This is a genomic window from Morganella sp. Je.2.23 (genome assembly GCF_051129855.1).
Lineage (GTDB): Bacteria > Pseudomonadota > Gammaproteobacteria > Enterobacterales > Enterobacteriaceae > Morganella > Morganella sibonii.
In genome coordinates this window covers 2063706-2120010 of the sequence record NZ_JBCPSQ010000001.1, presented here as the reverse complement: position 1 = coordinate 2120010, position 56305 = coordinate 2063706, and the positions used below count along the sequence as shown (strand labels likewise).

Sequence of the window (56305 nt, the reverse complement as noted above, 5' to 3'; positions counted from 1 at the left end):
TCACCTGATACAACCTGAACAGCCGTCGAGTCTTTATTCAGATAATTGCCCGTTGGCTGGAAGTTGTTGTCCACCTCTGTTTTTGAATAACTATAACCGACCTCCTGATACTTTTCCGGTAAACCAACCTTTTAAAATACGTAAATCCCCATAATCAAATAAAGTCTGATAACCTGGTTAAACGGGCTAAACAAGATGAGGATAAAGCTGTTTTATGATTATCGGGTATGCGCGGGTATCAAGTAACCATCAGGACACTGAACTTCAGCTGCAGGCGCTAAAGGCTGCTGGATGTACGCATATTTTTGAAGAAAAGGCGTCAGGCCGTAAGGCTAATCGCCCGGTATTGAAAAAGGTCGTTGATATGCTGGAAGCTGGTGATGAATTGGTGATCTGGAAATTAGACCGCATTGGCCGTAACGTTCTTCATGCGCTCCTGACCTTCCAGAGCCTCGCTGAGCGTCATGTTAATATCAGATCTATTACCGATGGGGTTGACCTTAGCACAGCCAGCGGGCGTTATAATTTCCGGAATATTCTATCTGCGGCGCAGTATGAATCAGACTTGAATAGCGAGAGAACGCTTGCCGGATTAGCAGTTGCAAGGGCTAAAGGGCGTATAGGTGGGCGAAAACCTAAGTTCACTGATGAGCACTGGGAGCTATTTAAACGTGAGATTATGGCCGGTCACTCACATCGTGACGTTTCTGTTAAATATGGCGTGAGCCTTTCTACTTTATACAAACATTATCCAGTTCAAGTTATGAGCGATTAATTTAATCTGCATTCAATTCTGCACTGTGCAAAAAGTCCATTTTTCGGTACTGCCGACAGTGCAAAATTGAGCGCCTATCTGTGCAAAAAATCGCGCCGCGCTACATCACGCCGTCTTTGCGTGATAAATCCACCATCAGATCCCAGAACATATCGCGGGCGATCGGATCAACGCCGGATGTCGGCTCATCGAGGATCAGCATTTCCGGACGGTGAATAACTGCCACGGCCAGCGATAAGCGCTGGCGTATGCCGAGCGGCAGTCCTTCCGGCATGGCATCGGCGACGTCCGTCAGTTTAAAGCGCGTCATCATTTCATCAACGCGCTCATCGATTTCGTTTTCGGGCACATGAAACAGTTTGGCGTGCAGCACCAGGTTTTGTAAGACGGTCAGTTCGCTGTAGAGGGAGAATGCCTGCGACATATAACCGACCCGCATCCGGGTATTCAGATCTTTCGGATCGACCTCCTGACCAAACAGCCACGCTTTCCCTTCCGTGGCCTGCAGAAGCCCGGTGAGCATTTTCATGGTGGTGGACTTCCCGCAGCCGTTGGAGCCGAGGAACCCGAAGATTTCCCCTTTCGGGATGCGGAAACTGACATGATCAACGGCGGTGAAACTGCCGAAGCGCATGGTCAGATCCTGCGCCTCAATGGCAATTTCTTCATTATCCTGTGCTTCGCGCGGCGGGATCACCACCGCTTTGTGGTCTTTGCGTTTTTCTTCCGGCAGCAGGGCGATAAAAGCGGCTTCCAGTTCATCAGTCTGTGTCTGCGCTTTCAGTTCACGGGCGTGCCCCGTCGCCAGTACCTTGCCGTCATCCATCGCAACCAGGTAATCGAAACGCTCCGCCTCTTCCATATAGGCGGTCGCCACCAGCACACTCATATTCTGCTGGCGTTCGCGGATACGGTCGATAAGCTCCCAGAACTGGGCGCGGGAGAGGGGATCAACCCCGGTGGTCGGTTCGTCGAGGATCAGCAGTTCCGGATCGTGGATCAGTGCGCAGCACAGACCGAGCTTCTGTTTCATCCCGCCGGAAAGTTTCCCCGCCGGGCGGTCACGGAACGGAGCAAGTCCGGTACTGGTAAGGAGATCATCAATCCGCAGGCGGCGCTCTTCCTCAGACTGACCAAACAGCCGTCCGAAAAAATCCACGTTTTCAAATACCGACAGGGTGTGATAGAGGTTCTTCCCCAGCCCCTGCGGCATATAGGCAATACGCGGGCAGACGGCGCGGCGGTGTTCTTCTTCGCGGATATCGCCGTCCAGTACAATCACATTACCCTGCTGCACTTTGCGGGCACCGGCGATCAGGGAAATCAGGGTGGATTTCCCGACACCGTCCGGCCCGATCAGCCCCACCATCTGACGGGCGGGGATGTTCAGCGTGATATCATCAAGGGCGCACACATCACCGTAATGATGCGTAACCTGTTCCAGGGTGACGATTGCGGTGTCAGAATGCTGTTTTGATGATGTCATTGAGGTAATTTCACCTCCAGGTCAGACGGCCATTCCTGTTTCGGATCAAGCCGGATATAGGCGCGTCCCGGCAGGCCGGTTTTCACATATTCCAGGTGTTTTTCCAGCAGTTCGGGATCAATACGTGCACGAACGCGGAACATCAGCTTCTGACGTTCATTATCGGTTTCCACGGTTTTCGGGGTAAACTGCGCGACACTGGCGACGTACGAGGTTTTTGCCGGGATCACCAGACCGGGAGCGGCATCAAGGATAATATGCACATCACTGCCGATACCGGCCTGTCCGGCCTGTTCCGTCGGCAGGAAAAAGGTCATATAGACGTCGCTGAGATCGACCATATTCACCACACGGCCACCGGCACCGAGCACTTCCCCCGGTTCGGCAACACGATACTGGACACGGCCGTTGCGCGGCGCTTTCAGCTGACTGTCATCCAGATCGGCTTCAATCCGCCGTTGTGTCGCGAGTGCGGCATCCACTTTTGTCTGTGCCTGGATAATACCGGACTGCGCGGCATCAATGGCGGCAGATGCGGCCGCCACCTGCGCTTTGGCGGCTTCCACCGCTGCACGGGCGCCCTGGACAACCGCCAGGTCATCATCCACCTGCTGAACAGACACCGCATTGGTTCTCACCAGTGCCTGAGAGCGGGCCAGACGCTTCTGTGCGGCGGTCAGTTCTGAGGTGCGCTGGCGCACCATCGCCTCTGCGGCGGCTTTCTCACTTTTGCGCTGCGCCAGTGCCGAGCGTGAGGAGATCACATTGCTGTCCGCCTGGCGGTGCTGCGCCTGTGCTTCACTCAGCTGGGCCTCCAGTGTCCGGGTATCCATCTGTGCCAGCACATCCCCGGCGCGGACAAAGTCCCCCTCTCTGACATTGATGGTACTGATGCGTCCGGCAGTTTTGGTTGAGATATCAATTTCCGTTGCCTCGATCCGTCCGTTGCTCTGCGCGAATCCCTCAGGGAGCCCGGGGCTTTGCAGCATGCGGTACAGATAGCCGCCGGCGGCAAGGACAATGATCAGGATGAGATAAAAAATCCACGTTTTACGTTTTGATTTTTGCATAGATACCGTGATTACCCTTCTTATGGAAAATAATGAGATAAGCACAACAGGAGCACTCCAATATCTGTCCGTAAAAAATAATACTTTTAATTTTTATAACGGTGATATTTAGTGCTGATAAAGAAAGCATAACCGGATCAGCAGGATAAAGCTGCCGCATGTATCACATTCATTGTAAACGGCAGGATACAGCGCCCGGGGGATTGCACGAATTGCACCGGTTTTTTCTCTGTCACCGGGATCTTTTCTGCGGGAGGTTATCCGTCAGGGGGTTGTTTGCTGAAATTTGCCATTTTTCCTCCCTGTAATGACTAATACCGGTGTGATGCAGCCGTGAATACATGCAGGCGGGCTCAGAAAGTTAAGGACAGAAAGTTAAGTACAGAGAGTTAAGTCAGTAAATTATTGCTGAATCAGGACGACATCATTATGTAATAAAATGTAACCCCAAAATTCAAATAATATAATCTGTGACAGATTGGTCTGAGCCGGGATTTCTTATCAGGTAATACCATCATATCTTATAATCTGATTTGAACAGGAAGCAATCATATAGTCAGGAGGTAAAATTACCGGCTTCAGTTCATATTAATTATCTGCCGGTTTTCTGTTTTTTGCATTTATTAACAAATGGTTGCGAATGGAATCAATATGCCGGGTTAGTATTTGATGAGTGTGTTAAAAATATTAAGGTGTTCAATGTGCTGAAGAAACGTATAATGAAGAGGTGTTGTTGCAGTCATAATTGTTTGTTCATTGAAAGAAGAAGATGAAAGAACAGAACATGTTGTTCAGATAATGGAAAGCTAAAGAAAATAGCCTGAGGATGGAAGTAGTATGACGATAAAGAATAAAAAAATAAAGATAACCATACTTATCGTTATAATAATGGTGTTATCTGCCGGATTTATTTTATCTCATTCCTCTGAACATGAGATATTAGAAGGCATTGTTGATACAGATGAAATTAATATCACCAGTAAAGTGACGGCAAGAGTTGATAGTCTGCATGTCAGGGAAGGAGACAGCATCCGTAACGGGCAGGCCTTAGTCAGTTTGTATGACAGACAAACCACCGGGAATGCCCTGCAGGCAAAGGAAGCATTAGCTGCGGCTGTTGCCAGTCAGGAAAAGGCCTATAACGGAGAGCGTTCAGAATATATTGAGTCATTAAAAGCTAACTGGATAAGTGCTCAGGCAGATGAAAAAAACGTAAAGATAACCACGGACCGGGTAGTAAAACTCTATGAGAAGAGTAAAGCTGTCTCTGCCCAGGAACGTGATGATGCCATTGCCAGATATAAAATTGCCGGGCAGAAAACAAATGCTGCCTATGAGCAATATATGCAAGCCAAACGCGGTAACAGGACGGAGGACATTCGCATTGCTGATGCTAATGTAAATGCAGCCAGGGCCGCGTTTGAGTCTGCTGACTCCCTGGTCAGAGAGCTGAGTGTTCATTCAAAAAATGACGGAGAAATTGCCAAACGCTTCGCTAATCAGGGAGAGCTTGTTTCTGCCGGTACACCTATATTCAGTATGATTGATTTAAATAATCTTTGGGTAACCGTCAATTTACGGGAAGATCATTTTAACGCATTAAAAACAGGTGATGTGATTGAAGGAAAGATCCCTGCACTGAAGGATAAAACTGTTAAATTTCAGGTGTTTTTTATTAATCCCAAAGGCAATTTTGCCACATGGAGAGCAACCCGTCAGTCAAGCGGTTATGACGTCAGAACATTTGAAGTACGGTTACATCCGGTGAATAAGACAGAAGGAATGCGCCCGGGCATGTCTGTTATTTTTGATTGGCCAGCCGGTAATGACTAATAAAACCTTAGCGGACTTTTCAGCCTCATTGACAGATGAAATTAATTTCATCTGTCATGATCGATACATGAAAATTTTACTGTTTATTGTGCCGGTATTTTTATTAACTTTTGTCTGCGCTATGTTCAGTTCTGGTGTGCCTGAGAAAATACCGGTAGCACTGGTGGATTACGACCATTCATCATTGAGCCGGGAAATAATCAGGAATATTGATGCATCGAAGAGTATTGAGTTAACAGAAATACCGGAAAATGTTGCCCTCGCTCAACGCCTGATGAAAAGCATGAAAATTTATGCTTTTATAGAGATCCCCCGTGGTGCATCCGGATCAACTATCCGTCAGGATGATAATAAGGTCATAATTCGTTATAACGGACAGTTCAGATCGACAGGTAATGCTGCGTTTATCGGGTTGCAGGCTGCGGTGAATGATGCCTATAGCTCACTCAATAACAGGAAATCATTGGGTGCTGAGCATAAAGGTACGGGCAGCTCAGTGCCAAACATACAAGTAGTCAGTATCAGCAATCCGCAAAATAGTTATGAAAGATTCCTGACGCCAATCGCAGTACCGGTGTTACTGAGTATAGTCCTGAGCAGTGCTGTAATTTGCGCTATCGGACGTTTTTTTGAAGACGGTAAGCTTTGCGCCGGCCGGATTAAAAAAGGCAGAATCTATCTGTCAATTCAGGTTATTTCCCGTTGTCTTCCCTATATAACTATTATTTTTCTGTGGAATTTAATATTTAATGTCTGGCAAACAGTGGGACGGGGCTGGCCGATTTCAGGTAATTCATGGTTATTAATACTGGCGATATTTATGCTGTGTCTTCTCACTGCATCTATCGCCATTATGTTTATTTCAATAACACGAAATGTACTTACAGCATTAAGTATCTCAACGGTATATACCAGTGCTGCATTAACTTACTCTGATGGTACGTTGTCCATTTTGAATGCCAATGGCTGGGCTAAATTCTGGAGTAACTTTCAGCCATTTACTCACTATTACCGCATACAATTAGAGCAGGTCAATCTTGGCAGTGATATCACAACAAGCTTGTACCAGTTTGGTATCCTGTCACTCTATATCATCATACCTTTAACGGTCTCTTTTATACTGGCGGGGAAACGTAAATATAAGCAGCCGGCAACGTTTCAGGAGAATGTAAAGTTTGATGGTATTACACAGAGCTTTATCAGTACTCTCACATCAATAAAAAAATCTCAGCCTATATTTTCAACGGCAATTATGTCATTGATTCTTTATAGTATTTTCTATCCAAGTGCCTATAAGGCACAGATTAACCTCAAACTTCCCGTTGCGGTGGTCGATTTTGATCAATCATCATTGTCACGTAACCTGATCGACAATCTGCAAACTACCCGTGAGATTGATGTTACCCGGGTTGATAGTTCTCTGTCTGATGCATTAAATTCATTGCGCAACAGAAAAGTTTCCGCAGTGATAACTATTGATAACGATTTTAAAAATAATCTTATCAGAGGAGGAGACGCCGGGATCGATGTACACCTGTCAGGCGGTTATATGGCTGTCGCTGCCGATTTGAGAGCGGCAGTGACTAATGCAATAAGCTCTACGACAGATGTGAACAGATTAACACCTGAAGCCGCCAATAATATTATTTCTCTTCCTCTCTATAATCCCACGCTGGGATATGAATCTTTTATTATGCCGCTGGTATTTATTATCATACTTCAGCAAACACTTATTTTTGCCGGTTCTATGCTCATCGCATTACGTAATAGCGTCGGTTTAACCAATATTAATTTATCACAATTTACCGGAACGTTTCTGGGCTTGTTTATAGTTGGTTTTTTCGGGGCAATTTTTGTGTTTGGCTGGGTTTATTACTTACAAGGGTATCCTAATGAAGGCAATATGTTTTTACAGCTTTGGCTGATTGTTCTGTTTTCTGCGGCAGTAAGTTCAATGGCGATGCTGATTGGTAGTTTTCTGGATAATATTAACCGTCCGATGCAGATCCTGTCGGCTACTTCGATGGTTATTTTTTATGCATCAGGTGCCTCGTTCCCTACGTTTAATATGCCCGGCTGGGTTGTAAAAACGATGGAAATCTTTCCATCAAGTACAATGATAAGCGGGTTTACTATGCTGAACTCTCAGGGGGCTGGTATTTATGAGTTGATGCCCGTCATCATAAAAATATCGTTGTTAGCCATTATATTATTTTTACTGGCTATGTATCGTCTGGTTTGGCGGAAATCAAAAGCTGCCTGATATTACATAGTGCTGATATTACATAGTACTGATGATTCAGATAGCTGTTTTTTAATATTACAGCAATTCATCCGGATTATGATAACAATGCCGGGCCCGGATATAATCATTAAAGCTGCGGCTTTATTCTGCTATATATTGATAGGTAAGCAACTCTGATTCCGGGGTAGTTCAGCTCACCGGCTGTTGTTCCGGGGCCGTGATTTTATCTTGCTGACAGGGGGCATCTTACATATGAATAAAGTTTTGGCATCCTGTATACTTCATGCTTTCTCAATTAAAGATTATATAATAAATGGCAAAGATTGGATTTTTATCATTAGGCTGCCCGAAAAACCTGGTAGATTCCGAGCGTATTCTGACTGAATTGCGTACGGATGGTTACCAGATCGTGCCGAGCTATGATGATGCTGATGTAGTGATCGTTAATACCTGCGGTTTTATTGACAGTGCTGTGCAGGAGTCCCTGGAAGCTATCGGCGAGGCACTGGCGGAAAACGGTAAAGTGATCGTAACCGGATGTCTGGGTGCAAAAGAAGACCAGATCCGTGAAGTTCACCCGAAAGTACTGGAAATCACCGGCCCGCACAGTTATGAACAGGTGCTGGCGAGTGTCCGTAAATATGTGCCGAAACCGGCGCATGATCCGTTCACCAGCCTGGTGCCGGAGCAGGGAGTGAAACTTACACCGCGCCATTATGCGTATCTGAAAATTTCAGAAGGCTGTAACCACCGCTGCACATTCTGCATTATCCCGTCCATGCGCGGTGATCTGGACAGCCGCCCGATCGGCGAGGTGCTGGGTGAAGCGCAGCGTCTGGTTGAGGCCGGTGTGAAAGAACTGCTGGTGATCTCCCAGGATACGTCTGCTTATGGTGCGGATATCAAACACCGTACCGGGTTCCGCGACGGCCTGCCGGTGAAAACCAGTATGATCGGTCTGTGTGAGCAGTTATCCCAGCTCGGCGTGTGGGTGCGTCTGCACTATGTGTATCCGTATCCGCATGTGGATGATGTGATCCCGCTGATGGCGGAAGGTAAAATTCTGCCGTATCTGGATATCCCGTTACAGCACGCCAGCCCGCGTATCCTGAAGCTGATGAAGCGTCCGGGTGCCGTTGAGCGCACACTGGAGCGTATCAAACGCTGGCGCGAAATCTGTCCGGAACTGACACTGCGTTCCACCTTTATTGTCGGCTTCCCGGGTGAAACCGAAGAAGACTTTCAGATGCTGCTGGATTTCCTGGCAGAAGCCCGTCTGGATCGCGTGGGCTGCTTTAAATACAGTCCGGTGGAAGGGGCGCATGCCAACGAATTACCGGATCAGGTGCCGGAAGAGATCAAAGAAGAGCGCTATCACCGCTTTATGCAGTTACAGCAGCAGATCTCTGCTGAGCGTCTGGCAGAAAAAGTCGGCCGTACACTGCCGGTGATTATTGATGAGGTTGATGAAGAAGAGGGCGCAGTCGGCCGCAGTATGGCAGATGCACCGGAAATCGACGGTATGGTGTATCTCAACGGCGAATTTGATGTGCAGCCGGGGGATATTGTGATGGTGAACATTGAACATGCCGATGAGTATGATCTCTGGGGCAGTGTGGTGCGCGACGCATGACAAACAGTGACAACCGCCCGGCCGGACGCCTGCTGTTCGGTAATGACCCGGTTTTGCAGGCCGCATGGCTCTATTATCAGTCCGGTCTCAGTCAGACGGAAGTCGCTGATGTAATGGGAATTTCCCGTGTAACCGTCGTGAAATACCTGCAAACAGCCCGGGAAAACGGTGTGGTGCATATCAGCCTGGATATGGCGCGTTACAGCCTCATCGATATGGCGTTGTCACTGAAACAGAAATTTAATCTGACCAATGTGCTGGTGGTGCCGGACAGTCCGGTCGCGGAAGCGGCTGCGGATTCTGCCCGCCGCCGGGAAAATATGGCGCAGGCCGCTGGTGTCTATCTCAGTCAGGTGATTGAGGACGGGGATGTGCTTGGTGTGGCCTGGGGACGGACAATTCACCATATGGCGAAGTGTCTGACACCCAAAGTGATCCGGAATATGACCGTATTGCAGATGCTCGGCTCGGTGCCGTCACAGCCGGATTTCACCACGGTGGAGTCCTCCTCGCTGATTGCCGGTAAGTTCGGCGGCGAGTGTGTGTATCTGCATGTGCCCGCGATTGTCAGTTCTGCGGAACTGGCGGATGCATTGCGCCGTGAGCCTATTATTCAGGCAAATTTTGCCCAGCTTGAACGCTGCACCAAAGCGTTGTTTGTCGCCGGAAATGTCACAGAAGAGAACCCGCTGATCCGCGCCGGGGTGATCACGGCGGAGGAAATGGCCGATTTCCGCCGCAAAGGCGCTGTCGGCGTTATCTGCGGGCGTTTTTACGATCAGGCCGGTGAACCGCTGGATACCCATACGGATGCCCGTATCCTCGGTATCCGGCTGCCGCAGCTGCGTAACATTGCGCGGCGGATTTTTATTGCCACCGGTGAACAAAATATCGCCGCTACCCGCGGAGCGTTGTGCGGCGGTTATGTTTCTGATTTGATTGTTGATCCGCTGATAGCGTCACATTTGCTGTCAGAGAAATAAGTGCAAAAACCGCCGTCCGGCGGTTTTTTTACATGAAAGCATTAATATCCGCTGTTACTGTTTTTCAGCTGCGGCTTTTTCTTCCGGCGTCCGGGTGTCGCCTTTGCCGTTATTCAGCAGCTGAATAGCACAATCCATGTATTTATCCGCACCGGTTTTGATCATGTCATGATTAAAGGCAACGGAAGGTGCACTGTCCTGTAATGCAGTTACATTGATATCACCGTTAAACTGCTTGTTTAAATCCACTTCGCCCTCAATCCTGACATAGTAAGCGATGCCGTCCGGCAGATAGCGGCTGCACTCTTCAATACTTTTTTCGCTGAATGGCGGGGGATTTTTTGTGGCAGCACATCCGGACAGGAGCAGGGCGGCAGAGACAAACGCAGCATAACAAATGACTTTTTTCATAAAAACCTTAAATAACAAATACATTAAGATTTTTATTATATTGCAAATGATTATCATTTAAAATAATTAATTACTCAGGGTGACAAAAAACGATGCATTGCACCGTTTTCTACCGCCGGACATCACTATTTTCCGGTTTTCAGTCCGTAGGTTTTGAATTTCCCCAGCACCCGCTGCATCTCTTCTGCACTCAGCACCGGCACATCCGGTGTGATGGCGCGGACTTTCAGATACAGTGCGGACAATACCTCGGTTTCATGCGCCAGCCACAGCGCCTTCTCCAGGTTAACTTCCATCACCAGCATACCGTGATGCTGCATAATCAGGGCTTTACTGGTTTTAATTCCTTCCGCAACAATATCCGCCAGTTCATGCGTGCCGAAGGTGGCATACGGCACGCAGGGAATGTGATCAGTGCCGGTCACGGCGACCATATAATGGATCGCAGGAATGGATTCATTAAGAATGGATACCGCCGCCGTATTCAGCGCGTGATTATGTACCACTGCGTTCAGCTCAGGACGTGCCTGATAGCAGCTCAGGTGAAAATGCCACTCACTCGACGGGATTTTATCCGCCTCTGCCTGTCCGCTGCTGTCCATGTACACAATACTGTCCGGTGTCAGCTTTTCATAGGGAACACCGCTCGGGGTGATCAGCATACCCTCCTGCCAGCGGGCGCTGACATTACCGGAAGTACCCTGGTTCAGCCCGCTTGCATTCATTTTCCGGCAGGTATCGATAATCTGTTGTGCCAGTTCAGTGCGGGTCATGATTACACCTCATACTCTGACGGCCACATCTCCGGAAACATCGCTTTCAGTCCGGCCGGAGAGGCGTCACAAATACCACGCTCGGTAATAAGCCCGGTAACGTATTCTGCCGGGGTAACATCAAAGGCATAGTTGCCGCAGCGGGTACCCGCCGGTGCCGTATTCACCCAACTGCGGGTGCCTTCCGGCGTGATACCGAAAACGTGTGATTGTTCTTCACCGTTGCGCTGTTCAATCGGGATCTCTTTTACACCGTCCCATACCGTGAAATCGAGGGTCGGTGACGGCAGCGCCACATAAAACGGCACGTTATTGGCTTTGGCCGCCAGTGCTTTCAGGTAAGTGCCGATTTTATTACAGACATCCCCGCGTGCAGTGGTGCGATCAGTGCCGACAATACACATATCCACTTCGCCGTGCTGCATCAGGTGCCCCCCCGCGTTATCGGCAATCAGAGTGTGCGGCACACCGTGCGAGCCCAGTTCAAAGGCGGTCAGTCCGCCCTGGTTACGTGGACGGGTTTCATCCACCCAGACGTGAATATTAATACCTTCATCATAAGCCTGATAAATCGGTGACAGCGCAGTGCCCCAGTCAACGGTGGCCAGCCAGCCGGCATTACAATGGGTCAGGATATTGACCGGTTCGCCCGGTTTCTTGCGGGCGGCAATGTCACGGATGACAGTCAGTCCGTGTTCGCCGATGCGGTGGCAGATTTCCGCATCTTCATCTGCAATTTCGGCGGCAATACGGTAAGCGGCATCACGGCGTTCTGCTGCCGGCAGTGGTGTCAGTGCACCGCAGATTCTGTCCAGCGCCCATTTCAGGTTAATTGCAGTCGGACGGGTGGCAACCAGCACGTCATACGATTTTTGCAGGGCGGCATCACTGCTGTCGCGGCGCATCGCCAGTGCCACACCGTAAGCGGCCACTGCGCCAATCAGCGGCGCGCCGCGTACCCACATATCTTTGATGGCGGTTGCGGCTTCCTCCATCGTTGTCAGTGTGATGATACTGACTTCAAACGGCAGTTTTGTCTGATCAAAAATACAGACGTGAATGTCATTGTCTGCCAGCCAGACGGAACGGTAATGTTTCCCGTGAATTTTCATTATAACCTCGTGTGCAGGTGATGCTTAACAGTAAGCAAGAAAGGCTTCAACATCCTCAAAACTGTGGTAATGGCGGGCGTTAACAATCAGCTCCCGTGCCAGTTTCAGTGCTCTGCGCTCAAGTGCCGCGCGTTTGTCCGCATCAGCAATGGTTTTGAAATCAGCGACACCGGCAAACCCGAGCAGGCGGCGGTTGATCTCCAGTCCGGCGTTGACCAGGGTGTCCTGAAACAGCTCTGCGAAGAAACTGTCCTGTGCGGCTTTCAGGAATTTGTCATCAAACATGCCGTCCTGATACAGCTCGCGCGGCCAGGCATCGCCCTGTGATTTTTCTGTCCACAGACGACGGAATTCAGTCTCAAAGATGTCCCGGGTCTGTCTTATCTGTGATAACAGCCATTGCTGATAGCGTGTGGTTTCCTCTTCGGTTTCCCGGTGTCCGGGCTGAGAGAACCAGGCCATATATAAGTTGCCGGTATAGTTGCCGGTATCAAAGGCCATCGGCCCCATAAAGCTGAATTCAGGATCAATGACCTGAACAGAATCAGTACCGACCATGACAGAACCCGAATGTAAGTCCCCGTGCAGCAGTGCCTGCGCCTGAGTCATAAACTTGTATTTATAGCGCATCGCGACCTGCACCATTTCCCTGTCCAGCATCACGGCTTTTGCATCACGATCGAGCTGGGGGGAGGTGTGATTATTACGCGGTGCCGGAAAATAAGGCTCGGTAAAAATCAGATCTTCGGTGATTTTGCATAATTCATGGTTGGCGGAGAACTGGGCGGTCAGTGCTTTCTTTTCCTGTGCCGCCATACCGATATCTGAGGTATGAAACAGTGTCCGTGCCATAAACAGACCGATTTTTTCTGCCAGCTGAGGAACATATTCACCGGCAATCAGCGCCTTGCGCAGAATGATATGGTCAGCGAGATATTCCATCGCAAACAGTGCCATGCTTTCATCATAGAAATAGACGTCCGGTACACAGTCCGGCGCGAAACGCTTTTCCTGTGACAGCGCATGATATTCGAAATAATTGCGCTGCAAAGAGAGTTTCCAGGATTCACCGGCTGCACGGACGTACGGCAGGGATTGTTTCACCACCAGGGCTCTCTCACTGCCTCTGACAATAAATACCAGATTGAGATTACCGTCACCGATTTCCTCAATCTGCCAGGATTCCGGCACGCCTCCGGGCAGCAGTTCACCGGGTAAATGTGAGGACAGGTAAGCAGGAAGTGTGTCACAGGTTTGCGGGGTATATCCGGCAGGGGATTGTTGCATCATAAGATAACCTCAGAAACAGAGATAAGTGGCTACATATGTAAATTATAGCTATACATATGTATTTTTTCTGTGATGTAACTAACACATAACCCGGAGCGGCATTTCTTAAGCGAGTGATAAGGTATAAATGTAAATATATCTTAAGTATTCTTACGAAATTATTTCTATTAAATATCAGGATATATGATTAATAAATATTAAACAGTCTGTTTTTTCAGCGAAATTTTATAATCGTATTAAGACTGTTTGTTATATTAAGTGTGATCGGATAGGTATTATTACATCAAATAGGATTATTGATATTGCAAACAATGTGCCTATAAGGTTAAATCCTGATCTCGAAATAAAAGATGCCTTTTTCGCATAATTTTTATATTTTTATATTTTTGTTTTTCATGTGGTTATGTTTTTATTTAGCCGCAGATTAGCATGTGAATGGCAAGCTTTTAAAAATGGATTTTTTTGTTATTACGTGGTCAATATAAGTGAAGGAGAATCTTATGGAGACGGAATCTATATATTCCTGTGTAGGAAGTCGTATTAAAGAAAAGCGAAAATACTTAGGGTTAAGTGTTGTTCGTTTAGCGGAAGATATGGGAATAACACAGCAGCAGTTTAACCGTTATGAACGGGGAACCAGTCGCATTAGTATACATTATCTGATGTATCTGGCTGATATGTTCCATGTTCCGGTGGATTACTTTTTCGGTAAGGAATAGTTTCTGTCTGCTGAGTAGTGACAGTGTACCCCCTGTATGTGAGAATAGCCGGCAATTAACATCGCACTGGTTGCTAATTGCCGGTCGGTCATTTGTGCTAGCAGGGTTACAGGTATTATGTCACGCGAATTCTTCCGAAAAGTTGCGGATAAGCAACATATAAAACTTACTTACATCACTCATTTCTATTGTAATCAGCAAGATATCTCTGAAGTCGTCAATTTACTTCGTGAATATGAGACTATGCCGGCATCTGTGCTGGATTATGTTCAGTTCGTGATTGTTGATGATTGCTCCCCGCTCGAATATGAAATTCCTGAGTTTAATTTAAATCTGACGTGGTTACGGATCACGACCGATATTCCGTGGAATCAGGGCGGTTCCCGTAATCTGGGAGTGACATATGCGGCGTCAGATAAAATTCTGATGACCGATCTGGATCATGTCCTGCCGGTATCTACTTTTACTTATCTGATTAATGCGGCGAATCCCGGGCGGACATTCTATAAACTCTACCGCCTGGACGAGCAGGACAATATCCGCAAAGGGCATTCCAATCTGTTCTTTATGTCCCGTGCCCGTTTTTTCCGCTTTTACGGTTATGATGAAGAATTTTGCGGCCATTACGGCGCAGAAGATTACCGCTTTGTGAAATTGCAGAAATACCACGGGTCCCGCCAGCGTTATCTGCCGAAATCGGTGTATGCCAGGGAGCGGATTGTGGATCGTCAGAAGTCCTACCATACTCTGGACAGAAGTCTGGAATACAACACGCCGGTTGATAAGCGCAAGCATGAGGAAGTCTGCACATACGGTGCAGAAGCCGGACACTCCCGGTTATTCCTTGATTTCGAATGGAAAATTATGCGTTCTGTCTGCCGTCAATCACCGGTGGTCCGTGAGAAAAACCCCGGCTGGAAAGCCCGCTGGTGGTTGCGCTGGTTATTTGCGCCGCTGGCAAAATAAAGCAGCATAAAAAAAGCGCCCATCGGGCGCTTAATATTGCTGACAAAGCAGGATAAAACGTAGTTTTTCCTGCTTTGTGTTATCAGCCGAAAATCAATAAATTGATTTTCCCGGTTTATTTTTACAACCTCTGCCGGTCGTCACCAATCCCTGCGGGCTTGTTAACGGCCTGAAGCGCCCATCGGGCGCTTCTTTGTATCTGTCTGATTTATCAGAATGCTTTGCTGTTTTTAGCAATAATAGCAGCAGCGCGGGTCAGATAAGAAAAGAAAGTTTTGATGCTTTTCATAATAAACTCCTGCTTTTGAGTCAGTGGATAAGCCTGTTTGGCTTTGATGGCGCTACTATACCATTTATGTGACGTATGTCAAATTTTATATAAAATTAATTTTAATTACTTAAAATAAAGTTTGGGTGACGCGGCGGGGCGCAAAGTCAGATTATTTGCAGGCATAAAAAAAGCGCCCGATGGGCGCTTTTTCTGTATCTGTCTGATTTATCAGAATGCTTTGCTGTATTTTGCAATGATAGCAGCAGCACGGGTCAGATTTGAGAAGAAAGTTTTGATACTTTTCATAATGAACTCCTGCTTTTGAATTAGGTTGGTAAGCTGTTTTGCTTCGATGGGTGTATCATAGCATTTGTGTGATGTTCGTCAACTTTTTTATCAACAATATTTTTAAATATTAAAATTATTTTTTGTAGCTATCCGTCGTATCCCTGTTTTTCCTGTATTTTGGTTATAAGTCAGACTGAACCTGTCTTACAAAATTCCGCCATATAAGATTTTTCCGGTTTAATATTTCTTTTATTTATGAAAATAACAGTCAAATTAGTAACTTAATGATTAATTTTGACTGACTTAAACAAAATATTTGTCCGATATTGACAGGAAAATTCACGTAAAGTATCCCACTGTTACTGAAATGTTATCCGTATGGAACAGGAAAGGGTATTTATCAATGCAATGGAAAAATAGTGCACAACGGTACGGACATCTTTCCGTTCTGCTTCACTGGGGTGTGGCGCTCACCGTTTACGGAATGTTCGCTCTGGGGCTGTGGATGGTTTCGCTGGGTTATTATGATGTCTGGTATCACCGCGCACCGGAGATCCACAAAAGCATCGGAGTCCTGCTGTTTATTGTGCTGGCTGTCCGCATGATCTGGCGCTGGATCTCGCCGCCGCCGCCGGCATTATCCACTTACAGCCGGTTTACCCGCATCAGCGCAACACTGGCGCACTGGCTGCTGTACGGTATTTTGTTTGCCATTCTGCTCACCGGCTATTTTATTTCAACGGCAAATGGTCAGGCGGTATCGGTTTTCGGCTGGTTTGATGTTCCGGCCTCGCTGACAGACGGGGCAGGGCAGGCGGACACCGCCGGAACGGTACATTTGTATCTTGCCTGGGCGGTTGTTGTGTTATCGGCGCTGCACGCGCTGGCTGCACTTAAACACCATTTTTTTGATAAAGACGCCACATTAAAACGCATGCTGGGCATGAAACCCTGAACAGGGCGCCCGTAATTTTATTATGACGGAGTAAATACAATGCTGAAGAAAGCACTGGTTGGTTTAAGCGCAGGTATGATGCTGCTGGGTTCAGGTGCGGCAATGGCCGACACCTATAAAATAGATAAAGAAGGACAGCACGCATTTGTGCAGTTCCGTATTCAGCACCTGGGTTACAGCTGGCTGTACGGGACATTTAAAGATTTTGACGGTACGTTCACCTTTGATAAAGCCGATCCGGCAAAAGATAAAGTGGATGTCACTATCAAAACCGGCAGCCTGGATACCAACCACGCTGAGCGTGATAAACATCTGCGCGGCGGTGAATTCCTGAATACAGACAAAAATCCGGAAGCGAAATTCGTTTCCACGAAAGTGGAAAAGAAAGGTGATGACTTTATTATCACCGGTGATCTGACCCTGAACGGTGTGACTAATCCGGTAACACTGGATGCAAAACTGACCGGTGAAGGCAAAGATCCGTGGGGCGGTTACCGCGCCGGTTTTGAAGCCACCGGGAAAGTATCTCTGAAAAGCTTTAATATCAAAGCGGATCTGGGACCTAAATCACAGGATGCTGAACTGATTATTTCTGTTGAAGGCGTAAAAATCTGATTATTTTTACGGACTGAGCAATTATCTGAGGCCTGCAATAGCAGGCCTTATTAATTTATGTCACTATCTTTCTCAGTGATAACTCAGCGTATCAGAGGAAAGTGCGTGAATAAAAAACTCAGCTTATTGTTAGTTCTTATTGTTGCCGTGGTATTTACCGGTGCCGGTTATTATATGGGCACACGGGATGATGTTGTTTCGGTTACTGCTGTCAGTGAAGACGGCATGAATACACAAGCATCACTTGAAGCCGAAATGATGTCAGAGTCCATGCGGTTTATTGAAGTGGTCGGTAAAATTTCCCCGGAAAAATATAAGGATATAAAACAGAAAATGGGAAATTACGGCACCATGACCAGCGGAGAGAAAGTGGAATGGATGAATGATATTGCCGGGCTGACGGCCGTATTATTAGTTGACCGGATACCGTATGCTTCTGATGATGCGCTGAATGCCTTTGCCGCCGCGGTAAAAGAGCAGGCAGAAGGATATCTGGTAAAAGATCCGTCCGGACAGCAGTGCTTTAATAACTTTTTTCCCGGACTGAAAAAGTTCCCGCAGAATAAATCTCAGTTTATCTATAATGAAGCCGATATCCGGATGCTGAAAACGGTGAATCTGATCCTGACATCATCACTGGAAAACCGGAATACCGGTGACGTTCCTGCTGATGAAGCGTATCAGGTATTAGGGAATATTTATCAGAAACTGACAGAAAAATACGGCGATAAAACAGAACTGTTAACCAACCTGAATGAAGGGGCTAAAGATCCGGTAACGACCTGCCACCTTGTCGGGGATTTTTATGATTACTTTATGCAGGAACCGAATAAAGCAGCGAGTGCAGAAGCATTACGTCTGATTTTATCTCAGTAAACATCAAAGCAAGCCGTTCAATAACCGCAGAATAATCTGTTTTGCGGTTTTTTTGTTTCTGCCGGCAGAGCAGCATAACCGTAAATGTGCAAATCGTGCTGTTTTCAGTATCCCGGTAAAAAATAAACAAATGTCAGTAAAACACGATACTTTGTTTAAGAATCCGGAAATATAAACAGAAAATACTCTGATACCCGAAAATGAACACGAAGGTCGAATAATCAGAGGTTTTTTTCTGTTATCTGCTTTTGTGTATTCCGGGACTGTTGCAGAATGAGAAAAAATAAATATCAAAACCGGCAGGGGATATTACTTTAATACCCGTCAATTTCATTATATTAACTTGTTATTAGTCATAAACTGATGGCCTGGTTACATTTTTTGTTGTGTTCAGCAGATGTTTTGCTTCTGTTTATATTGTTTTCGGTTTTACCCTGTAATATTCCACTTACCGTTACTTTTATAGTGATTCAGGCTATTCTGTGCGCAATATTTTTCGGATTAACTTTATTACCGGGGTATTTTGATGGACAACACATCAGAGCAGTCTTCTGCTGCCCAGCCTTCTGACAAAAAAACATCGTCATCCAATCCTGTCAAACGGAAAATCTGGCTTGCGGGAACCTCCTTACTCTTTATTGTGCTGCTGGCCGGTTATTTGATTTACTGGCTGATGGTACTGCGTTATCAGGAATATACCGATGATGCCTACGTCGTGGGGCTTCAGGTGCCGGTCGTGGCACAAACCACCGGTAATGTGACGCAGGTGAATTTTGAGAATACCGATCTGGTGCGTGCCGGTGATGTGCTGGTGGTGCTGGATAAAACCAATGCTGAACTGGCTTACGCACAGGCGCGCCATGACCTGGCGGCAACCGTGCGCCAGACTCAGGAGCTCTATTTTAACCGCGATCAGCTCAGTGCGGTCATCGCACAGAAAAAAGTGATGCTGAATCAGGCGCAGAGTGACTATGCCCGCCGCAGCGTGTTAGGACAGCGGGGAACTATCTCCAAAGAAGACTTACAGCACTCACGTGAAGCCGTTGAAGAGGCTCAGGCATCCCTGAATGCGTCTGTTCAGCAACTGAATGCCACCAAAGCATTACTGAAAACCACGGCGCTGGCTGATCAGCCTGCCGTATTACAGGCTGCGGATAAAGTCCGTGATGCCTGGATTAACTTACAGCGTACAGAAATCCGCAGTCCGTTTACCGGTTATGTCTCCCGCCGTAATGTGCAGGTCGGGGCTCAGGTCAGCCCGAACGCCTCTCTGATGGCGATTGTGCCGGTCGAGCCGGTCTGGATAGATGCCAATTTTAAGGAAACACAGCTCAGCGGTGTGCGGATCGGACAACCGGTCACGATCACCAGTGATTTTTACGGTGATAAAGTTATCTTTAACGGTACGGTGGCCGGGCTGGATATGGGCACCGGCAGTGCTTTCTCCCTGCTGCCTGCGCAAAATGCCACCGGTAACTGGATCAAAGTGGTGCAGCGTCTGCCGGTCAGAGTTGAGCTGGACCCGCAGCAGGTTGCCAGATATCCGCTGCGTATCGGCTTGTCGATGAACGTGACTATCGAAACCAAAAACAGCGATGGTCCGGTACTGGCTAATGTTCAGCGTGATACGCCGGCCTTTAAGAGTGATGTGCTGATCCCGGATCTGGCTCCGGTCAATGCGGTGATTACGCAAATCATTACCGATAACGCCAGTTAATCAGCGCGGGGCTTTATTGTGGCTAATCAACCGTTAACCGGCATGAAACTGGTCTGGGCGACCATCGCGCTGTCGATGGCCACCTTTATGCAGGTGCTGGACTCCACCATTGCCAACGTGGCGATCCCGACCATTTCCGGCAATCTCGGTGCCTCTGTCTCACAGGGTACCTGGGTTATTACCTCGTTCGGGGTATCCAACGCGATTTCCATTGCCATCACCGGCTTTCTGGCAAAACGCTTCGGGGAAGTACGGGTCTTTATCTGGTCCACCGGGCTGTTTACCCTGACTTCACTGATGTGCGGATTGTCAGACAGCCTGGAAATGCTGATTTTCTTCCGCGTGTTACAGGGCGGGGTGGCAGGGCCGATAATTCCGCTCTCGCAGAGCCTGCTGCTGAAAAGCTACCCGCCAGCCAAACAGAATACCGCTCTGGCACTCTGGTCGATGACTATCATTCTGGCACCGGTATTCGGGCCGATTATGGGCGGTTATATCAGTGATAACTTTCACTGGGGCTGGATTTTCTTTATCAACGTCCCTATCGGGATTGTGGTGGTGATTGCCAGTATGATGCTGCTGCGCGGTATGGAATCCAAAGTGACAAAGGTTCCGCTCAATGTGATTGGCTTGTCGCTGCTGGTGGTCGGGATCGGTTGTCTGCAGATCCTGCTGGATAAAGGGAAAGATCTCGGCTGGCTGGAGTCAGATGAAATTGTCGCACTGGCCATTATTGCCACTATTGCGCTGGTCTTCCTGGTGATTTGGGAACTGACGGATAAAAATCCGATCGTGGAGCTGTCGCTGTTTAAGTCGCGTAACTTTACTATCGGCACATTGTCAGTCAGCCTGGCGTATATGGTCTATTTCGGCGCGATTGTGCTGTTGCCGCAGTTGCTTCAGGAGGTCTACGGCTATACCGCGGAATGGGCGGGGCTGGCGCTGGCGCCTATCGGACTGGTGCCGATACTGATCTCCGCGTTTGTCGGTAAGCTTTCCAATGTGGTGGATTTGCGCTGGATTGTAACCTTTAGTTTCATGGTGTATGCCGTCTGCTTTTACTGGCGCGCCTATACTTTTGAGCCGCAGATGGGATTCTACGCCTCTGTCTGGCCGCAGCTGGTTCAGGGGTTCGCAGTGGCCTGCTTCTTTATGCCGCTGACCACCATCACGCTTTCCGGCCTGCCGCCGGAGAAACTGGCCTCCGCTTCTGCGCTGGCTAACTTCTTCCGGACACTGGCGGGATCGGTCGGTACATCGATCACCACAACACTGTGGAGCCGTCGTGAATCGTTACATCATTCTCAGCTGACGGAGTCCGTCACCGCGTATAATCCGGAATCGGTACAGATGTATCAGGAGATGGCGCAGCACGGGTTATCACAGGCGCAGACCTCCGCTTATCTGGCGAAGGAGATCACCGCCCAGGGACTGATTATCAGTGCCAATGAAATTTTCTGGCTCTCAGGCGGTATTTTTATCGGATTGATTGTTCTTGTCTGGTTTGCCCGGCCGCCGTTTGCCACAAAATCCTGATAAGCGCTACAGTTATATGGAAATGTAACCGGCAGGCTGCCGGTTACCGGACGCAATGAAAAGGGGTTTTTCATGACATTTAAACGAATTGTGCTTGCCGGGGCGGTCGCGTCGGCCACATTACTGGCCGCACAGATTGCTTCTGCCTGCACCCGTCTGGTGTATCTCGGCGATGATTCACAGGTGATCACCGCCCGGTCAATGGACTGGAAAAGTGATGTCGGCACCAATTTATGGATCTTCCCGCAGGGGATGGAACGTGATGGCGCCGCCGGGCCAAATTCCGTGAAATGGGTGTCAAAATACGGCAGTGTGGTGGCATCCGGTTATGATGTTTCCACGACAGACGGGATTAATGAAAAGGGATTGTCCGCAAACCTGTTGTGGCTGGTGGAATCTGTTTATCCGACACCGGAAAATAATAAACCCACCCTGAGCATTTCAGCCTGGGCACAGTATGTGCTGGATAACTACGCGACAGTTGAAGAGGCCGTTACCGCTCTGGAAAAAGAGCCGTTCGCGGTGATTACAGACAAAGTTCCGGGCGAAGAGCGCCTGGCAACACTGCACCTGTCGTTATCAGATGCTTCCGGTGACAGTGCTATCATTGAATATATTGATGGCAAGCAGGTGATTCATCACAGCCGAAAATATCAGGTAATGACCAACTCCCCGGTCTTCAGTGAACAACTGGCACTGGACAGCTACTGGCAGCAAATCAACGGCACCGTGATGCTGCCGGGCACTAACCGTTCAGCAGACCGTTTTGCACGTGGTTCTTTCTATATCAACGCCATTCCGAAAGCGACCTCGCCGAATAAAGCGGTTGCTTCTGTTTTCAGCGTGATCCGCAATGTGTCTGTGCCGTTCGGGCTGAATACCGAAGAGGAGCCGAATATCTCCTCCACCCGCTGGCGCACAGTTGCTGATCACAAACGTCAGATTTATTTCTTTGAATCAGCACTGACACCGAATATCTTCTGGGTTGACCTGAAGAAAGTGGATTTCAGCAAAGAAAACGGCAAAGTGAAGAAACTCGATTTGGGGCCGGAACAGCAAAATATTTATTCCGGTGATGTGGCCAATGATTTCACCGATGCCAAACCTTTCGTGTTCCAGGGAATAAACGAAGCTATCGCCCGTCAGAAATAAAAATCGTTTACGCCTCACCGGAAAGGCTATAAGATGTATTTAAAATGCATCTTTAAGGTGAGGCGTAAAATGGAAAACGTAGTCTGTTATAAAACCCTGCCGGTCTGGCAAAAAAATACTATCCCGATGGCCTTTATGGATCGCCATAATACGGCAGAAGGTACGTGGGCGCAGCTGACGGTACTGGAAGGGGAGATGGATTTTGTCGTTTTCGGTGAAAACGGCGAAGAGACCCGCTACCACTTTGATACCACACATCAGCCGCCGCGCCTTGACCCGCAGGTGTGGCACAAAATTGAATCTGTCAGTGATGATATTTCCTGTCAGCTCGCTTTTTGGTGCCGGCCCGAAGATGAATTCTATAAAATCCACGGACTGACCCGCCCGCATTCTGAAGTCCGTGAACTGGCGACAATGACCAAACCGGGTAAAACACTCGATTTAGGCTCCGGTCGCGGGCGCAACAGCTTTTTCCTGGCACAGCTCGGCTATGATGTAACAGCCATGGATCTCAATCCGCAGCACATTCAGGCGATTGAGGATGTTAAAGCCGCGGCGGGGATCAGCAATATCCGCACGCAGGTCTATGATATCAACCAGCATGCGTTGCAGGATGATTATGACATCATTATTTCCACCGTGGTGCTGATGTTCCTGAAAAGAGAGAATATTGCCGCGATCGTCGCCGATATGCAGGCACATACCCGCCCGAACGGATATAACCTGATTGTCTGTCCGGTGGAGACAGAGAATATGCCGTATGATGAGCTGCCGTTTGACTGCTTCCTGAAACCGGGTGAATTATCCGGTTATTATGCGGACTGGGAGATCCTGAAATACAACGAAAACCCGGGACATCTTCACCGCACCGATGCGGCAGGCAACCGGATTCGGCTGAATTTTGCCACCCTAATTGCCCGCAAAAAAGCCTGATTATTATTACCCTCGCGGCGCGTCACCGGTTTTTTCCGGCGGCGTGCCGTTTTGCATCAGTATCCGCTCCAGCAGTACGGAATAGAGCGGACGCCCGCCCAGATACTGCGCCACCAGAGTTGCCCCAAGACACGTGATAATCATCGGCAGGATCAGCTGATAGTTATCCGTCATCTCCAGTACCAGTACAATGCCGGTCAGCGGTGCGCGGACTGTGGCAGCAAAGAGAGCACCCATCCCCGCAATGGCGAAAGTTGCCGGTTCAATCTGATACTGCGGAAACAGCAGCATGGCAGCATAACCGAAGAAACTGCCGAACAGGGTACCGAGCGCAAGTGTCGGCGCAAAAATCCCGCCGGGCGCACCGGAACTGAAGCAGATAACCGTGGTCAGTACACGGAACAGAAAGATCATCAGAATACCGGTCAGAGAATAGTGCAGCGCGGCAACATCCGGAATCACCGCGAACCCGCCGCCGGTTACCTGCGGCCAGTACAGCCCGGCAATACCGCATAACCCGCCGATCAGCCCGCCGGTGGCAACAAAACGGGATGTTTTATCCTGATAAAAACGGCGGAACAGTGTCTGCATGGTGAGCAGAAAACGGTTGAACATCACACCAATCACACCAAAAACCATTCCCAGCACCAGATAGAGCCAGAGTGTATTCAGCGGGGCAGCATGATATTTTCCGATATCGAGAATCGCTGAGCCGCTGTTAAATGTCTGAAAAACAATGCTCGACATGATCACGCCGATAAAAACAGCTTTGATAGAAATCAGACTGTAACGGAACTGCGGGCGCATCTCCTCGATAATAAACAGTATCCCCGCGAGCGGTGCGTTGAATGCGGCGGTCAGACCGGCGGCGGCACCGGTCGCCAGTAAGGTATGCCGGGATTCTTTATTTTTCACGCCGGCAAGCGCACTGACCAGCCCGCTGATATTTGCACCTAACTGCACGGTCGGGCCTTCACGTCCCAGCACCATACCGGAGCCGAGAGTCCCCAGGCCGCCGATAAATTTCACCGGCAGTACCCGCCACCAGCGTACCGGGCGCACATCCTGCAATGCCCCTTCAATTTCCGGTATACCCGATCCGCCGGATTCCGGCGAAAAACGCCGCACCAGCCAGTAGCCTGACATGGCCAGCAGAGCTGAGATAATAAACATCAGCGGGATCAGTACGATTTTGTTTTCCGTCAGTGAAGACAGGGAGCTGACCCGGTACTCACTTACCCAATTAACCCCGCGTTCAAACAACACACCGGTAAAACCTGCGAGTCCGCCGACGACAGCTGCCAGCAGCAGAACAGTGACAGGGGCGAGATTGCGTTCTTTAAGGCGTTTGAGCACACGATAACGGCGTTTGAGCGTGGCTGCCGTATGCGGCAAAGCATCTGACATGGCTGAATATGACCTGTTACAAATAAAAATTACTTACTATTTTAATTCAATTTGTGACAAGTGACACCCTTCACAGATTCAAAAATCCGACACCAATCCGGACGTTTTTTGTTCGCATTCCGGGCGTTTTTCCGCTTTATTAATAAATGATAAATAAATGTTATTTATATGTGACACGTAAAATAAAAAAGTAACAGGGCCGGTCAGGAGGCGTGAATGGATTTAATAACGGAGTGGCTGGGCGCGCTGAACGGCGTGGTGTGGGGAGTGCCGATGCTGGTGGGTATACTGGGTGTCGGGTTATATATGCAGATTCGGCTGGGTTTTTTACCGATACGTAAACTGGGGACCGGGTTTAAATTATTATTTCAGCGCAATGAATCCCGCGGGGAAGGACAGATCTCCCCGTTTAATGCTCTGATGACGGCATTGTCCGCGACGATCGGCACCGGGAATATCGCCGGGGTGGCGACGGCAGTGGTGATGGGCGGGCCGGGAGCACTGTTCTGGATGTGGATGACCGCGCTGGTCGGTATGGCGACAAAATATTCTGAAGCCGTGCTGGCGGTACGTTATCGTGAAGTGGATAAATACGGGCAGTATGTCGGCGGCCCGATGTACTACATCAAAAACGGCCTTGGTCCGAAATGGGTCTGGCTGGGAACGTTGTTTGCGGTGTTTGGTGCCTGTGCCGGGTTTGGTATCGGAAATACTGTTCAGGCCAACTCGGTGGCGGATGTGCTGGAGAGTAATTTCGGCGTCAACAAATGGGTGACCAGTGTGGCGCTGGTGCTGCTGGTCGGTGCGGTACTGATCGGCGGGATACGCCGTATCTCTGATGTGGCCGGTAAACTGGTGCCGTTTATGACAGTCGGTTACTTTGGCGCCGGTCTTGTGGTGCTGGCGCTGAATATCAGTGAAATCCCGGCAGCATTCTCCCTCATTGTGACCTCTGCTTTTACACCGGTGGCGGCACAGGGCGGATTTGCCGGGGCGACAGTCTGGGCGGCGATACGTTTCGGGGTGGCACGCGGCGTGTTCTCCAACGAAGCTGGGCTGGGCAGTGCGCCGATAGCGCATGCTGCCGCGAAAACTCAGAACCCGATCCGTCAGGGGCTTATCGCGATGCTCGGCACCTTTATTGATACCATTATTGTCTGTTCGGTGACCGGGCTGACTATTGTCATTATGGGGGGCTGGCTGACAGCGGAAACCGGTGCCACACTGACTGCATCCTCTTTCAAAGCCGCGATTCCGGGCGGAAACTATATTGTGGCGATAGCACTGACCATTTTTGCGTTTACCACGATCCTCGGCTGGAGTTTCTACGGTGAGAAATGTGTTCAGTATCTGTTTGGTGTGAAGGCGATTAAGGTATTCCGCGTCCTGTGGCTGATCGCGTTACCGGTTGGTGCCACACAGTCACTGGAATTTGTCTGGCTGCTGGCCGATACCCTGAATGCGATGATGGCTATTCCGAACCTGATCGCACTGATCTTATTAAGTCCGGTGGTATACCGTCTGACGCGTGATCATATCCGGGATGTTAATGCGGACAGTATTGATATGGCAAATGAGTTGTATCAGAAGAAATAATCACAGAGATTTAAACAGTAATAATAACGGGCAGAAAACTGCCCGTTATTATTCACACTATGCTCATATTCACACTGTGCTCAGGGTTGCAGCCAGAACAGGCCGCTGCCGTCCAGAGCGGTAAAGGTTTTATGCAGCTTCAGGCTGTCGGCCTGCGGGTCGAGTTCAGGAAACAGATCCGGATGCAGCATTTTGGCGATAACTTCCACGGCAATAATATTGAATGGGGTGTCATAGTATTGCTGATACAGCGCCAGCACCTGTTTTTGCTGATAAGCGGTGAGATATTGCAGTTTTGACCGGGACATCAGTTTTTCCAGCGCCGGTACTGCCCGTTCCGCAGAGCCGGTATAACCGAGCGGAACTGAGACACTGCCTTTGCGGGTATTTTCCCAGTCGGCAACGGTCATCAGATAAAATTGCGGATCAGCCGCAATAATCTGTTCTTCATTCACTTCACCGCCCATACCATTTTTAAACCAGTCGGCACCGAGGTTATGTCCCCCGGCTGCGGCGACAAACTCCCCGAAGTTACCGTTACCAAAGGTTTTACAGCAACTGTTTTCCCCGGCAAGGCCTGCTGCCCGTTCGATAAAGACTGTCGGCTTTTTGTCTTCCGGGATGTTTGCAACACGGGAGCGGATCAGATCCAGCCGCTGACGGTAGAAATCATTAAACGCCGCTGCCTGCTTTTCCTGCCCGAATACCTGACCCAAAAGCGTCATGCTTGGCATGGTGTTTTGCAGCGGGTACTGACGAAAATCGATAAAAATAACCGGAATGCCGCTTTTGTCCAGCAAATCCAGCGTGCCGCTTTCTGTCAGTTTACTTTGCAGCCCGGTATCGAAAATCACCAGGTCCGGCTGATACGTCAGCGCTTTTTCAACACTGAAATCCGATGTGTACGGGTTCGGAAATACCGGGATATCTTTCAGTTGCGGAAACTGCTTTTCATACGCGATGCGCAGATCCGGCGCTTTTTTGCTCAGAGCATCATCCCATGCGGCGATGCCTTTCAGCGGCTCAGACGGATGCAGGATATTCAGGGCGACCAGCACCCGGCTGTCTGCCAGCATAATCCGGGATACCGGCGCATTAACGGTGACTGTCCGCCCGGCGATATCTGTCACAGTAACCGGTGCAGCTGCGGCACTGAACGGTACCAGTGCCGCGAGTGCGGCACAGACGGTGAAGATAAGTGCCGGAAGACGTCCGGCGCTACGGAATACAGTTTTCATCATAATCAGTGACCTTTAAAACTTCACGGAAGCTTGTGCGAAGAAGGTTCGCGGCTGTCCGGCATAAATGCCGTAGTTATTATCTGTCGAACGGGTAAAGCTGGCCTGATCGAACAGGTTTTTCACCCCGGCAGACAGTGTCAGATCTGACCATTGCGGGCCGAAATGATACTCCGCACGGGCATCCCACATCATATAACCCGGAATAATGCCGTAACGCCCGTCAGCACTGCCTTCGGTAATGTAATTTTTTCCGGTTCCCGGTGACTGCTGTTTTGACTGCGCATAGGTGTTGAGATTCCACACCCAGTTTCCGGTTTCATAACGGGCACCGGCAGTAAAGAGCTGGCGGGAGTAGAACGGCAGATCTTTATCCGCAAAATTACCGCGTTTGCTGACTGCTTTCGTGTAGGTATAGGTGCTGTAGATACTGGCGCCGTCCAGCCATTTTGCTGTTTCACTCAGGTCATAATTCAGTGCCAGTTCCACCCCCTGATGGGTGGTCGCGCCGAGGTTTGTCCAGCCTGTTGAATTTTCAATGTACTGCAGCTGATCATTGAAATCGATATAGAACAGGGTCATTTCCGCCGAGAGCAGTCCGTCATCAAACCGTGTACCGGCTTCATAGTTATGGGCTTTTTCCGCACTCAGGCCGTTTGCCGGATCATTACCTGCGCCGCCGGTATTGAGCTGGAAATATTGCAGGCTGCCGAATGAACTGCCCGCATTGGCAAACAGCTTCCACTGATCATCAATATGATAAATCACGGACAGGGCCGGTAACGGCTCGCTGTAGCTCTTGCTGCGGAACTGATTACGGAAACCGTCATCCAGATGAATTTTTATATTTTCATAACGCAGGCCGGGAATTACCGTCCAGTTACCGAAATTAATGGTGTCATCAATATAGACAGCATGGGCTTCAGTCCCGCCGGAGGTGTGCTGATAGTAGCTGTCGGTCTGCGGGCGTGAGCCTTGTGAACCGGTCGGATACCAGCCGGAACGGTAGGCTTTTTCATCTGCCGTTTCATTCAGATAACGGTAACCGAAGGTAATTTCATGGGACTGGTTATCAAAACGGAACAGCTGTGAATAGCTTGGCTCAATAGCGTAAGCGGTGTAGTGACGCGGATAGGAAATAAGACGACTCTTGCCGGCATTCTCTTTTGTTCCGTCGCTTTCAATATAACTGCCACGGTAGCTTTTGCTGAACCAGGTCAGTAATTCAAACTGTTTATCATCTTCCTGATGGCGGTATTTAAAGGACATATCCTGACGGTTGCCTTCAAAACGGTCAAACGGACGAACTGACTGATAAGGATCGGCTTTGTACTGCGCTTCCGACAGGCCGCCCGGCATCCCGGATTGCGCATGATAATAGTGGAAGTTTGCCAGCAGTTCATCGGTATCACTGAAGGCGTAACGGGTTTTCAGGATAATGTCATCGATATCGGTATTGTCGTTATTTTTGCGGTAACCCTGGCCGTGCAGGCCGGAGTAAAGCAGCATCGCGCCCGCAGAGCCATCTGCGGATGAACCGCCGACAGAAGCATCGGTCAGGGTTTTCAGCCCGCCGGTGCGTGCGCCCTGAGTTTTGACAGAGGCTGAGCCGCCGAACGTTTCCGGGATCGGTTTGGTGACAAAGTTAATAACGCCGCCGACGTTCTGCGGCCCGTAACGGACAGAGGTGGCACCGCGCATCACATCAATGCTGCTGATGGAGCCTAAAGAGAGTGGTGACATCGATAACTGAGGCTGTCCGTAAGGGGCGGCAGCCAGCGGAATACCATCAAGCAAAATGGTGGAGCGCGGGGAAAGCCGTGCCGGAAGCCCGCGGATACCGACATTGAGTGAGACATCGCTGCCGCCGGTGCCGTTACTGTCCCGTACCTGAACGCCCGGGATACCGCGCAGGGCATCCGCGATGGTTTCCGCACCGGACTCATCGATTTGTTTTTTGGTTTTGATGGTGCGGGCGCCGCCGTGGTTCAGCAAAATATCACTGTTATCGGTGTTATCCAGCCAGTTACCGACAACGACGATCGGGGTTTCAGTATCTGCGGTGGCGGCGAGACTGCCGCTGCTGATAAAAGCGAGCGCCAGCGCCAGCGGAGTGAGGCGGGCAGGGCGGTAGTATGCGTTACAGGAATCAGTCATCACTCAGTTTTCCGTGAGAATTTAAGAAAACAAATGATAATTATAACCATTACCGGTGCGCAATGGTTTTTTAACGGAAAGTTACTAAGATGCTGATTTTATGATTCAGAATTTAGTTACAAAATGATTGGTGCTGTAGTTATTTTGGGTGTGAATGTGAGCTTGCTGTTTTAGCGGGAAACGGGCGATTTATGGATTAGTCCGCCCGTTATCCCGGGAGAGGGCAGATATGTCAGCAATCGGGTTCATCACCGCATAAATAAGAATCAACCCATTCATTTTTTTCGCGGAACAGGTAGATATATTTACCATCAGGAAAGCGGATATCGCCGGTACCGCTTGATGATATTCGCCATTCACCTGTCTGACCATTTTCAAGTTCAAGATTGCCGTATGAAATACAGGATGAATAATAATCATGATCCCATGACATATCTGACGATGTTTCTGCTGACCGGAAGTAATTGATCAGTTGTTCTTTATTTGGTGTGAATTTTTTACAGGCATTAACTTCGCCCGCAGGGGGATTTTTTGTGACAGTGATTCCTGAATTTTCTATTTCTATATTTTTTACAGACATAGCATTCATAATAGCCGGCACAAAAAACAGGACAAATAACAGGACAAATAACAGGATATCTCTTCTCTCTGCCATAGTGCTGTATCCGCTTTAGTTTACCGCTATTAACACCCGGGATCAGGATTTGGCTCATCACCTAAACCATAAGTGCAGGCATTCGGGTCTTTCCACGCGTTATCTTTATAGAAAAAATAAACAGAACTGCCGTCATTCAGAATAACTGATGCAAGGCCACTTGACTGAAGTGTCCATTTACCGGATTGTCCATCCTTAAACTGAACGCTTCCGTATGAAATGCAGGCAGAGTAATAATCATGCAACCATCTGTTTTCTTTCGACTCTTCAGCGAGTTTAAAAAATGTTATGAGCTGTTTTTTCTCCGGAATAAAACTTTTGCATGCTTCTTTTTCATAGATATTATCTTCTCCGTCATAAATAGCACCGGATTCAATTATTTCAATATTTTTTACAGACCTGGCCTGAGTCATTACAGGTAATGCAAAAAACATAACGGTGATAATCGCTATTTTTTTTACCATGATGCTGTACTCGCTTCTGTTTTATTCTTTCGTCCCACATCAGGATGCCGGTATATTTCGTCAGAGGAAATATCTAATGTTTCGATTAACTCAGCGATAAGCCACTTAAGAGATGCATTTTGTTTTGAGTTAACATTTTCATATTCATATGTTTTTTTCCTTCCTGGCTATACGCGTTACCAACTATTTCAATCCCGATACTATCGATATTGCCGGGATAACGTTCAGGGAATACTCTGGATTTCTCTGTATCAGATATATCTTTAAATTTTTTCCCTATTTCTAAATCAGCCATCTTCTTTAACTCAGAAGGCTCACATTTCTTTGTAATCAGGCAGCGGGATCTCATTTGTCCCACATGCCATGTTGTTTTAAACAGCGAAGCCGTCTGATAAATCACGCCTTCTTTATCAATTAAGAAGTGAGCACCATTACTGCCGGCATGGCTGTAACTGTTAAAGACATGTGTTTCAGCAGGCGTACCAGTCTGGTGCACAATAATACCGTTCACTTTATCCATCGGGTCGCGCTCGATTTTACTGAATCGCTTAATGGTAATGCGGTTTGATTTTACTAATCCGTTATCATCAATATATAACATTTTATCCATCCTCTGGTCAGTTGCCTTACCGGTTTATATCACGCCGCCGGATCCCAAACTATCGGACAATCCCTTAGTCAATATGACGTTTAACACACTGTAAATGTTAATCATTCGCGATAGTGATGTGTCGTGCCGGTTAATTTTTGCTTTAGATCAAGCAAAGCAATGATAGTCAGGAAAACCCCTTTTCACCGGTCTGAAATGGCGTATTCTTATGTTGCATATAAAATACAACTTATAAGGAAGCAAGAGCATGTACTGTGTGCAATGTGAACAAACGATGCGTACGCCTGTGGGTAATGGCTGTGCCTATGCTCAGGGCATGTGCGGTAAAACCGCAGAAACATCTGACTTACAGGATCTGCTGGTGGCAGTGCTGGAAAGTCTTTCAGCGTGGGCGGTTGCTGCGCGTGAATCAGGTATCATCGATCACGACACAGACAGCTTTGCGCCGCGTGCGTTTTTCTCCACATTAACCAACGTTAACTTCGATTCTGATCGCATCATCGGTTATGCGCAGGAAGCGATTGTGATGCGTGACAGCCTGATGAAACGCTGCCTGGCGAAAAATCCGGCACTGGTTGTGAATCACCCGTTAGCAAACCTGCAACTGAAGGGCACGGATATTGCGTCACTGGTGAAACAGGCGGATGAATTTGCCCTGAATAAAGATAAGCAGGCTATCGGTGATGATATTCACGGTCTGCGTATGCTCTGCCTGTACGGCCTGAAAGGGGCGGCGGCCTATATGGAGCACGCTCATGTGCTGGGCAAATACAGCGATGAGATTTACGGCCAGTACCATGAAATCATGGCGTGGCTGGGTACTGATCCGTCTGACATGGGTGAACTGCTCAACCAGTCCATGGCGATTGGTATGATGAACTTTAAAATCATGGAAATGCTGGATGCCGGTGAGACTGAAGCTTATGGTCATCCGACTCCGTCTTCCGTGAACGTCCGTCCGGTGGCAGGTAAAGCGATTCTGATCTCCGGTCATGACCTCAAAGATCTGCATATGCTGCTGCAACAGACAGAAGGCACCGGTGTGAATATTTACACCCATGGTGAAATGCTGCCTGCACACGGCTATCCGGAACTGAAAAAATACAAACATCTGGTCGGTAACTACGGCAGCGGCTGGCAGAATCAGCAGACTGAGTTTGCTAAATTCCCGGGCCCGATCCTGATGACCTCCAACTGTATTCTGGACCCGAATCCTGGCAGTTATACCGACCGTATCTGGACCCGCAGTATCGTCGGCTGGCCGGGCGCGAAACACCTGAACGGCGATGATTTCAGCGATATTATCGCACAGGCTCAGGCGATGGACGGCTTCCCGTACAGCGAAATCGAGCACCTGATCACCGTCGGTTTCGGCCGTGAAACGCTGCTCAATGCCGCAGATACCGTGATTGATCTCGTTGCCACCGGCAAACTGCGTCACGTGTTCCTCGTCGGCGGGTGCGACGGCAGCCGCGGTGAGCGCAGCTACTACACTGATTTTGCCCGTCAGGTTCCTCAGGACTGTCTGATTATGACTCTGGCCTGCGGTAAATACCGTTTCAACAAGCTGGATTTCGGTACTCTGGAAGGTTTACCGCGTCTGCTTGATGTCGGTCAGTGCAACGATGCTTACTCCGCGATTATGCTGGCCGTGAAGCTGGCTGAGAAACTGGGCTGCGGCGTGAATGATCTGCCGCTGACGCTGGTACTCTCCTGGTTTGAACAGAAAGCGATTGTGATTCTGCTGACCCTGCTGGCGCTGGGCGTGAAGGATATCTTCACCGGTCCTACCGCACCGGCATTCCTGACAGACAATCTGCTGAATGTACTGAATGAAAAATTCGGTATGCGTCCGATTACCACTGTAGAAAATGATTTACACGCTGTATTAGGCGCGTAATTGCTGTAACTGTTAGCACCGGAGAGGGCGGTAACGCGCTCTCCGGCACGGAGTCAGGAGAGCCCGATGACAATGCCGACGTCTTTATGTCCGAACCGCATGCAGGTCCATTCTGTCAGGCAGGAAACCCCGGATGTGTGGACTATCAATCTGATTAACCACGATTTTTATCAGTATCACGCAGGGCAGTATGCGCTGGTGAGTATCCGCAACAGTGATGAGACACTGCGTGCTTATACCTTATCGTCCACACCGGGACTGAGCCCGTTCCTGAGCCTGACGGTACGCCGTCTTGATGACGGACAAGGATCCGGCTGGCTGACCGGTGAAGTGAAACCGGGGGATTACCTGTGGCTGTCTGATGCACAGGGTGAATTTACCTGTGATGCACGCCCTGCAGAGCGCTATCTGATGCTGGCAGCCGGTTGCGGCGTGACACCGGTAATGTCGATGACCCGCTGGATCCTGCACCGTCAGCCGGAAAGTCAGGTGACGGTGATTTTCAACGTGCGTGATAAGCAGCAGGTGATTTTTGCTCAGGAATGGCAGCAGTTATTGTCGGCATTCCCGGCCCGCCTGCGCCTGATTCTGATGGTGGAAAACAGTGATGAGGCGGATGAATTGTTATCAGGCCGGTTATCAGAAGAAAAACTGAAATCCCTGATCCCGGATATCGCACAGCATACCGTCATGACCTGTGGTCCGGCACCGTATATGAAAAATGTGCAGACATTCTGTCAGGCGCTGAATGTGGACCCGGGCTGTTTCTTTATGGAGCGTTTCGGGCCGGAGCCGGAAGCAGAAGCCGGAGAGCAGATGGTCACTATGACCATTCAGTCTCCTTTGCGTCAGGTAAAAGTACCTGTCGGTATGACGCTGCTGGCGGCGATGGAAGCCAACAGTGTGCCGGTGATGGCGGCCTGCCGCGCCGGTGTCTGCGGCAGCTGTAAAACCCGCGTACGCAGCGGTGAATACACCACCACCAGCACCATGACGCTGACCCCGGAAGAGATTGAGCAGGGTTATGTTCTGGCGTGCAGCTGTCAGATTCAGGGCAATGTTGAATTAGCCTGATTGAGAATCATTCTGTATAATTGCAAAAAAGCGCCATTTTTAGTGGCGCTTTTTATATTTCCGGCAGAAAAACGGCCGGTTTCCCGCTATGCTGTAAATGTCATCATAATAAAAAAGGATTTTCAGCAATGAATAAGACAGAATTTGTAACCCGTGCCCTGACTGACGTTCTCGGTGAACATATCGGTGATGAATCCCTGGTGGAACAGTATTTTTCCCGTGATTATGTTCAGGTAGTGAATGGTCAGACAATTGAGTTCCCCGCGTTTCTTGCCCATCTTAATGCCCTGAAAATGGCGACCCGCAATATTACGATTGAGATTAAATCCATCGCAGAAGGCGAGTCCTGTGTACACACGCAGCATATCGCGAAGGCGGAAAAAGTCAGTGGCGAACACGCCGCCTTTGAGGTTTTCGCCTGTTTCCGTCTGGCAGACGGTAAAATTGTCCGCTGTGAGGAAGTGACACGGCAGCTGACCGGTGATGAGAGCGATAATGATCTGGGTTCCCGGACCTGATTTGTAACCTCAATAGTTTCTAAACGAAAAGCTGATAGTCCTCGCCATATAATTTCTGAGCGTTATAATTCGCGCCGCATTTAAGGTGCAGTATCTCGTTAGGCGAGGCTCCTATACAAACAAAGGTTGCTGATCTGACGACGTCGAGAGACGCCCAAGATTAGGACAGGTTATATCGAACAGAAGGTATAACCCGAGGTAACTTCCCGCAGTCTGCGGGATACGTTGTATAGTGCTAAAACCGAGACGTGAGATAGCCTACGCATTCTCTCATCTGGTTTCGCCCCTATTGGAGTGCTGTTTGAAGTCCATAACAGACATAGGGTCACACATCATGAAATTAACCAACTACGAAAAAGCGGATACGCTGGTCATTTCCGCGCCATCCGTTAATCCGCCACACCATACCGAACGTCCGCAGCGTAATGATGAAGACGCCGTCAGTGCTTACATGAGTCAGGCGTATATCCGCGTGACCGTGTCAGACACGATTGCGGCCGTCAAACACACGCTGCGTGAGGAACTGGACGGTGAGCAGATCCCCACTTATTTATATGTACTGGATGAGGATAATTACCTGAATGGTATCCTGCCGGTCAAAGCCCTGCTGACCGCAGCGGAAGATACGTTTGTCGCGGATGTGATGCGCCAGACCTATTTCTCTGTGTCACCGGAGCAGTCCCGGCACGACGTGTACGAGCTTATCAACAACAGCGGGATTGATACTGTACCGGTGGTACAGTTCGGCAAGCTGGCCGGTATTCTGCGTCCGCAGGATATCGCGGAACTGATTGAAGATGAGAATACCCAGGATGCGGCATTACAGGGCGGCTCTCAGCCGCTGGATGAGCCTTATCTGAGCACCAGTCCGTTCACACTGTGGCGCAAGCGCGCAGTCTGGCTGCTGATGCTGTTTGTGGCCGAAGCCTATACCGGTACGGTGCTCAAGGCATTTGAGGAGCAACTGGAAGCAGCTATCTCACTGGCTTTCTTTATCCCGCTGCTGATTGGCACCGGGGGTAACAGCGGAACACAGATCACCTCGACGCTTGTCCGTGCGATGGCACTCGGAGAAGTCAGCCTGCGCAATATTGGCGCGGTGCTGCGTAAAGAGCTGTCCACGTCACTGCTGGTTGCCTTTACCATGGGATGTGCGGGGATGATCCGTGCCTGGTTCCTGGGTGTCGGGCCGGAAGTGATGATGGTGGTCAGCCTGACACTGGTTTGTATCACGGTCTGGAGTGCGGTGGTATCTTCCATTATCCCGATGGTACTCAAGCGTCTGAAAGTGGACCCGGCTGTGGTTTCCGCGCCGTTTATTGCCACACTGATTGACGGCACCGGGCTGATTATCTACTTCGAGATGGCCAAGCTGATTATGACTGATCTGGTATAAGGTCGCCGGGGGATGATATTGCAGCCGCATTGTTATCCCACACCAGCGTACTTTTACACTGACGGCACAGGTACTGACTTTCCCCGCGTAACACTTTGTTGTGACGGCGGACTGTCAGTTCATGTGCCGTTTTGCATTGGCAGCGGTAGGTAAATGTCCGGCTGCGGACGGAAGTCACATCGAAGCGGTGTGTGCGGACGGCCGGGACACCCAGCACGTCTGTCATCATCCACTGCCATTCCCGCCCGTGGGGGGCAACGCGGCCGAAACGACGGTAAACCAGCAGATGTGCCAGCTCATGAGGAACCACATCCTGTATGAATTCATGGCCGTTTTCAGTCAGTAATACCGGGTTGAGGCGGATTTCCCATGTTTGCAGGCGGGCACTGCCGGCCGTGGTACCGCGCTGACGGTAGTTCAGTTCAGGTTCCGGATAATCTGTTTTCAGCACCAGACGGGCACGGGTCAGATAATCACGCAGGGTCTGCATGCATGCCTGCTGTAATGCGGTGGGGATTCGGATCGGTTTCATAACCGGAAGCTTAGCGATACCGCTGTAAAGCTGCAACCGTTATCAGCATGTTGTATATGTTGCAAAATAATATTATATTAAATCATATGATGTCGTAAGGAATTAATTCATGACACCAACACAGCTTACCGATATGCAGGAAGCCGCCGCAGGCGTTGCTGCTCTGCTGAAAACACTGGGAAATCCGGATCGTCTGCTGCTGCTCTGCCAGCTGAGTCAGGGAGAAAGCAATGTCAGTGAACTGGAAGAGCGCACCGGCATCAATCAGCCGACATTGTCACAGCAACTGACGGTATTGCGTAATGACGGGCTGGTGAGTACCCGGCGTGAGGGAAAACGTATTTATTATTCCGTGACAGATGAAAAAGTTCTGATATTGCTGACGACGTTGTATCAGCTTTATTGTCCTGAAAAACAAGGGAAATAATATGGTGATTGATAGCGCGGCGTTTACGCCGGCCAGTGCGGCACTGGGCGGGCTGATGATCGGCATCGCGGTTGCGGTACTGCTGCTGTTTAACGGGCGGATTGCCGGTATCAGCGGGATCTTCGCCAATATGCTCACAAAACAGAGCGGCTGGCGGATAGCATTTATTGCCGGACTGGCAGGTGCACCGTGGATTTACATGCTGTTTGCCGGACAACCGGATGTGGTGATTGCAGCGGACTATCCGCTGCTGATCGCCGCCGGTCTGCTGGTCGGTTTCGGCACCCGGCTGGGTAACGGTTGTACCAGCGGGCACGGTATCTGCGGTATGGCGCGGCTGTCAAAACGATCATTTGCTGCGGTGGCGGTATTTATGGTCAGTGCCTTTCTGACTGTCTGGCTGATGAAATAAGGACGCGCTATGCCTGTTATCACTGCATTAATCAGCGGAATTTTGTTCGGCCTTGGTTTGCTGGTGGCCGGTATGGGTAATCCGCAGAAGATTCTGGCGTTTCTGGATATCACCGGCAACTGGGATCCTTCTTTGCTTATCACCATGGCGGTTGCAATGGCGATCAGTATGGTTGCTTTTATCGTGGCCAAAAAACGGAAAAAGACGGTATGCGGCACGCCGCTTGAGTTACCGGTGAACAGTAAAATTGATAAACGACTGCTGACCGGCGCACTGCTGTTTGGTATCGGCTGGGGGCTGGCGGGGATCTGTCCGGGACCGGGTATTGTGCTGGCCGGGATGCTCAGTATTAAGGGGTTGGTATTTACTGCATCAATGACTGCCGGGATGGTGATTTTTGCGCTGTATTCATCATGTCAGCGCGGAAAAATATAGTTTTTCACCGATTCTGCGCATAAAAAAACCGGCTTTTCAGCCGGTTGAGATTGCTGACAAAGCAGGATAAAACGTGGTTTTTCCTGCTTTGTGTTATCAGCTGAAAATCAATAAATTGATTTTCCTGGTTTATTTTTACAACCTCTGTCGGTCGTCGCCAATCCCTGCGGGTTTGTCAACGGCCTGAACCGGCTTTTCAGCCGGTTTTGTATGTCTGTTAAAGCAGTAAATTATTTCAGGCCGGCGGCTTCGCGCAGCTGTTCTGCTTTGTCGGTTTTTTCCCACGGGAACTGAGGACGGCCGAAGTGACCGTATGCTGCGGTTTCCTGATAAATCGGGTGCAGCAGATCCAGCATCTGAATCAGACCATACGGACGCAGGTCGAAGAACTCGCGCACCAGCAGTGTCAGTTGCTGGTTGGAGACTTTACCGGTACCGAAAGTTTCTACCATAATAGAGGTCGGCTCTGCCACGCCAATCGCGTAAGACACCTGGATTTCACAACGGTCAGCAAGACCGGCTGCGACAATATTTTTTGCCACATAACGGGCGGCATAGGCTGCGGAACGGTCAACTTTTGACGGGTCCTTACCGGAGAATGCACCACCGCCGTGACGTGCCATACCGCCGTAAGTATCGACGATGATTTTACGGCCGGTCAGACCGCAGTCACCCATTGGTCCGCCGATAACGAAACGGCCGGTCGGGTTGATGAAATATTTGGTGGTCGGGTCCAGCCACTCAACCGGCAGAACCGGCTTGATGATCTCTTCCATCACGGCTTCATGCAGATCTTTCTGAGAGATATCTTCTGAATGCTGGGTTGACAGAACAACCGCATCAATACCGGCGATTTTGTTGTCGTCGTAACGGAACGTGATCTGGCTTTTCGCATCCGGGCGCAGCCATGGCAGAGTACCGCTTTTACGGACCTGAGCCTGGCGCTCAACCAGACGGTGAGCATAGGTGATCGGTGCCGGCATCAGCACGTCAGTTTCATTTGAGGCATAACCAAACATCAGACCCTGGTCACCGGCACCCTGCTCAAGCGGGTCTGCACGGTCAACACCCTGGTTGATATCGGCAGATTGTTTACCGATGGCGCTGATCACCGCACAGGAGTCAGCATCGAAGCCCATGGATGAGCTGGTATAGCCAATCTCACGGACTGTGCGGCGCGTAATGTCTTCAATATCAACCCAGGCCTTGGTGGTGATTTCACCGCCGACCAGAACCATACCGGTTTTGACATAGGTTTCGCAGGCAACACGCGCTTTGGGATCTTGTTCTAAAATCGCATCAAGGACTGCATCCGAAATTTGGTCGGCAATTTTATCCGGGTGTCCTTCAGATACGGACTCAGAAGTGAAAAGATGTGTAGTCATTATTTTTCTCTACCTTAAGTGAAGTGAACTTTCGGTACATTGATGGATGTATTAACTTCTAGACGGCTATTCTAGTTTAAAATCGGCAGTGGTTCCAGAAATTTTATAGTGCCTCCGCTTTTTTCACTGGTTTTTTTCGCTTTCCGGAATGTGTTACCGGACTGTTTTCATTTTTTACACTTATCTGTCATTTTGATTTTGCATTTTTGTGTCATAACCGGTATAAACTGCTCCCGGTAGCTGTGAATTTTTCTTCAGTTATAAACGGCAGAAACTCAGGTTTTCTGTATGATTCAGGCGGGGGTTACGGCGTGTAATCCTGTGTGGGGGTAAATGGGTTAATGAACCATTATCTGCTGCTTGTTGACGTTCAACAGCCACGTGCCTTACAGCATGTGTCCGCGTCCTTTTCTGTTCTCTCTTCCTCTCTGACTGACACGTGCTCTGCACGGTGTTTTCCGTATCCGTTACACTCAAACAGACCGGATAACGCAAGCAGGCGGGTCACTCTGCGGTAAGCCCGTAAATCTGTGTCCGGTTTTTGCCGGATGATGTAATCCATTTTGAATTTTTACTTGTCAACAGGACAGATTTATCCCACGGTGAAGGGGGATAGGCGTATGTCAGCCATACAGGTAAGTTTCACTCCAGAATCAGGAGATGACTAATGAATGATAATATCGCGCTGAAGATGCAGCAGACCTATAACATCGCATACTGGGGCGGCAGCTATTACGGTGTGAATGACCTCGGTCATGTCACCGTCTGCCCGAATCCGGATATGCCGCAGGCCTCCGTTGACCTGGCTGAACTGGTTAACCGTGTTCAGAAAGAACGGGAACACATCCGTCTGCCTGCATTATTCTGCTTTCCGCAGATTTTGCAGCATCGTCTGCGCTCAATTAATGCCGCGTTCCGTCGTGCCCGCGAATCTTATGGTTACAAAGGTGATTATTTTCTGGTTTATCCGATTAAGGTTAACCAGCAGCGGCGCGTGATTGAAACCCTGGTCAATGCCGGAGAGCCGCTGGGGCTGGAAGCCGGTTCCAAAGCCGAGCTGATGGCGGTACTGGCACATGCCGGTATGACCCGCAGTGTCATCGTCTGCAACGGCTATAAAGACCGTGAATATATCCGTCTTGCTCTGATGGGCGAGAAACTCGGTCACAAAGTCTATCTTGTGATTGAAAAAATGTCTGAAATTGCCATGGTGCTTGAAGAAGCCAAAAATCTTGATGTGGTGCCGCGCCTGGGTGTGCGGGCGCGTCTGGCTTCTCAGGGCTCCGGCAAATGGCAGGCCAGCGGCGGTGAGAAATCCAAATTCGGCCTGGCTGCCACTCAGGTGCTTCAGCTGATTGATATGCTGCGTCAGGCAGACAGCCTGGAGAGCCTGCAACTGCTGCACTTCCACCTTGGCTCACAGATGGCAAATATCCGCGATATCGCCACCGGTGTCCGTGAATCCGCCCGTTTCTATGTCGAACTGCATCAGCTGGGTGTCAATATTCAGTGCTTTGATGTCGGCGGCGGCCTCGGCGTGGACTATGAAGGTACCCGTTCTCAGTCTGACTGTTCGGTAAACTACGGTTTGAATGAGTATGCCAATAATGTGATCTGGGCTATCGGTGATGCCTGTGAAGAGCACGGTCTGCCGCATCCGACGGTGATCACCGAATCCGGCCGCGCCCTGACGGCTCACCATACGGTGCTGGTTTCCAATGTGATCGGCGTGGAGCGTAACGAGTTCTCCCCGGTGGAAGCTCCGGCTGAAGATGCACCGCGTCCGGTTGCCAGTCTGTGGGAAACCTGGGAAGAGATGCAGACCAAGGGCAACGCCCGCTCTCTGCGCGAATGGCTGCACGACAGCCAGCTCGATCTGCATGATGTCCACACACAGTATGCGCAGGGCATGCTTTCCCTGACTGAACGCGCTTGGGCGGAAGGGCTGTATCTGAATATCTGCCGCCGTATCCAGCAGGATCTCGATCCGGGTAACCGCGCACACCGCCCGATTATCGATGAGCTTCAGGAACGTATGGCGGATAAATTCTATGTGAATTTCTCGCTGTTCCAGTCATTGCCGGATGCGTGGGGGATCGACCAGCTGTTCCCGGTACTGCCGATCGAGGGGCTGGATAAGCCGCTGGATCGCCGCGCGGTACTGCTGGATATCACCTGTGATTCCGACGGGATTATCGACCATTATGTTGACGGCGATGGCGTGGCAACCACCATGCCGATGCCGTCTTATGACCCGGAAAATCCGCCGATGATGGGCTTTTTTATGATTGGTGCCTATCAGGAAATCCTCGGTAATATGCATAACCTGTTCGGCGACACTGCGGCACTGGATGTGTATGTCGGTGAGAACAATCAGGTTCGCTATCTGGAAAGTGAAGAGGGCGATTCCGTGGCGGATATGCTTCAGTATGTGAAGCTCGATCCGAAAATTCTGCTCGAACGCTTCCGTGATCAGGTGAAAATCTCTGATCTGGATGAAGAGGAGCAAAAAGCCTTTACCGAAGAGTTCGAGAGCGGTCTGTACGGTTATACGTATTTGGAAGACGAATAGCTTATAAGATGAATAATGCCCGGCGGAATAATACGTCCGGTTTTGTGTCAGTAAGACATTGATAAAGGAATCATTATGATTAACAGCACATTAGGCAATCAGACCGATAACTCACTGGTCTCTAATGCGTTTGGTTTTCTCCGCCTGCCGCTGAATTTTCAGCCGTATACCAGTGATGCGGACTGGGTGATCACCGGTGTTCCGTTTGATATGGCGACTTCCGGCCGCGCCGGTTCCCGTCAGGGACCGGCAGCGATCCGCCAGATTTCAACCAATCTGGCCTGGGAAGGTAACCGCTGGCCGTGGACATTCGATATGCGTGAGCGTCTCAATGTGGTGGACTGCGGTGATCTGGTGTTCGCGTTCGGTGATGCGCAGGACATGAGTGATAAGTTGCAGGCGCACACAGAGAAAGTGCTGGCGTCCGGTAAAAAATGTCTCTCTTTCGGGGGCGATCACTTTGTGACACTGCCGCTGCTGCGCGCACATGCCAAACATTTCGGAAAAATGGCACTGGTGCATTTCGATGCTCATACCGACACTTATGGTAACGGCAGCAAGTTTGACCACGGCACCATGTTCTATCATGCCCCGAATGAGGGACTGATTGACCCGGCGCATTCCGTGCAGATTGGTATCCGTACCGAGCATGAAACCGATAACGGTTTCACCGTGATTGATGCTGCGCAGGTCAATGACCGCACGGTGGATGATGTGATTGCTCAGGTGAAAGCGATTGTCGGTGATATGCCGGTTTACCTGACTTTTGATATCGACTGTCTGGACCCGGCATTTGCCCCGGGCACCGGTACTCCTGTTATCGGCGGTCTGACAACCGATCGCGCGCTGAAACTGTTGCGCGGTCTTCAGCCGCTCAATATCGTCGGGATGGATCTGGTGGAAGTGGCTCCGGCATATGACCAGTCTGATATCACAGCGCTGGCCGGCGCAACTATCGCACTGGAAATGCTCTATCTCCAGGCAGCGAAAAAAGGCTGAAACCGGTTTTACCACCGTTAAAACAAAAGACCCGCAACTGCGGGTCTTTTAATATCAGGCAGATAAATAATAAATATAGTGGTTATTTACCCGACATAGCGTCTGTCAGCAGTAAAATATGAGGGGCGCACTGTGCATCAGAACATCCCCTGTACAGGGTTTGATTTCCGCTGGTCAGTGTCATAATTCCGCCGCCGTTAAGGGAAAATTGCCAGGGTTGCCCGTCAATAGTCATCTTTCCTGATACATCACATGGGGTCTGATAAAAAAGAGAGTACGGCTCTTCCGGATACGCCCGGCTCAGCATAAATACCGCCTGAATAGTATTGCTATCCGGATTCCAGTTGCGGCAGGCTGCCGAGAGTGTATTATCGGTGGTTTCCTGCAATATTTTTTCAACCGGAGACGTCATACGAATATCCGGTCCTTTATCTGCTGCACAAGCGCTGTTAATTCCCGCCAGAATAAAGATCGCCACCTTCACCGGCAGTTTTATACGAAATTTTGTCATGTTCATAAATATCTCTGTCTGTCAGATTATATGTCTTCTGTAATTTTTTAATAAGAAATTTGATTGATTTTTTCTGCTGAGCAGTTGCCTGATCCCAGCTTTTTGTTGACTTGCTATATTTACCGACAACTTCAATTCCCAGGCTGTCTGTATTGATCGGATATCGGTCAGGATAATTTTTTGTTTTTTCATTGGTATGAATTTTATCTGGTGACCAGCCGAAATCTTTTATCTTTTTTGCTTCTTCTGCACTACACGTACCTTCTTCCATACAGCGCGCACGAACCTTTCCGATATGATAAGTATATTTATCGGTATTTGCGGTTTGTTTTATTGTACCGTCTTTATCAATAATAAAGTGTGTCCCGATGGCGCTGGATTTGAAAGTGGCAATTGCTGAAGCCATAGAAGCACCGCCGGTACGGTGAAGTACAACAGCATTGACGGTTGTGATACTGCCCTGTTCAATTTTTGATATGATATCTTTTGTAATTTCCGGATCAGATACGAAAGGTAAATCACCCAGCTGTTCGTTAATAAGGCCGGTACTTTTTGATTGTTGCCCTGTGTTTGTTAACTTATTATCATTTAATAAATCATAATGATCAGATTTATTTACTTTATCAGATAACATATATAATCCCTCACAGTGAGTTAATCCTGATATAGTAAAAACTATAGAAATATATACTGATTGTTATCGGCATAATCCTATTTACCTGATAAGTATACGATAGCGCGATATTTGTTGATCCATAGCGTCTTATTCGAAACGGAGAGTTGCTCATTCTGTGCTTACCGGCTTGCAACCCGGGTAAAAACGCGTATGTTTTTAAATGAGTATTAATATCATAACGAAATACCTCACTCATTAAGGAGCACATCATGGCACTAACGGGTAAAGTGATTCTGGTTACCGGCGCTGCGCAGGGGATTGGTCGTGGTATCGCATTACGGTTAGCCAAAGAAGGGGCGGATATCGCGCTGGTGGATCTGAAAGAAGAAGGGCTGGCGAAAGTTAAAAAAGAAGTGGAAGCCCTGGGTCGTAAAGCAGCGACATTCACCGCAGATATCAGTCAGCGCGATCAGGTTTTTGCGGTTGTTGATAAAGCAGAAAAAGCGCTGGGCGGTTTTGATGTTATGGTCAATAACGCCGGTATCGCACAGGTTAAAGCGATTGAAGATGTTCTGCCGGAGGATATGGATCGTATTTTCCGTATTAACGTCGACGGTACCATGTGGGGAATTCAGGCCGCAGCGGCCAAATTCAAAGCACGCGGACAGAAAGGGAAAATCATTAACGCCTCATCCATTGCCGGGCATGATGGTTTTGCCTTACTCGGTGTCTATTCCGCCACTAAATTTGCGGTCCGCGCACTGACACAGGCAGCGGCCAAAGAGTTCGCCAGCAGCGGCATCACCGTGAACGCTTACTGTCCGGGTATCGTCGGTACAGATATGTGGGTGGAAATTGATGAGCGTTTCTCTGAAATCACCGGCGCGCCGAAAGGGGAAACCTACAAAAAATATGTCGACGGTATTGCGCTGGGCCGTGCTCAGACACCGGATGATGTGGCAGCACTGGTTTCTTTCCTGGCAAGCGATGACTCGGATTACATCACCGGTCAGGCGATTCTGACCGACGGTGGTATCGTTTACCGCTAAATTATTGCGTTTATATTCACAGACATCCGCCGCATGCTGAATGCGGCGGATTTTTTTATGTATACTGACCAGCAGGATAACGCTGCGGGTGACAGGCATGAAATACGATCTGAATGACCTTTATTATTTTGTGAAAGTGGTGGAATACGGCGGATTTTCGCCGGCAGGAGAAGCACTGGGCATTCCGAAATCCCGGCTCAGCAGGCGTATTGCTGACCTGGAACAAAAACTGAATATCTCACTTATCTACCGCTCCACCCGTCAGTTTCATGTTACTGAGGTCGGGCAGGCTTTCTACCAGCAGTGCAAAAACGTGATTGATGAGGCGGAAATTGCTGAAGAGATTATCTGCTCGGTACAGGGACATCCGCGCGGCAGCGTGAAGTTTTCCTGTCCGGTCGCACTGTTACAGGCCTATCTTCAGGATCTGCTGACCGATTTTATGGTGAAATATCCGGATATTGATGTGCAGATCCTGGCGGTTAACCGTCCGGTGGATGTGATCAGTGAAGGGTTTGATCTTGCACTGCGGGTGCGCTCTCTTCCGCTGGATGATTCCGGACTGACCATGAAAGTCCTCGGATATTCACGCCGTGTGCTGGTCGCCTCGCCGCTGTTATTTGCCGGAAAAGCGGCACCGCAGCATCCGGATGATCTGACAGAATTCCCGATCCTCGCCAACAGCGAACAAAAACAGAACTACACGCTGACACTGACCAGCGAAGACGGCAGCAGCATCACCAAACACCTCACGGCACGCCTCGCCACAACGGATGTCATGACACTGCATCGTGCGGCATGCAAAGGGCTGGGCATTGCCCGGCTGCCGGAAGGTGTGGCGCTTAACGATTTGAATGCCGGGCGGCTTGTCCGTGTTCTGCCGGGCTGGCAGTTCCCGGAAGATGTGATCCACGCGGTTTTCCCGTCCCGCAAAGGGCTGTTACCTGCGGTGCAGGCGCTGCTGAATTATCTGGCGGAGCATGTACCGCAGACGGCGGCGTTTTCGGGGGCGGGGGGATAGTGAGGCAAATAATCATTCTATTCGCCTCAATTAGTGAGTAGAATAGCGGTATTATTCTACTCATCGGAGGCAGTATGTGGATATGGGAACATCATAGCTGGCCCGGATTTACGTATGATTTGCAGCAGTTACTACCGCTGCTGCGGGAAGCTGCATTTCTTCAGGGTGATTTATACGGCAGCAATAAAGCGCTTGATCTTGCTGAAGATAAGACACTGGATACGCTTCTGGCAAATATTATCTACTCAAGTGATATTGAGGGAGAAAAACCGGATGCCCGTTCTGTCAGATCATCACTGGCGAATCACCTTGGTATTTCTGAGGAGGTCTCTTATCCGGCGGATAAACGTACGGAAGGTCTGGTGGAGTCAGCTCTGGATGCAATCAATAATCCCGGTGAACCGCTTTCTGCGGCTCGTCTTCTGAAATGGCATACCTGGTTATTCCCTGAAAATGACAACCTTTTTAACCGGACAACCGGAGGGTGTTTCCGTTCCGGAGCCGTTCAGGTGGTATCCGGCAGGCTGGATAAACCGGTCATTCATTTTGAGGCCCCTCCGGCGGATCGGGTGGATGCAGAAATAAACGCATTTATCACCTGGTTTAATGAAAGCAGAGATAATCCCGGTATTGATCCCGTTTTACGGGCAGGTATTGCCCATTTGTGGTTTCTGACCATTCATCCTTTTGAAGATGGGAATGGCCGGATTGGACGTCTTATTATGGATCTGGCACTGGCTCAGGCAGAAAACAGTACTGTGCGGTTATATGCAATGTCGCAGACCATCAATGAGCACCGTAAAGAATATTATAATGTGCTGGAGCAGACACAACGGCAGGGAACGGACATTACGCCGTGGCTGAGTTGGTTTGTGAAAATGCTGGTGGTGTCTGTCGGCGCAACGCTGGCGCAAATCAGGCGGACACTGGAAAAAACCAGATACTGGCACCGGTTTGATCAGAACCGGCTGAAACCGGAGCAGGCCAAAGTACTGAACCGGATGCTGGACGGTGATTTTTCTGACGGTATTAATAACCGGCAGTATATGTCAGCAGCAAAAGTCAGTCGCGCCAGTGCAACACGGCATCTGGCTGATTTGGTTGAGTCTGGTTATCTGACAGAAAGTGAAAGCGGGGGGCGCAGCAGCCGCTATTGTCTGAATAAAGGATAATAAGAGGATGAGGCAAATAACCACGCTATTCGCCTCATTTTGTGAGGCAAATAACGGACGTATTTGCCTCATCTGTCTTACTCAGCCGGGATCTGTCCGAAACGGCCGTTGTTGAAATCCTCAATCGCTTCGCGGATTTCCTGCTCGCTGTTCATTACAAACGGGCCGTAACCGACAACCGGCTCATCAATCGGCTCACCACTGAGGAACAGAACCACCGCATCTTCGGTAGCTTCCAGCAGAATGGTGCTGTCAGTACCGTCCAGAATCATCAGTTCGCCGGTGTGCAGCGGTGCACGGCTGTCGACATAAATGCTGCCGTGCAGGACAATCAGCCCGGCGTTGCGGCTGGATTTTGCCGTCAGGCCGGTGACTTTTCCGGCTTTCAGGCGCAGATCCCACACATCCATTTCGGTAAACGTCCGGGCCGGGCCGCGTTCCCCTGCATATTCTCCGGCAATCACCCGCAGTGTTCCCGCGTCATTCGGCAGTGTCACTGCCGGAATAGCGCTGTTTTTCAGTAACTGATAACCCGGCGCGGCAGATTTTGCGGAAGCAGGCAGATTCACCCACAACTGCACCATATCCAGTGTGCCGCCTTCCCGCATAAAGCGGTCAGAATGGTATTCCTGATGCAGAATACCGGATGCCGCAGTCATCCACTGCACATCCCCTTTACCGATAACACCGCCCTGACCGGTGGAGTCGTGATGCGCCACCTCGCCGTCATAGACGATAGTTACCGTTTCAAAGCCGCGGTGCGGGTGTTCACCAACCCCACGGTTAGCGCCTGCTGATGCCGGGAAATCCGCAGGTCCGGCGCGGTCGAGCAGGATAAACGGGTTGAGATGTTTGCCGTGATTACTGTAGGAAAACATCTGGCTGACCGGGAATCCGTCGCCGACCCAATGGCCTTTTGGTGCACGGTAGGTGCCGATAATGTTTCTCATGATGTCTCTCCTGATAATTATGTATGAATTGATAATAAGGGCGGAAATCGTCAGGGAGTAGTCATGAAAACAGGTTTCACTGTTGCAGAAACAGAACAGTTTTATGATACCCGGATTATCCTGTTTTCAGAACAGTGTTTATCAATATCCGCTCTACCGGCAGGAAAAGGAACATCGTATTGTTAGCGGCATCGGGGCCGGCAGAAAGAGTGGCGGCGACTGTCAGAATATTAATCAGGAAAGAAAGAATGAAAAAGATCGGCTTAACGCTGTTTGCTTCACTGTTTTTATGGAATACCGCACAGGCGGCTGACTATAAATTAGATCCGGGCCATACCAAAGCGGTGTTCTATATTGATCATTTTAATACCTCTACCAACAGCGGCGGTTTTTATAATATTACCGGTGATATGGCCTATTCACCGGAGAAACAAACCGGGCATGTTCAGGTCACTATTCCGGTGAAAACCCTGAACACCGGGATTGACGGATTTAATCAGCATATGCTGAGTGCAGATATTCTTGATGCGGAAAAATATCCGGAGATTAAATTTGATTCATCAAAATGGCATTTTTCCGGAAATAAACTGATGTCGGTGGATGGTAATTTAACGATCAAAGGAAAAACACATCCGGTACAGTTACAGGTAACGAAATTCGGCTGTTATTTCAGTCCGGTATTTAAAGCAGATGTCTGCGGCGGTGATTTTGAAACCACGATTGATCGTACTCAGTGGGGCGTTGATTTTCTCGCTGATGCCGGTATTCCGGCGAATATGTCACTGAAAATTCAGGCTGAAGCAATTAAACAATAAATTTATACCGGGAACAGGAATCATATTATGCAAAGATCAAAAGCAGGTGTATTCGCCGTTGCGGCGCTGGGGCTGGCAATGACACTGAGTACCGCGTACGCGGCAGAGTATAAAGCCAGTACCAAAGAAGGGCCGGTGAAAATTGTTAACCTGAATGACCTGGAATCACAGGTAAAAGCCAATATGGATAAAGGGGCATTCGGTTATATCCGCGGTGGTGCGGAAGATGAAAAAAATATGCGTGATAATACCGCCGGTTTTGATCGCAAATATATTATGCCGCGCGTGATGCAGGGAATTGAATTAAAGGATATCGATCTCTCAACGTCATTCCTGGGCATACCTCTGGCAACGCCTGTCATTCAGGCACCGATGGCGGCACAGGGGCTGGCACACCGTGACGGGGAAATTGCCACGGCAAAAGGCATGGCAAAAGCGGGTTCTGTTTTCTCTCTCAGCACCTACGGAAATAAAACCATTGAGGAAGTGGCGGCGGTATCTGACGGACATCCGTTCTTCTTCCAGCTCTATATGAGCAAAAATAATGCGTTTAATGAATTCACCCTGAAACGGGCGAAAGAAAGTGGTGCCAAAGCGATTATTCTGACCGTGGATTCTCCGGTCGGCGGCTGGCGTGAGGATGATTTACGCAACAATTTCCAGTTCCCGTTAGGATTTGCCAACCTTGAATTGTTTGCCGCACAGAATAATGACGGCTCCAAAACCGGGAAAGGCGCGGGGATCAGCGAGATCTACGCTCAGGCCAAACAGGCATTTACTCCGGATGATATTCAGTATGTGAAAAAATTATCCGGTCTGCCGGTCATTGTGAAAGGTATTCAGTCACCGGAAGATGCTGACCGCGTCATTGAGGCGGGTGCGGATGCCATCTGGGTATCAAACCACGGCGGTCGTCAGCTGGACAGCGGACCGGCCTCTTTTGATGTGCTGCCTTCCATTGCAAAAGTGGTGAACAAACGTGTGCCAATCGTGTTTGACAGTGGTGTGCGCCGTGGTTCGCACGTCTTTAAAGCGCTGGCAAGCGGTGCGGATGTGGTTGCTGTCGGCCGTCCGGTTCTGTATGGCCTGAATCTGGGCGGGGCGGAAGGGGTAAATTCTGTTATTCAGCAACTGAATAAAGAATTACGTATCAATATGATGCTGGGCGGTGCCAAAGATATTAATGCCGTCAAACAGACCAGACTGTACAGCGATCGCGATTTTCAGTAATTCCTGCTTTGTCAGCAATCTCACACTGCCGCTCAGCGGCAGTGTTTTTGCAGTGATTCCCGGCACCATTGTGCCAGCCGGGCGATGGCATCCTCCACTTCCTTATCACAACCGAACCCGGCATTGAGCCGGAAACAGCGGTCATAGCGGTTGTCGGTGGCAAAAATATGCCCCGGCGCAATCCCGATCCCTTCCGTGCGTGCATTGAGAAACAGTTCCCGCACATTCAGACTGCCTTCCGGCATGGTAACCCATAATACATAACCGCCCTCCGGTTCGGTCACGGTGGTGCCCGGCGGAAATTCCCGCAGTACGGCACGGCGGATATTGTGTACCTGCTCCGCCAGTTCACGGCGTAATCTGCGCAGGTGGGCGTCATAACCGCCGTTGCTCAGCAGTTCACTGATGGCGGCCTGCGGCAGTACCTGTGATCCCATGGATGAGGTGTATTTCAGTGAGGTGATTTTACGCATGTAATGCTGACTGTGAACCCAGCCGATACGCACGCCGGGCGCGATGGTTTTGGAAAATCCGCTGCACAGAATGACATTATGGCTGAATGCCCGCATCGGGAACGGGCGCTGCCCGCCGAATGCCGCGTCGCCGAAGGTATCATCCTCAATAATGATCACACCGTTTTCATCCGCCTGACGGGTGATTTCAGCTTTGACGTCATCCGGAATCGTTTTACCCAGCGGGTTATTGACGTTGGCGAGTGTCACAAAGGCTTTCACTGCTTTGCGGCGGAACAGGGCGGTGAGTTTATCGCAGTCGACATACCCCTCGTCACAGGCATCCACTTCGGTCAGCCGCAGATTGAGATTACGCAGCATCTGTAACAGCACAAAGTAACAGGGAGATTCCACCGCCACCGCATCCCCGGGGCTGAGGGTGGCACGCAGCGCCAGTGATAACGCTTCAATACAGCCATTAGTGATAAGCAGCGTTTCCGGAGAGATATTACAACCGTAACTGACCGCCCGGCGGGCGATTTCCTCTTTCAGCGGGGTATAGCCGGTGCCTTTGACCGAATCCCCCAGCAGAAACGGTTTGCTGTAACTGAGCTGACGCATGATAAGACTCAGTTTTCTGACCGGATAAAGTTCCCGGCGGCCGTTCGCCAGATCCAGCCGGACACGGCACTCTTCGCCGACCATCGACATATGCAGTTCTGTCTGTTCATCCAGCGGGGCAAAATCAGCGGTGAATGTCTCTGTGCTGCGGTTTTCCGCCGCAACCGGCTGTACAGGCGCGACAAAAAAGCCGGATTTCGGCCGCGCCACCGCAACATGTTCATCTTCCAGCGTGCGCAGCACTTTCAGCGCGGTGGTCAGGCTGACATTGTACTGTGCCGCCAGAATGCGCACGGACGGCAGACGGCTGTCCGGCGGTAAAACGCCCTCACGGACAGCCTGTTTTATCTGATCGGCCATCTGCCGGTAGCGCGGAAGCGGTGCCATCTGTTCTGCCTCATTCTTACGGGTTCTGTGTGTTTCTGTAAGAGTACGTTGAGAGTAAATTATGACGCAAGGGTTTCTCCGGCTGACTGTGAGGTTTATATGACAACATTTGACAAAATCACCCGTTTACTGGATTCCCGCGGGGTTTCCTTTGAGGTGATCGAACATCCGGCGGAAGGCCGCTCTGACGCGATAAGTAAAATCCGGGGGAATAAACTCAGCCAGGCGGCGAAAGCCATGGTGTTACAGGTCATCGGCAGCACACCGGAAATCCGCTATGTGCTGGCGATTGTGCCGGGCGACTGCAAAGTCAATTTTAAACATATTGCGAAGCTGGCGGGCGGAAAAAAAGCCTCGTTTGCCGCGCCGGAAACAGCGCAGGCGCTGACCGGCTGCCCGATGGGGGCGGTTCCGCCGTTCAGCTTTAATGACGAGCTGACGCTGTATGTTGACAAGCGTCTGACCGGTGCCGGACGGGTATTTTTTAATGCCGGTGAGCTGGTGAGATCTCTGTCTTTGGCTGCGGATGACTATTTCAGTGTGATCGGTCATGATCGCATTGCGGATATTGCGGTACCTCCCGCCGCAGAATAACAATGATAACGGAGAATAACGATGGAATATTGTGTTGCTGAACCGGCAGATATGGATCAGGTAAAAGCCTTATTAAAACGATATCATCTGACCACCATCAGTGAAGAAGACAAGCCGGACGGCTTTGTCACCACACAGATGAGTGATGAGCAGATGATTGATCTGATAGAGAATGAGCAGGGATTATTTGTCGCGAAACAGGACGGAAAAGTCGTGGCGTTTGTGATGGCGGCATCCTGGCAATATTGGTCACCGTGGCCGCTGTTTGCTCATATGATTGATAAACTGGGGGATTATACCTTTGCCGGTCAGACTTTGACGACGGAGAATTCCTATCAGTACGGTCCGGTCTGTATTGATGCATCACTGCGCGGGCAGGGCGTGCTGGAAGGGCTGTTTGCGTTTGCGCTGGAAAAAATGTCGCAGCGGTTTGATATCCTGGTCACCTTTATCAATAAGGTTAATCCGCGCTCTTATGCTGCGCACACCCGCAAGCTCGGACTGACCGTGCTGGATGAGTTCGGATTCAATAATAACCATTATTACTGGCTGGTCTGCGAAACCCGCTGAACCGTCCGATAAAAGAAAACCCGCCGCAGCCGCTGAATTATCAGGGCTGCGGCGGGTTTTTCAGTGATGATTACACTAATTCTTTTACGTCGAAGCTAACTTCACCGCTTAAATCCGCATCATAATCCACGCCGTCCAGACCAAAGCCGAATAAACGGAGGAATTCCGCTTTATAGCCCTGATAGTCGGTTAAATCATTGATGTTATCATCTGTCAGTTGCTGCCAGATTTCACGGCAGGTGTTCTGAACATCATCGCGTAATTCCCAGTCATCCAGGCGCAGACGCTGTTTTTCATCGGTTTCCGGTGATGTGCCATTAAACAGTTTGGTGGCAAATAAACGCTGAGTCTGTTCAATACAGCCTTCGTGAATGCCTTTCTCTTTCATGATCTTAAACACGATAGAGATATATAACGGCATTACCGGAATGGCGGAAGACGCCTGGGTGACGACTGATTTCAGTACGGCAACATAGGCTGCGCCGCCTTTGGCCTGCAATTTCTGATTAATGGCCGCTGCTGCGCGATCCAAATCTTCTTTTGCTTTACCTAACGTACCGTGCCAGTAAATCGGCCAGGTTAAATCAGTACCGATATAGGAGTAGGCAACAGACTGAGCATTATCCGCCAGAACACCGGCTTCCTCTAATGCGTTCATCCACAGTTCCCAGTCCTGGCCACCCATAACTTTGACGGTATCGGCGATTTCCTGCTCATTGGCTGGTTCAACAACGGCTTCGATCAGTACGTCTTTGTTGGTATCCAGCGCGACAGATTTGTACGGTTCGCCGATAGGTTTCAGGGCGGAACGGACAATTTCACCGGTTTCCGGCATTTTACGGACCGGCGATGCCAGAGAGTAAACAACCAGATCGATCTGACCCAAGTCCTGTTTAATCAGATCAATAACGGTCTGACGGCATTCATCAGAGAAGGCATCTCCGTTGATGCTTTTTGCATACAGGCCTTCTTCTTTGGCGGCTTTATCAAAAGCCGCTGCGTTGTACCAGCCGGCAGAACCGGTTTTGCTTTCGCTGCCCGGTTTTTCGAAAAATACACCGATAGTCGCCGCACCGCTGCCGAAAGCGGCATTAATACGGGAAGCCAGACCGTAACCGGTGGATGCACCAATCACCAGAACCTTTTTAGGGCCGTTTTTCAGTTCGCCGCAGGATTTCACACGGGCGATTTGCTCACGAACATGGGCTTCACAGCCCGCCGGGTGAGCGGTAGTGCAGATAAAACCACGAATTTTAGGTTTGATAATCATAGTTATTTTTTCTTGGTAGCCAACAATCAGGGGCTAATATACCCGATCTTCTTCATTTACTTAAGACAATGCAGCGATAAACCCGCAAAGCAGACCAGTTAATGATGGCGCAGTTATCCTGAATATGGTGTGTTTCAGTCTTTTTACGGATGACACTCTTTTTTGCCGGATAGCCTCCGCTATTTCCGTTATGATAGCCGTTATTAAAACGGATAACCCGTCAGCGGAGTCACTGTGGCATTTGAAATTTTCCGGAATATCCTGCATTACGGCTGCCATTTTCTGGTGCCGGTTCTGTTTGCCCGGCTGTTCTGGCGTCAGCACTGGAAAGCAGCGTCAATTATTATGATTGCCACCATGGTGATCGATGCGGATCACCTGCTGGCGGACCCGGTATTTGATCCGGACAGATGCAGTGTCGGTTTTCATCCGCTGCATACTGTGTGGGCTGCGGCTGTTTATCTTGTTTTGCTGCTGATCCCGTCATGGAAAGTTCGGGCAGTGGCGGTCGGTTGTCTGTTCCATCTGTTTACCGACGGTATGGATTGTTATATGGGCAGCCTGAAACAGAGCACGGAATATGCGGCGGAGCAGGTATTAAAAAACCCGCCGGGGGCGGGTTTTGAGATTGCTGACAAAGCAGGATAAAACGTGGTTTTTCCTGCTTTGTGTTATCACCGAAAGCGTTATCAGCCGAAAATCAATAAATTGATTTTCCTGGTTTATTTTTACAACCTCTGCCGGTCGTCGCCAATCCCTGCGGGTTTGTCAACGGCCTGAAAACCCGCCGGGGGCGGGTTTTTGTACGTCAGAGACAATCAGAACGGCGTTTTCAGTGCCGGAACAGAGATTTCTGCTGCCGGCAGGCTGATTGACGGGGCTTTGACATCAACAGAAGGTGCTGATGTTCCCGGAACGGAGAACCCCACTTCCGGCGCGGATATTGACGGCGCCTCAATCTCTGCGGATGGCATGGCCGATTCTGCCGCGGAGATGATCTTGTCTTTCACCGATGGTGTATGGCTGCTTTCAGTTTTTGGCCGTGCGGACGGTACTTTTCCGTTGCGCTCTGAAGAAACCGGTGTGCCCGGCTGTCCCTGAGGCGCTGTTTGCCCGCTCTGACCACCGGTGACCGGTTGTGCGTCCGGTCTGCGCATCTGGCCGTTATCCGGCCGGAATAATTCCGGACCTGTCTCCTGATTCACCATCGTGCCGTCAGACGGCGCACCGGAAACCATTCCCGGATCACTATTGTGCTGCTGCCGTTGTGCGACACTTTCACGGCTCAGCAGTTTACCCCGGTTTTCAGTGCTGTCGTTTTCTGTTACCAGCGTATCACCATCTTTGACGGCAAAAGATTTCCCCCGGTAAGGCAGCAGAAGATACGGTTTGCAGGCACTGGTATTGCAGCCGCGGTAGCGCACCATGCCATCAATACTCAGTGTGATAATCCCGCCGCCGTTAAGCAGGTAATCCCAGGTTTTACCGTTAATGACCACTGTACCGCTCATATTACACGGCGTCTGGCTGTATTCGCCGTATGGCAGTGCCGTGTAGGGTTTACTCATGGAAATTAATTTCCGGATTTGTTCATCCTTCAGTGTCCATTTATCACAGGCGCCCAGTAATAC

Annotated in this window: 51 protein-coding genes, 1 pseudogene and 1 riboswitch; of the genes and pseudogenes, 32 read left to right on the top strand and 20 right to left on the bottom strand. The window is 49.7% G+C overall.

Features of this window, described 5'->3' with window-relative positions; all coding sequences use genetic code 11:
- Window positions 1-214: 214 nt before the first annotated feature.
- Complete coding sequence (locus AAZR23_RS10545) at window positions 215-775, top strand: recombinase family protein (RefSeq protein ID WP_124538035.1); 561 nt, start codon at window positions 215-217, stop codon at window positions 773-775.
- Between the two features lie 106 nt (window positions 776-881).
- On the opposite strand, the pseudogene AAZR23_RS10540 reads toward AAZR23_RS10545, so the two are convergent.
- Window positions 882-2261 (bottom strand): annotated as a pseudogene (locus AAZR23_RS10540) (ATP-binding cassette domain-containing protein); the annotation flags it as partial.
- Complete coding sequence (locus tag AAZR23_RS10535; protein ID WP_054425940.1) at window positions 2258-3331, bottom strand: HlyD family secretion protein; 1074 nt, start codon at window positions 3329-3331, stop codon at window positions 2258-2260. The gene AAZR23_RS10535 and the pseudogene AAZR23_RS10540, both read right to left, overlap by 4 nt.
- 837 nt (window positions 3332-4168) lie before the next feature.
- On the opposite strand from AAZR23_RS10535, the gene AAZR23_RS10530 reads away from it, so the two are divergent.
- The 4 genes from AAZR23_RS10530 to AAZR23_RS10515 all read left to right on the top strand — a co-directional run bounded on the left by AAZR23_RS10530 (window position 4169) and on the right by AAZR23_RS10515 (window position 10025).
- Window positions 4169-5164, top strand: coding sequence for an HlyD family secretion protein (locus tag AAZR23_RS10530; protein ID WP_434692338.1), 996 nt, complete (start codon window positions 4169-4171; stop codon window positions 5162-5164).
- A 67-nt stretch (window positions 5165-5231) separates the two neighbouring features.
- A complete protein-coding gene (locus AAZR23_RS10525) occupies window positions 5232-7427 on the top strand; it encodes an ABC transporter permease (protein WP_434692335.1) in 2196 nt (731 codons plus the stop codon).
- A 295-nt stretch (window positions 7428-7722) separates the two neighbouring features.
- Window positions 7723-9042, top strand: coding sequence for a 30S ribosomal protein S12 methylthiotransferase RimO (rimO, locus tag AAZR23_RS10520; protein WP_218426530.1), 1320 nt, complete (start codon window positions 7723-7725; stop codon window positions 9040-9042).
- Window positions 9039-10025 (top strand): sugar-binding transcriptional regulator, encoded by a 987-nt coding sequence (locus tag AAZR23_RS10515; protein ID WP_434692331.1) that lies wholly within the window; start codon window positions 9039-9041, stop codon window positions 10023-10025. Before rimO ends, AAZR23_RS10515 begins: the two co-directional genes overlap by 4 nt.
- Before the next feature lie 54 nt (window positions 10026-10079).
- On the opposite strand, the gene AAZR23_RS10510 is transcribed toward AAZR23_RS10515, so the two are convergent.
- The 4 genes from AAZR23_RS10510 to mtnK all read right to left on the bottom strand — a co-directional run bounded on the left by AAZR23_RS10510 (window position 10080) and on the right by mtnK (window position 13611).
- Window positions 10080-10436 (bottom strand): hypothetical protein, encoded by a 357-nt coding sequence (locus AAZR23_RS10510; protein WP_243846876.1) that lies wholly within the window; start codon window positions 10434-10436, stop codon window positions 10080-10082.
- 125 nt (window positions 10437-10561) lie between these two features.
- A complete protein-coding gene (locus AAZR23_RS10505) occupies window positions 10562-11209 on the bottom strand; it encodes an L-fuculose-phosphate aldolase (protein WP_434692329.1) in 648 nt (215 codons plus the stop codon).
- Between the two features lie 2 nt (window positions 11210-11211).
- A complete protein-coding gene (gene mtnA / locus AAZR23_RS10500; protein ID WP_434692327.1) occupies window positions 11212-12321 on the bottom strand; it encodes an S-methyl-5-thioribose-1-phosphate isomerase in 1110 nt (369 codons plus the stop codon).
- 24 nt (window positions 12322-12345) lie between these two features.
- The gene (mtnK, locus tag AAZR23_RS10495; protein WP_434692324.1) at window positions 12346-13611 is read right to left on the bottom strand and encodes an S-methyl-5-thioribose kinase; all 1266 of its coding nucleotides are present in this window, start codon (window positions 13609-13611) and stop codon (window positions 12346-12348) included.
- A 500-nt stretch (window positions 13612-14111) separates the two neighbouring features.
- On the opposite strand from mtnK, the gene AAZR23_RS10490 reads away from it, so the two are divergent.
- The 9 genes from AAZR23_RS10490 to tehB all read left to right on the top strand — a co-directional run bounded on the left by AAZR23_RS10490 (window position 14112) and on the right by tehB (window position 23639).
- Window positions 14112-14330 carry a helix-turn-helix domain-containing protein gene (locus tag AAZR23_RS10490; protein ID WP_166708376.1) on the top strand — a complete coding sequence of 73 codons (219 nt, stop codon included), beginning with the start codon at window positions 14112-14114 and terminating at the stop codon, window positions 14328-14330.
- 117 nt (window positions 14331-14447) lie between these two features.
- Complete coding sequence (locus AAZR23_RS10485) at window positions 14448-15296, top strand: glycosyltransferase family A protein (protein WP_166708375.1); 849 nt, start codon at window positions 14448-14450, stop codon at window positions 15294-15296.
- 962 nt (window positions 15297-16258) lie between these two features.
- Window positions 16259-16810 carry a cytochrome b gene (locus AAZR23_RS10480; protein ID WP_052926902.1) on the top strand — a complete coding sequence of 184 codons (552 nt, stop codon included), beginning with the start codon at window positions 16259-16261 and terminating at the stop codon, window positions 16808-16810.
- A 39-nt stretch (window positions 16811-16849) separates the two neighbouring features.
- Entirely contained in the window at window positions 16850-17425 is a 576-nt protein-coding gene (locus tag AAZR23_RS10475) for a YceI family protein (protein ID WP_046894548.1), read from the top strand.
- Between the two features lie 105 nt (window positions 17426-17530).
- Window positions 17531-18301 carry a hypothetical protein gene (locus AAZR23_RS10470; RefSeq protein WP_434692321.1) on the top strand — a complete coding sequence of 257 codons (771 nt, stop codon included), beginning with the start codon at window positions 17531-17533 and terminating at the stop codon, window positions 18299-18301.
- Between the two features lie 526 nt (window positions 18302-18827).
- Entirely contained in the window at window positions 18828-20018 is a 1191-nt protein-coding gene (locus AAZR23_RS10465; protein WP_434692318.1) for an EmrA/EmrK family multidrug efflux transporter periplasmic adaptor subunit, read from the top strand.
- A 42-nt stretch (window positions 20019-20060) separates the two neighbouring features.
- The gene (locus AAZR23_RS10460) at window positions 20061-21554 is read left to right on the top strand and encodes a DHA2 family efflux MFS transporter permease subunit (RefSeq protein WP_046894619.1); all 1494 of its coding nucleotides are present in this window, start codon (window positions 20061-20063) and stop codon (window positions 21552-21554) included.
- Window positions 21555-21626: 72 nt separating this feature from the next.
- Window positions 21627-22706 carry a linear amide C-N hydrolase gene (locus tag AAZR23_RS10455; RefSeq protein WP_046894545.1) on the top strand — a complete coding sequence of 360 codons (1080 nt, stop codon included), beginning with the start codon at window positions 21627-21629 and terminating at the stop codon, window positions 22704-22706.
- A 69-nt stretch (window positions 22707-22775) separates the two neighbouring features.
- Window positions 22776-23639 carry an SAM-dependent methyltransferase TehB gene (tehB, locus tag AAZR23_RS10450; protein WP_434692314.1) on the top strand — a complete coding sequence of 288 codons (864 nt, stop codon included), beginning with the start codon at window positions 22776-22778 and terminating at the stop codon, window positions 23637-23639.
- Window positions 23640-23645: 6 nt separating this feature from the next.
- On the opposite strand, the gene clcA is transcribed toward tehB, so the two are convergent.
- Window positions 23646-25046 (bottom strand): H(+)/Cl(-) exchange transporter ClcA, encoded by a 1401-nt coding sequence (gene clcA, locus AAZR23_RS10445; protein ID WP_434692312.1) that lies wholly within the window; start codon window positions 25044-25046, stop codon window positions 23646-23648.
- A 216-nt stretch (window positions 25047-25262) separates the two neighbouring features.
- On the opposite strand from clcA, the gene AAZR23_RS10440 reads away from it, so the two are divergent.
- Entirely contained in the window at window positions 25263-26642 is a 1380-nt protein-coding gene (locus tag AAZR23_RS10440; protein WP_046894543.1) for an alanine/glycine:cation symporter family protein, read from the top strand.
- An 80-nt stretch (window positions 26643-26722) separates the two neighbouring features.
- Here AAZR23_RS10440 and AAZR23_RS10435 read toward each other — a convergent pair whose 3' ends face one another.
- The 5 genes from AAZR23_RS10435 to AAZR23_RS10415 form a co-directional block, all read right to left on the bottom strand.
- Window positions 26723-27880 (bottom strand): ABC transporter substrate-binding protein, encoded by a 1158-nt coding sequence (locus tag AAZR23_RS10435; RefSeq protein ID WP_434692449.1) that lies wholly within the window; start codon window positions 27878-27880, stop codon window positions 26723-26725.
- 15 nt (window positions 27881-27895) lie between these two features.
- Complete coding sequence (locus AAZR23_RS10430; RefSeq protein WP_166709015.1) at window positions 27896-30037, bottom strand: TonB-dependent receptor family protein; 2142 nt, start codon at window positions 30035-30037, stop codon at window positions 27896-27898.
- Between the two features lie 232 nt (window positions 30038-30269).
- Window positions 30270-30692, bottom strand: coding sequence for a hypothetical protein (locus tag AAZR23_RS10425; protein WP_434692309.1), 423 nt, complete (start codon window positions 30690-30692; stop codon window positions 30270-30272).
- A gap of 29 nt (window positions 30693-30721) precedes the next feature.
- Window positions 30722-31156, bottom strand: a complete 435-nt coding sequence (locus AAZR23_RS10420) for a hypothetical protein (RefSeq protein ID WP_166708369.1) — start codon at window positions 31154-31156, stop codon at window positions 30722-30724.
- An 85-nt stretch (window positions 31157-31241) separates the two neighbouring features.
- Window positions 31242-31757: a peptidoglycan recognition protein family protein gene (locus AAZR23_RS10415; RefSeq protein WP_434692306.1), complete on the bottom strand. Its 516-nt coding sequence runs from the start codon at window positions 31755-31757 to the stop codon at window positions 31242-31244.
- Window positions 31758-32013: 256 nt separating this feature from the next.
- Between AAZR23_RS10415 and hcp the strand changes: the two genes are divergently transcribed.
- The 4 genes from hcp (at window position 32014) to AAZR23_RS10395 (ending at window position 36654) form a co-directional block, all read left to right on the top strand.
- Window positions 32014-33666: a hydroxylamine reductase gene (gene hcp, locus AAZR23_RS10410; protein WP_046894541.1), complete on the top strand. Its 1653-nt coding sequence runs from the start codon at window positions 32014-32016 to the stop codon at window positions 33664-33666.
- A 66-nt stretch (window positions 33667-33732) separates the two neighbouring features.
- Window positions 33733-34740 (top strand): NADH oxidoreductase, encoded by a 1008-nt coding sequence (gene hcr / locus AAZR23_RS10405; protein WP_434692303.1) that lies wholly within the window; start codon window positions 33733-33735, stop codon window positions 34738-34740.
- Window positions 34741-34868: 128 nt separating this feature from the next.
- The gene (locus tag AAZR23_RS10400) at window positions 34869-35258 is read left to right on the top strand and encodes a nuclear transport factor 2 family protein (RefSeq protein ID WP_166708367.1); all 390 of its coding nucleotides are present in this window, start codon (window positions 34869-34871) and stop codon (window positions 35256-35258) included.
- Window positions 35259-35345: 87 nt separating this feature from the next.
- A riboswitch (M-box (ykoK) riboswitch) is annotated at window positions 35346-35518 on the top strand.
- A gap of 74 nt (window positions 35519-35592) precedes the next feature.
- Window positions 35593-36654, top strand: a complete 1062-nt coding sequence (locus AAZR23_RS10395; protein WP_218426520.1) for a magnesium transporter — start codon at window positions 35593-35595, stop codon at window positions 36652-36654.
- Here the strand turns inward: AAZR23_RS10395 and AAZR23_RS10390 are convergent.
- Window positions 36635-37186: a SprT family zinc-dependent metalloprotease gene (locus tag AAZR23_RS10390; RefSeq protein WP_166708365.1), complete on the bottom strand. Its 552-nt coding sequence runs from the start codon at window positions 37184-37186 to the stop codon at window positions 36635-36637. The genes AAZR23_RS10395 and AAZR23_RS10390 overlap by 20 nt on opposite strands.
- 109 nt (window positions 37187-37295) lie before the next feature.
- On the opposite strand from AAZR23_RS10390, the gene AAZR23_RS10385 reads away from it, so the two are divergent.
- The 3 genes from AAZR23_RS10385 to AAZR23_RS10375 are packed head-to-tail and all read left to right on the top strand — an operon-like array spanning window position 37296 to window position 38460.
- Window positions 37296-37613, top strand: a complete 318-nt coding sequence (locus AAZR23_RS10385; RefSeq protein ID WP_046894536.1) for an ArsR/SmtB family transcription factor — start codon at window positions 37296-37298, stop codon at window positions 37611-37613.
- Window position 37614: 1 nt separating this feature from the next.
- A complete protein-coding gene (locus AAZR23_RS10380; RefSeq protein WP_166708364.1) occupies window positions 37615-38025 on the top strand; it encodes a YeeE/YedE family protein in 411 nt (136 codons plus the stop codon).
- 9 nt (window positions 38026-38034) lie between these two features.
- Window positions 38035-38460 carry a DUF6691 family protein gene (locus tag AAZR23_RS10375; protein ID WP_166708363.1) on the top strand — a complete coding sequence of 142 codons (426 nt, stop codon included), beginning with the start codon at window positions 38035-38037 and terminating at the stop codon, window positions 38458-38460.
- Window positions 38461-38690: 230 nt separating this feature from the next.
- Here AAZR23_RS10375 and metK read toward each other — a convergent pair whose 3' ends face one another.
- Window positions 38691-39845, bottom strand: coding sequence for a methionine adenosyltransferase (gene metK, locus AAZR23_RS10370; RefSeq protein WP_107679011.1), 1155 nt, complete (start codon window positions 39843-39845; stop codon window positions 38691-38693).
- Between the two features lie 667 nt (window positions 39846-40512).
- Here metK and speA point away from each other — a divergent pair.
- Both speA and speB read left to right on the top strand, forming a co-directional pair.
- On the top strand, window positions 40513-42417 hold the full coding sequence (gene speA / locus AAZR23_RS10365; protein ID WP_046894532.1) for a biosynthetic arginine decarboxylase: 1905 nt from the start codon (window positions 40513-40515) through the stop codon (window positions 42415-42417).
- A gap of 75 nt (window positions 42418-42492) precedes the next feature.
- Window positions 42493-43416: an agmatinase gene (gene speB, locus AAZR23_RS10360; protein ID WP_052926896.1), complete on the top strand. Its 924-nt coding sequence runs from the start codon at window positions 42493-42495 to the stop codon at window positions 43414-43416.
- 82 nt (window positions 43417-43498) lie between these two features.
- Here the strand turns inward: speB and AAZR23_RS10355 are convergent, their stop codons facing one another.
- Both AAZR23_RS10355 and AAZR23_RS10350 read right to left on the bottom strand, forming a co-directional pair.
- Complete coding sequence (locus AAZR23_RS10355; protein ID WP_434692294.1) at window positions 43499-43828, bottom strand: hypothetical protein; 330 nt, start codon at window positions 43826-43828, stop codon at window positions 43499-43501.
- 37 nt (window positions 43829-43865) lie between these two features.
- Complete coding sequence (locus tag AAZR23_RS10350) at window positions 43866-44561, bottom strand: peptidoglycan recognition protein family protein (RefSeq protein ID WP_218426514.1); 696 nt, start codon at window positions 44559-44561, stop codon at window positions 43866-43868.
- Between the two features lie 251 nt (window positions 44562-44812).
- Here AAZR23_RS10350 and AAZR23_RS10345 point away from each other — a divergent pair, with 251 nt between their 5' ends.
- The 3 genes from AAZR23_RS10345 to AAZR23_RS10335 all read left to right on the top strand — a co-directional run bounded on the left by AAZR23_RS10345 (window position 44813) and on the right by AAZR23_RS10335 (window position 47785).
- The gene (locus tag AAZR23_RS10345; RefSeq protein ID WP_052926895.1) at window positions 44813-45592 is read left to right on the top strand and encodes an acetoin reductase; all 780 of its coding nucleotides are present in this window, start codon (window positions 44813-44815) and stop codon (window positions 45590-45592) included.
- Between the two features lie 97 nt (window positions 45593-45689).
- A complete protein-coding gene (locus AAZR23_RS10340; protein ID WP_317419201.1) occupies window positions 45690-46613 on the top strand; it encodes a LysR substrate-binding domain-containing protein in 924 nt (307 codons plus the stop codon).
- Window positions 46614-46687: 74 nt separating this feature from the next.
- Window positions 46688-47785, top strand: coding sequence for a Fic family protein (locus AAZR23_RS10335; RefSeq protein WP_434692291.1), 1098 nt, complete (start codon window positions 46688-46690; stop codon window positions 47783-47785).
- A 77-nt stretch (window positions 47786-47862) separates the two neighbouring features.
- Here AAZR23_RS10335 and AAZR23_RS10330 read toward each other — a convergent pair whose 3' ends face one another.
- Complete coding sequence (locus AAZR23_RS10330; protein ID WP_434692289.1) at window positions 47863-48735, bottom strand: pirin family protein; 873 nt, start codon at window positions 48733-48735, stop codon at window positions 47863-47865.
- Window positions 48736-48983: 248 nt separating this feature from the next.
- Between AAZR23_RS10330 and AAZR23_RS10325 the strand changes: the two genes are divergently transcribed.
- Window positions 48984-49550: a YceI family protein gene (locus AAZR23_RS10325; protein ID WP_317419203.1), complete on the top strand. Its 567-nt coding sequence runs from the start codon at window positions 48984-48986 to the stop codon at window positions 49548-49550.
- A gap of 78 nt (window positions 49551-49628) precedes the next feature.
- Complete coding sequence (locus AAZR23_RS10320) at window positions 49629-50780, top strand: lactate oxidase (RefSeq protein WP_371004855.1); 1152 nt, start codon at window positions 49629-49631, stop codon at window positions 50778-50780.
- A gap of 32 nt (window positions 50781-50812) precedes the next feature.
- Here the strand turns inward: AAZR23_RS10320 and AAZR23_RS10315 are convergent, their stop codons facing one another.
- Window positions 50813-52240, bottom strand: coding sequence for a PLP-dependent aminotransferase family protein (locus tag AAZR23_RS10315; RefSeq protein WP_434692286.1), 1428 nt, complete (start codon window positions 52238-52240; stop codon window positions 50813-50815).
- A gap of 99 nt (window positions 52241-52339) precedes the next feature.
- Between AAZR23_RS10315 and AAZR23_RS10310 the strand changes: the two genes are divergently transcribed.
- Both AAZR23_RS10310 and AAZR23_RS10305 read left to right on the top strand, forming a co-directional pair.
- On the top strand, window positions 52340-52834 hold the full coding sequence (locus tag AAZR23_RS10310; RefSeq protein WP_434692283.1) for a YbaK/EbsC family protein: 495 nt from the start codon (window positions 52340-52342) through the stop codon (window positions 52832-52834).
- A 21-nt stretch (window positions 52835-52855) separates the two neighbouring features.
- Entirely contained in the window at window positions 52856-53404 is a 549-nt protein-coding gene (locus tag AAZR23_RS10305; RefSeq protein WP_046894523.1) for a GNAT family N-acetyltransferase, read from the top strand.
- Window positions 53405-53474: 70 nt separating this feature from the next.
- Here the strand turns inward: AAZR23_RS10305 and fabV are convergent, their stop codons facing one another.
- Window positions 53475-54674 carry an enoyl-ACP reductase FabV gene (gene fabV / locus AAZR23_RS10300; protein WP_054423919.1) on the bottom strand — a complete coding sequence of 400 codons (1200 nt, stop codon included), beginning with the start codon at window positions 54672-54674 and terminating at the stop codon, window positions 53475-53477.
- Between the two features lie 234 nt (window positions 54675-54908).
- Between fabV and AAZR23_RS10295 the strand changes: the two genes are divergently transcribed.
- Window positions 54909-55322: a DUF6122 family protein gene (locus AAZR23_RS10295; protein WP_166708354.1), complete on the top strand. Its 414-nt coding sequence runs from the start codon at window positions 54909-54911 to the stop codon at window positions 55320-55322.
- Window positions 55323-55492: 170 nt separating this feature from the next.
- On the opposite strand, the gene AAZR23_RS10290 is transcribed toward AAZR23_RS10295, so the two are convergent.
- Window positions 55493-56242: a hypothetical protein gene (locus AAZR23_RS10290; protein ID WP_434692279.1), complete on the bottom strand. Its 750-nt coding sequence runs from the start codon at window positions 56240-56242 to the stop codon at window positions 55493-55495.
- Window positions 56243-56305 lie beyond the last annotated feature (63 nt).

What these genes read in the sequence shown, in the direction of transcription:
- AAZR23_RS10545 (WP_124538035.1), top strand. Translation starts at nt 215, where the DNA reads ATGATTATCGGGTATGCGCGGGTATCAAGTAACCATCAGGACACTGAA.
- AAZR23_RS10535 (WP_054425940.1), bottom strand. Translation starts at nt 3,331, where the DNA reads ATGCAAAAATCAAAACGTAAAACGTGGATTTTTTATCTCATCCTGATC.
- AAZR23_RS10530 (WP_434692338.1), top strand. Translation starts at nt 4,169, where the DNA reads ATGACGATAAAGAATAAAAAAATAAAGATAACCATACTTATCGTTATA.
- AAZR23_RS10525 (WP_434692335.1), top strand. Translation starts at nt 5,232, where the DNA reads ATGAAAATTTTACTGTTTATTGTGCCGGTATTTTTATTAACTTTTGTC.
- rimO (WP_218426530.1), top strand. Translation starts at nt 7,723, where the DNA reads ATGGCAAAGATTGGATTTTTATCATTAGGCTGCCCGAAAAACCTGGTA.
- AAZR23_RS10515 (WP_434692331.1), top strand. Translation starts at nt 9,039, where the DNA reads ATGACAAACAGTGACAACCGCCCGGCCGGACGCCTGCTGTTCGGTAAT.
- AAZR23_RS10510 (WP_243846876.1), bottom strand. Translation starts at nt 10,436, where the DNA reads ATGAAAAAAGTCATTTGTTATGCTGCGTTTGTCTCTGCCGCCCTGCTC.
- AAZR23_RS10505 (WP_434692329.1), bottom strand. Translation starts at nt 11,209, where the DNA reads ATGACCCGCACTGAACTGGCACAACAGATTATCGATACCTGCCGGAAA.
- mtnA (WP_434692327.1), bottom strand. Translation starts at nt 12,321, where the DNA reads ATGAAAATTCACGGGAAACATTACCGTTCCGTCTGGCTGGCAGACAAT.
- mtnK (WP_434692324.1), bottom strand. Translation starts at nt 13,611, where the DNA reads ATGATGCAACAATCCCCTGCCGGATATACCCCGCAAACCTGTGACACA.
- AAZR23_RS10490 (WP_166708376.1), top strand. Translation starts at nt 14,112, where the DNA reads ATGGAGACGGAATCTATATATTCCTGTGTAGGAAGTCGTATTAAAGAA.
- AAZR23_RS10485 (WP_166708375.1), top strand. Translation starts at nt 14,448, where the DNA reads ATGTCACGCGAATTCTTCCGAAAAGTTGCGGATAAGCAACATATAAAA.
- AAZR23_RS10480 (WP_052926902.1), top strand. Translation starts at nt 16,259, where the DNA reads ATGCAATGGAAAAATAGTGCACAACGGTACGGACATCTTTCCGTTCTG.
- AAZR23_RS10475 (WP_046894548.1), top strand. Translation starts at nt 16,850, where the DNA reads ATGCTGAAGAAAGCACTGGTTGGTTTAAGCGCAGGTATGATGCTGCTG.
- AAZR23_RS10465 (WP_434692318.1), top strand. Translation starts at nt 18,828, where the DNA reads ATGGACAACACATCAGAGCAGTCTTCTGCTGCCCAGCCTTCTGACAAA.
- AAZR23_RS10460 (WP_046894619.1), top strand. Translation starts at nt 20,061, where the DNA reads ATGAAACTGGTCTGGGCGACCATCGCGCTGTCGATGGCCACCTTTATG.
- AAZR23_RS10455 (WP_046894545.1), top strand. Translation starts at nt 21,627, where the DNA reads ATGACATTTAAACGAATTGTGCTTGCCGGGGCGGTCGCGTCGGCCACA.
- tehB (WP_434692314.1), top strand. Translation starts at nt 22,776, where the DNA reads ATGGAAAACGTAGTCTGTTATAAAACCCTGCCGGTCTGGCAAAAAAAT.
- clcA (WP_434692312.1), bottom strand. Translation starts at nt 25,046, where the DNA reads ATGTCAGATGCTTTGCCGCATACGGCAGCCACGCTCAAACGCCGTTAT.
- AAZR23_RS10440 (WP_046894543.1), top strand. Translation starts at nt 25,263, where the DNA reads ATGGATTTAATAACGGAGTGGCTGGGCGCGCTGAACGGCGTGGTGTGG.
- AAZR23_RS10435 (WP_434692449.1), bottom strand. Translation starts at nt 27,880, where the DNA reads ATGAAAACTGTATTCCGTAGCGCCGGACGTCTTCCGGCACTTATCTTC.
- AAZR23_RS10430 (WP_166709015.1), bottom strand. Translation starts at nt 30,037, where the DNA reads ATGACTGATTCCTGTAACGCATACTACCGCCCTGCCCGCCTCACTCCG.
- AAZR23_RS10425 (WP_434692309.1), bottom strand. Translation starts at nt 30,692, where the DNA reads ATGGCAGAGAGAAGAGATATCCTGTTATTTGTCCTGTTATTTGTCCTG.
- AAZR23_RS10420 (WP_166708369.1), bottom strand. Translation starts at nt 31,156, where the DNA reads ATGGTAAAAAAAATAGCGATTATCACCGTTATGTTTTTTGCATTACCT.
- AAZR23_RS10415 (WP_434692306.1), bottom strand. Translation starts at nt 31,757, where the DNA reads ATGTTATATATTGATGATAACGGATTAGTAAAATCAAACCGCATTACC.
- hcp (WP_046894541.1), top strand. Translation starts at nt 32,014, where the DNA reads ATGTACTGTGTGCAATGTGAACAAACGATGCGTACGCCTGTGGGTAAT.
- hcr (WP_434692303.1), top strand. Translation starts at nt 33,733, where the DNA reads ATGACAATGCCGACGTCTTTATGTCCGAACCGCATGCAGGTCCATTCT.
- AAZR23_RS10400 (WP_166708367.1), top strand. Translation starts at nt 34,869, where the DNA reads ATGAATAAGACAGAATTTGTAACCCGTGCCCTGACTGACGTTCTCGGT.
- AAZR23_RS10395 (WP_218426520.1), top strand. Translation starts at nt 35,593, where the DNA reads ATGAAATTAACCAACTACGAAAAAGCGGATACGCTGGTCATTTCCGCG.
- AAZR23_RS10390 (WP_166708365.1), bottom strand. Translation starts at nt 37,186, where the DNA reads ATGAAACCGATCCGAATCCCCACCGCATTACAGCAGGCATGCATGCAG.
- AAZR23_RS10385 (WP_046894536.1), top strand. Translation starts at nt 37,296, where the DNA reads ATGACACCAACACAGCTTACCGATATGCAGGAAGCCGCCGCAGGCGTT.
- AAZR23_RS10380 (WP_166708364.1), top strand. Translation starts at nt 37,615, where the DNA reads ATGGTGATTGATAGCGCGGCGTTTACGCCGGCCAGTGCGGCACTGGGC.
- AAZR23_RS10375 (WP_166708363.1), top strand. Translation starts at nt 38,035, where the DNA reads ATGCCTGTTATCACTGCATTAATCAGCGGAATTTTGTTCGGCCTTGGT.
- metK (WP_107679011.1), bottom strand. Translation starts at nt 39,845, where the DNA reads ATGACTACACATCTTTTCACTTCTGAGTCCGTATCTGAAGGACACCCG.
- speA (WP_046894532.1), top strand. Translation starts at nt 40,513, where the DNA reads ATGAATGATAATATCGCGCTGAAGATGCAGCAGACCTATAACATCGCA.
- speB (WP_052926896.1), top strand. Translation starts at nt 42,493, where the DNA reads ATGATTAACAGCACATTAGGCAATCAGACCGATAACTCACTGGTCTCT.
- AAZR23_RS10355 (WP_434692294.1), bottom strand. Translation starts at nt 43,828, where the DNA reads ATGACGTCTCCGGTTGAAAAAATATTGCAGGAAACCACCGATAATACA.
- AAZR23_RS10350 (WP_218426514.1), bottom strand. Translation starts at nt 44,561, where the DNA reads ATGTTATCTGATAAAGTAAATAAATCTGATCATTATGATTTATTAAAT.
- AAZR23_RS10345 (WP_052926895.1), top strand. Translation starts at nt 44,813, where the DNA reads ATGGCACTAACGGGTAAAGTGATTCTGGTTACCGGCGCTGCGCAGGGG.
- AAZR23_RS10340 (WP_317419201.1), top strand. Translation starts at nt 45,690, where the DNA reads ATGAAATACGATCTGAATGACCTTTATTATTTTGTGAAAGTGGTGGAA.
- AAZR23_RS10335 (WP_434692291.1), top strand. Translation starts at nt 46,688, where the DNA reads ATGTGGATATGGGAACATCATAGCTGGCCCGGATTTACGTATGATTTG.
- AAZR23_RS10330 (WP_434692289.1), bottom strand. Translation starts at nt 48,735, where the DNA reads ATGAGAAACATTATCGGCACCTACCGTGCACCAAAAGGCCATTGGGTC.
- AAZR23_RS10325 (WP_317419203.1), top strand. Translation starts at nt 48,984, where the DNA reads ATGAAAAAGATCGGCTTAACGCTGTTTGCTTCACTGTTTTTATGGAAT.
- AAZR23_RS10320 (WP_371004855.1), top strand. Translation starts at nt 49,629, where the DNA reads ATGACACTGAGTACCGCGTACGCGGCAGAGTATAAAGCCAGTACCAAA.
- AAZR23_RS10315 (WP_434692286.1), bottom strand. Translation starts at nt 52,240, where the DNA reads ATGGCACCGCTTCCGCGCTACCGGCAGATGGCCGATCAGATAAAACAG.
- AAZR23_RS10310 (WP_434692283.1), top strand. Translation starts at nt 52,340, where the DNA reads ATGACAACATTTGACAAAATCACCCGTTTACTGGATTCCCGCGGGGTT.
- AAZR23_RS10305 (WP_046894523.1), top strand. Translation starts at nt 52,856, where the DNA reads ATGGAATATTGTGTTGCTGAACCGGCAGATATGGATCAGGTAAAAGCC.
- fabV (WP_054423919.1), bottom strand. Translation starts at nt 54,674, where the DNA reads ATGATTATCAAACCTAAAATTCGTGGTTTTATCTGCACTACCGCTCAC.
- AAZR23_RS10290 (WP_434692279.1), bottom strand. Translation starts at nt 56,242, where the DNA reads ATGAGTAAACCCTACACGGCACTGCCATACGGCGAATACAGCCAGACG.